58 protein-coding genes and 1 pseudogene (1 of these 59 cut by a window edge) are annotated in these 52,872 nt (G+C 71.3%); 10 read left to right on the forward strand and 49 right to left on the reverse strand.

The window, feature by feature from the left end:
- From ACZ63J_RS12875 to ACZ63J_RS12890, 4 genes are all read right to left on the reverse strand, one after another.
- Positions 1 to 913, reverse strand: the 5' portion of a protein-coding gene (locus ACZ63J_RS12875; RefSeq protein WP_465403491.1) for a DUF7405 family protein. The gene continues 662 nt to the left of window position 1, outside the view; only the first 913 of its 1,575 coding nucleotides appear in the window; it begins with the start codon at positions 911 to 913; its stop codon lies beyond the left edge, outside the window.
- A gap of 134 nt (positions 914 to 1,047) precedes the next feature.
- Positions 1,048 to 2,124, reverse strand: coding sequence for an L-cysteine desulfhydrase Cds1 (cds1, locus tag ACZ63J_RS12880; RefSeq protein WP_465336068.1), 1,077 nt, complete (start codon positions 2,122 to 2,124; stop codon positions 1,048 to 1,050).
- On the reverse strand, positions 2,121 to 2,396 hold the full coding sequence (locus ACZ63J_RS12885; protein WP_465308415.1) for a DUF4229 domain-containing protein: 276 nt from the start codon (positions 2,394 to 2,396) through the stop codon (positions 2,121 to 2,123). The genes cds1 and ACZ63J_RS12885 overlap by 4 nt, the downstream gene beginning before the upstream one ends.
- An 11-nt stretch (positions 2,397 to 2,407) precedes the next feature.
- Positions 2,408 to 2,881 carry an Lrp/AsnC family transcriptional regulator gene (locus tag ACZ63J_RS12890; RefSeq protein WP_465403489.1) on the reverse strand — a complete coding sequence of 158 codons (474 nt, stop codon included), beginning with the start codon at positions 2,879 to 2,881 and terminating at the stop codon, positions 2,408 to 2,410.
- Positions 2,882 to 3,162: 281 nt separating this feature from the next.
- Between ACZ63J_RS12890 and ACZ63J_RS12895 the strand changes: the two genes are divergently transcribed.
- Both ACZ63J_RS12895 and ACZ63J_RS12900 read left to right on the forward strand, forming a co-directional pair.
- Positions 3,163 to 3,375, forward strand: a complete 213-nt coding sequence (locus ACZ63J_RS12895; protein WP_072474890.1) for a BldC family transcriptional regulator — start codon at positions 3,163 to 3,165, stop codon at positions 3,373 to 3,375.
- A 146-nt stretch (positions 3,376 to 3,521) separates the two neighbouring features.
- Positions 3,522 to 3,707, forward strand: a complete 186-nt coding sequence (locus ACZ63J_RS12900; protein WP_465308411.1) for a hypothetical protein — start codon at positions 3,522 to 3,524, stop codon at positions 3,705 to 3,707.
- Between the two features lie 202 nt (positions 3,708 to 3,909).
- Here the strand turns inward: ACZ63J_RS12900 and ACZ63J_RS12905 are convergent, their stop codons facing one another.
- The 8 genes from ACZ63J_RS12905 to hemL form a co-directional block, all read right to left on the reverse strand.
- Entirely contained in the window at positions 3,910 to 5,220 is a 1,311-nt protein-coding gene (locus tag ACZ63J_RS12905) for a MinD/ParA family ATP-binding protein (protein WP_465403487.1), read from the reverse strand.
- Between the two features lie 76 nt (positions 5,221 to 5,296).
- Entirely contained in the window at positions 5,297 to 6,265 is a 969-nt protein-coding gene (ccsB, locus tag ACZ63J_RS12910; RefSeq protein WP_465403485.1) for a c-type cytochrome biogenesis protein CcsB, read from the reverse strand.
- Positions 6,266 to 6,268: 3 nt separating this feature from the next.
- On the reverse strand, positions 6,269 to 7,864 hold the full coding sequence (gene resB, locus ACZ63J_RS12915) for a cytochrome c biogenesis protein ResB (RefSeq protein ID WP_465403483.1): 1,596 nt from the start codon (positions 7,862 to 7,864) through the stop codon (positions 6,269 to 6,271).
- Positions 7,861 to 8,634, reverse strand: coding sequence for a cytochrome c biogenesis CcdA family protein (locus ACZ63J_RS12920; RefSeq protein WP_465336073.1), 774 nt, complete (start codon positions 8,632 to 8,634; stop codon positions 7,861 to 7,863). The genes resB and ACZ63J_RS12920 overlap by 4 nt, the downstream gene beginning before the upstream one ends.
- A 122-nt stretch (positions 8,635 to 8,756) precedes the next feature.
- Complete coding sequence (locus ACZ63J_RS12925; RefSeq protein WP_465403481.1) at positions 8,757 to 9,161, reverse strand: hypothetical protein; 405 nt, start codon at positions 9,159 to 9,161, stop codon at positions 8,757 to 8,759.
- A 57-nt stretch (positions 9,162 to 9,218) separates the two neighbouring features.
- Positions 9,219 to 9,782 carry a TlpA family protein disulfide reductase gene (locus ACZ63J_RS12930; protein WP_465403479.1) on the reverse strand — a complete coding sequence of 188 codons (564 nt, stop codon included), beginning with the start codon at positions 9,780 to 9,782 and terminating at the stop codon, positions 9,219 to 9,221.
- On the reverse strand, positions 9,779 to 10,405 hold the full coding sequence (locus tag ACZ63J_RS12935; protein ID WP_465308397.1) for a histidine phosphatase family protein: 627 nt from the start codon (positions 10,403 to 10,405) through the stop codon (positions 9,779 to 9,781). Before ACZ63J_RS12935 ends, ACZ63J_RS12930 begins: the two co-directional genes overlap by 4 nt.
- On the reverse strand, positions 10,402 to 11,703 hold the full coding sequence (gene hemL, locus ACZ63J_RS12940) for a glutamate-1-semialdehyde 2,1-aminomutase (RefSeq protein WP_465403477.1): 1,302 nt from the start codon (positions 11,701 to 11,703) through the stop codon (positions 10,402 to 10,404). The genes ACZ63J_RS12935 and hemL overlap by 4 nt, the downstream gene beginning before the upstream one ends.
- Before the next feature lie 62 nt (positions 11,704 to 11,765).
- On the opposite strand from hemL, the gene ACZ63J_RS12945 reads away from it, so the two are divergent.
- The gene (locus tag ACZ63J_RS12945; RefSeq protein WP_465403475.1) at positions 11,766 to 12,242 is read left to right on the forward strand and encodes a TspO/MBR family protein; all 477 of its coding nucleotides are present in this window, start codon (positions 11,766 to 11,768) and stop codon (positions 12,240 to 12,242) included.
- A gap of 80 nt (positions 12,243 to 12,322) precedes the next feature.
- On the opposite strand, the gene ACZ63J_RS12950 is transcribed toward ACZ63J_RS12945, so the two are convergent.
- The gene (locus tag ACZ63J_RS12950; protein WP_465403473.1) at positions 12,323 to 12,520 is read right to left on the reverse strand and encodes a hypothetical protein; all 198 of its coding nucleotides are present in this window, start codon (positions 12,518 to 12,520) and stop codon (positions 12,323 to 12,325) included.
- 43 nt (positions 12,521 to 12,563) lie between these two features.
- Between ACZ63J_RS12950 and ACZ63J_RS12955 the strand changes: the two genes are divergently transcribed.
- Positions 12,564 to 12,701, forward strand: a complete 138-nt coding sequence (locus ACZ63J_RS12955) for a hypothetical protein (RefSeq protein WP_465403471.1) — start codon at positions 12,564 to 12,566, stop codon at positions 12,699 to 12,701.
- Here ACZ63J_RS12955 and ACZ63J_RS12960 read toward each other — a convergent pair.
- From ACZ63J_RS12960 to ACZ63J_RS13035, 16 genes are all read right to left on the reverse strand, one after another.
- On the reverse strand, positions 12,698 to 13,222 hold the full coding sequence (locus tag ACZ63J_RS12960; protein ID WP_465336077.1) for a hypothetical protein: 525 nt from the start codon (positions 13,220 to 13,222) through the stop codon (positions 12,698 to 12,700). The two genes, ACZ63J_RS12955 and ACZ63J_RS12960, sit on opposite strands and share 4 nt — an antisense overlap.
- Positions 13,223 to 13,233: 11 nt before the next feature.
- Positions 13,234 to 14,439 (reverse strand): ABC transporter permease, encoded by a 1,206-nt coding sequence (locus ACZ63J_RS12965; RefSeq protein ID WP_465308389.1) that lies wholly within the window; start codon positions 14,437 to 14,439, stop codon positions 13,234 to 13,236.
- Complete coding sequence (locus ACZ63J_RS12970; RefSeq protein ID WP_465336078.1) at positions 14,436 to 15,140, reverse strand: ABC transporter ATP-binding protein; 705 nt, start codon at positions 15,138 to 15,140, stop codon at positions 14,436 to 14,438. The genes ACZ63J_RS12965 and ACZ63J_RS12970 overlap by 4 nt, the downstream gene beginning before the upstream one ends.
- Positions 15,137 to 16,435: an efflux RND transporter periplasmic adaptor subunit gene (locus ACZ63J_RS12975; RefSeq protein ID WP_465403469.1), complete on the reverse strand. Its 1,299-nt coding sequence runs from the start codon at positions 16,433 to 16,435 to the stop codon at positions 15,137 to 15,139. The genes ACZ63J_RS12970 and ACZ63J_RS12975 overlap by 4 nt, the downstream gene beginning before the upstream one ends.
- Positions 16,436 to 16,497: 62 nt before the next feature.
- Positions 16,498 to 16,824 (reverse strand): hypothetical protein, encoded by a 327-nt coding sequence (locus tag ACZ63J_RS12980; RefSeq protein WP_465403467.1) that lies wholly within the window; start codon positions 16,822 to 16,824, stop codon positions 16,498 to 16,500.
- Between the two features lie 13 nt (positions 16,825 to 16,837).
- On the reverse strand, positions 16,838 to 17,284 hold the full coding sequence (locus tag ACZ63J_RS12985) for a hypothetical protein (protein WP_465336080.1): 447 nt from the start codon (positions 17,282 to 17,284) through the stop codon (positions 16,838 to 16,840).
- Positions 17,281 to 17,823, reverse strand: a complete 543-nt coding sequence (locus ACZ63J_RS12990) for a hypothetical protein (RefSeq protein ID WP_465308379.1) — start codon at positions 17,821 to 17,823, stop codon at positions 17,281 to 17,283. The genes ACZ63J_RS12985 and ACZ63J_RS12990 overlap by 4 nt, the downstream gene beginning before the upstream one ends.
- 18 nt (positions 17,824 to 17,841) lie before the next feature.
- Positions 17,842 to 18,813, reverse strand: coding sequence for a porphobilinogen synthase (gene hemB, locus ACZ63J_RS12995; RefSeq protein WP_465336081.1), 972 nt, complete (start codon positions 18,811 to 18,813; stop codon positions 17,842 to 17,844).
- A gap of 92 nt (positions 18,814 to 18,905) precedes the next feature.
- Positions 18,906 to 19,289: an Imm1 family immunity protein gene (locus ACZ63J_RS13000; protein WP_465403465.1), complete on the reverse strand. Its 384-nt coding sequence runs from the start codon at positions 19,287 to 19,289 to the stop codon at positions 18,906 to 18,908.
- Positions 19,290 to 20,033: 744 nt separating this feature from the next.
- Positions 20,034 to 21,566, reverse strand: coding sequence for a bifunctional uroporphyrinogen-III C-methyltransferase/uroporphyrinogen-III synthase (locus ACZ63J_RS13005; protein ID WP_465308375.1), 1,533 nt, complete (start codon positions 21,564 to 21,566; stop codon positions 20,034 to 20,036).
- 88 nt (positions 21,567 to 21,654) lie between these two features.
- The gene (hemC, locus tag ACZ63J_RS13010; RefSeq protein WP_465336112.1) at positions 21,655 to 22,584 is read right to left on the reverse strand and encodes a hydroxymethylbilane synthase; all 930 of its coding nucleotides are present in this window, start codon (positions 22,582 to 22,584) and stop codon (positions 21,655 to 21,657) included.
- 20 nt (positions 22,585 to 22,604) lie between these two features.
- Entirely contained in the window at positions 22,605 to 23,912 is a 1,308-nt protein-coding gene (locus ACZ63J_RS13015; protein ID WP_465403463.1) for a glutamyl-tRNA reductase, read from the reverse strand.
- A complete protein-coding gene (locus ACZ63J_RS13020) occupies positions 23,909 to 24,823 on the reverse strand; it encodes a redox-sensing transcriptional repressor Rex (protein ID WP_465336083.1) in 915 nt (304 codons plus the stop codon). The genes ACZ63J_RS13015 and ACZ63J_RS13020 overlap by 4 nt, the downstream gene beginning before the upstream one ends.
- 240 nt (positions 24,824 to 25,063) lie before the next feature.
- Positions 25,064 to 26,626, reverse strand: coding sequence for a molybdopterin-dependent oxidoreductase (locus ACZ63J_RS13025; protein WP_465403461.1), 1,563 nt, complete (start codon positions 26,624 to 26,626; stop codon positions 25,064 to 25,066).
- A gap of 64 nt (positions 26,627 to 26,690) precedes the next feature.
- Complete coding sequence (locus ACZ63J_RS13030; protein WP_465308368.1) at positions 26,691 to 26,927, reverse strand: glutaredoxin family protein; 237 nt, start codon at positions 26,925 to 26,927, stop codon at positions 26,691 to 26,693.
- A gap of 10 nt (positions 26,928 to 26,937) precedes the next feature.
- On the reverse strand, positions 26,938 to 28,449 hold the full coding sequence (locus ACZ63J_RS13035; protein ID WP_465403459.1) for an AMP-binding protein: 1,512 nt from the start codon (positions 28,447 to 28,449) through the stop codon (positions 26,938 to 26,940).
- A 312-nt stretch (positions 28,450 to 28,761) separates the two neighbouring features.
- Here ACZ63J_RS13035 and ACZ63J_RS13040 point away from each other — a divergent pair, with 312 nt between their 5' ends.
- The 3 genes from ACZ63J_RS13040 to ACZ63J_RS13050 all read left to right on the forward strand — a co-directional run bounded on the left by ACZ63J_RS13040 (position 28,762) and on the right by ACZ63J_RS13050 (position 31,654).
- Positions 28,762 to 29,454 carry a sigma-70 family RNA polymerase sigma factor gene (locus ACZ63J_RS13040; RefSeq protein WP_465403457.1) on the forward strand — a complete coding sequence of 231 codons (693 nt, stop codon included), beginning with the start codon at positions 28,762 to 28,764 and terminating at the stop codon, positions 29,452 to 29,454.
- Between the two features lie 115 nt (positions 29,455 to 29,569).
- Positions 29,570 to 30,640 carry a DUF5667 domain-containing protein gene (locus ACZ63J_RS13045; RefSeq protein WP_465403456.1) on the forward strand — a complete coding sequence of 357 codons (1,071 nt, stop codon included), beginning with the start codon at positions 29,570 to 29,572 and terminating at the stop codon, positions 30,638 to 30,640.
- Positions 30,641 to 30,751: 111 nt separating this feature from the next.
- Positions 30,752 to 31,654, forward strand: coding sequence for an HAD family hydrolase (locus tag ACZ63J_RS13050; RefSeq protein ID WP_465403454.1), 903 nt, complete (start codon positions 30,752 to 30,754; stop codon positions 31,652 to 31,654).
- A gap of 418 nt (positions 31,655 to 32,072) precedes the next feature.
- On the opposite strand, the gene ACZ63J_RS13055 is transcribed toward ACZ63J_RS13050, so the two are convergent.
- From ACZ63J_RS13055 to ACZ63J_RS13075, 5 genes are all read right to left on the reverse strand, one after another.
- Positions 32,073 to 33,071: a lysophospholipid acyltransferase family protein gene (locus ACZ63J_RS13055; protein WP_465403451.1), complete on the reverse strand. Its 999-nt coding sequence runs from the start codon at positions 33,069 to 33,071 to the stop codon at positions 32,073 to 32,075.
- Positions 33,072 to 33,085: 14 nt separating this feature from the next.
- Positions 33,086 to 34,129, reverse strand: a complete 1,044-nt coding sequence (locus tag ACZ63J_RS13060) for an NAD-dependent epimerase/dehydratase family protein (protein WP_465403449.1) — start codon at positions 34,127 to 34,129, stop codon at positions 33,086 to 33,088.
- Positions 34,130 to 34,388: 259 nt separating this feature from the next.
- On the reverse strand, positions 34,389 to 34,490 hold the full coding sequence (locus ACZ63J_RS13065) for a 30S ribosomal protein bS22 (RefSeq protein WP_007030867.1): 102 nt from the start codon (positions 34,488 to 34,490) through the stop codon (positions 34,389 to 34,391).
- 166 nt (positions 34,491 to 34,656) lie between these two features.
- The gene (locus tag ACZ63J_RS13070) at positions 34,657 to 34,872 is read right to left on the reverse strand and encodes a helix-turn-helix domain-containing protein (RefSeq protein WP_013222402.1); all 216 of its coding nucleotides are present in this window, start codon (positions 34,870 to 34,872) and stop codon (positions 34,657 to 34,659) included.
- 182 nt (positions 34,873 to 35,054) lie between these two features.
- The gene (locus ACZ63J_RS13075; protein WP_465403447.1) at positions 35,055 to 35,615 is read right to left on the reverse strand and encodes a carboxymuconolactone decarboxylase family protein; all 561 of its coding nucleotides are present in this window, start codon (positions 35,613 to 35,615) and stop codon (positions 35,055 to 35,057) included.
- A 42-nt stretch (positions 35,616 to 35,657) separates the two neighbouring features.
- Here ACZ63J_RS13075 and ACZ63J_RS13080 point away from each other — a divergent pair, with 42 nt between their 5' ends.
- Positions 35,658 to 35,981, forward strand: coding sequence for a winged helix-turn-helix transcriptional regulator (locus ACZ63J_RS13080; protein WP_465341912.1), 324 nt, complete (start codon positions 35,658 to 35,660; stop codon positions 35,979 to 35,981).
- Here ACZ63J_RS13080 and proC read toward each other — a convergent pair.
- The 8 genes from proC to ACZ63J_RS13120 all read right to left on the reverse strand — a co-directional run bounded on the left by proC (position 35,978) and on the right by ACZ63J_RS13120 (position 44,769).
- Complete coding sequence (proC, locus tag ACZ63J_RS13085) at positions 35,978 to 36,787, reverse strand: pyrroline-5-carboxylate reductase (RefSeq protein ID WP_465403445.1); 810 nt, start codon at positions 36,785 to 36,787, stop codon at positions 35,978 to 35,980. The genes ACZ63J_RS13080 and proC overlap by 4 nt on opposite strands.
- A gap of 24 nt (positions 36,788 to 36,811) precedes the next feature.
- A complete protein-coding gene (locus tag ACZ63J_RS13090; RefSeq protein WP_465403690.1) occupies positions 36,812 to 37,630 on the reverse strand; it encodes a thioesterase family protein in 819 nt (272 codons plus the stop codon).
- A 143-nt stretch (positions 37,631 to 37,773) separates the two neighbouring features.
- Complete coding sequence (locus tag ACZ63J_RS13095; protein ID WP_465403443.1) at positions 37,774 to 38,586, reverse strand: sugar phosphate isomerase/epimerase family protein; 813 nt, start codon at positions 38,584 to 38,586, stop codon at positions 37,774 to 37,776.
- A 74-nt stretch (positions 38,587 to 38,660) separates the two neighbouring features.
- Positions 38,661 to 40,292, reverse strand: a complete 1,632-nt coding sequence (locus ACZ63J_RS13100; RefSeq protein WP_465403442.1) for a hypothetical protein — start codon at positions 40,290 to 40,292, stop codon at positions 38,661 to 38,663.
- A gap of 157 nt (positions 40,293 to 40,449) precedes the next feature.
- On the reverse strand, positions 40,450 to 41,433 hold the full coding sequence (locus ACZ63J_RS13105; RefSeq protein WP_465403441.1) for a Ppx/GppA phosphatase family protein: 984 nt from the start codon (positions 41,431 to 41,433) through the stop codon (positions 40,450 to 40,452).
- A 399-nt stretch (positions 41,434 to 41,832) separates the two neighbouring features.
- The gene (locus ACZ63J_RS13110) at positions 41,833 to 42,522 is read right to left on the reverse strand and encodes a response regulator transcription factor (RefSeq protein WP_125310281.1); all 690 of its coding nucleotides are present in this window, start codon (positions 42,520 to 42,522) and stop codon (positions 41,833 to 41,835) included.
- Positions 42,519 to 43,763, reverse strand: a complete 1,245-nt coding sequence (locus ACZ63J_RS13115; protein WP_465308340.1) for a sensor histidine kinase — start codon at positions 43,761 to 43,763, stop codon at positions 42,519 to 42,521. Before ACZ63J_RS13115 ends, ACZ63J_RS13110 begins: the two co-directional genes overlap by 4 nt.
- A gap of 145 nt (positions 43,764 to 43,908) precedes the next feature.
- Complete coding sequence (locus tag ACZ63J_RS13120) at positions 43,909 to 44,769, reverse strand: oxidoreductase (RefSeq protein WP_465403439.1); 861 nt, start codon at positions 44,767 to 44,769, stop codon at positions 43,909 to 43,911.
- A 66-nt stretch (positions 44,770 to 44,835) separates the two neighbouring features.
- Between ACZ63J_RS13120 and ACZ63J_RS13125 the strand changes: the two genes are divergently transcribed.
- On the forward strand, positions 44,836 to 45,474 hold the full coding sequence (locus tag ACZ63J_RS13125; protein ID WP_465403438.1) for a DNA-binding response regulator: 639 nt from the start codon (positions 44,836 to 44,838) through the stop codon (positions 45,472 to 45,474).
- Entirely contained in the window at positions 45,471 to 46,355 is an 885-nt protein-coding gene (locus tag ACZ63J_RS13130; protein WP_465403437.1) for a hypothetical protein, read from the forward strand. Before ACZ63J_RS13125 ends, ACZ63J_RS13130 begins: the two co-directional genes overlap by 4 nt.
- A 1-nt stretch (position 46,356) precedes the next feature.
- Here the strand turns inward: ACZ63J_RS13130 and ACZ63J_RS13135 are convergent, their stop codons facing one another.
- From ACZ63J_RS13135 to ACZ63J_RS13165, 7 genes and pseudogenes are all read right to left on the reverse strand, one after another.
- The gene (locus ACZ63J_RS13135) at positions 46,357 to 47,106 is read right to left on the reverse strand and encodes a phosphoglyceromutase (protein ID WP_465403436.1); all 750 of its coding nucleotides are present in this window, start codon (positions 47,104 to 47,106) and stop codon (positions 46,357 to 46,359) included.
- 446 nt (positions 47,107 to 47,552) lie between these two features.
- Entirely contained in the window at positions 47,553 to 48,440 is an 888-nt protein-coding gene (locus ACZ63J_RS13140; RefSeq protein WP_465403435.1) for a DUF4349 domain-containing protein, read from the reverse strand.
- A gap of 69 nt (positions 48,441 to 48,509) precedes the next feature.
- A complete protein-coding gene (locus ACZ63J_RS13145; RefSeq protein WP_465403433.1) occupies positions 48,510 to 49,022 on the reverse strand; it encodes a type III secretion system chaperone family protein in 513 nt (170 codons plus the stop codon).
- A complete protein-coding gene (gene mshA, locus ACZ63J_RS13150) occupies positions 49,019 to 50,323 on the reverse strand; it encodes a D-inositol-3-phosphate glycosyltransferase (protein ID WP_465403431.1) in 1,305 nt (434 codons plus the stop codon). The genes ACZ63J_RS13145 and mshA overlap by 4 nt, the downstream gene beginning before the upstream one ends.
- 22 nt (positions 50,324 to 50,345) lie before the next feature.
- Positions 50,346 to 51,161 carry an alpha/beta fold hydrolase gene (locus tag ACZ63J_RS13155; protein WP_465403430.1) on the reverse strand — a complete coding sequence of 272 codons (816 nt, stop codon included), beginning with the start codon at positions 51,159 to 51,161 and terminating at the stop codon, positions 50,346 to 50,348.
- A 2-nt stretch (positions 51,162 to 51,163) separates the two neighbouring features.
- The gene (locus ACZ63J_RS13160) at positions 51,164 to 52,342 is read right to left on the reverse strand and encodes a L,D-transpeptidase (RefSeq protein WP_465403428.1); all 1,179 of its coding nucleotides are present in this window, start codon (positions 52,340 to 52,342) and stop codon (positions 51,164 to 51,166) included.
- Between the two features lie 161 nt (positions 52,343 to 52,503).
- Positions 52,504 to 52,872 (reverse strand): annotated as a pseudogene (locus ACZ63J_RS13165) (UDP-N-acetylmuramate dehydrogenase); the annotation flags it as partial.

The following is a 52,872-nucleotide window of genomic DNA, read 5'->3' on the forward strand; positions in this document are numbered from 1 at the left end:
CGCCCGCCGGCGCGCTCGCGTCCACCTGCTGGTCGGCGAACCCCATCCACATCGGGGAGAACGGGTTGACGAAGGAGGCGAACGGGAGCCGGTTGGCGTCGGCGAGGTAGCGCGGCAGGCCCATCTGCACGAACATCGCGCGGGACGAGGTGATCGTCATGCCCGCGTCGAACCGCGGCGACGCGATCGGGCGGCCGACGAGCCGGCCGCTGCCGCCGAGCCACGCCACGACGTCGGCCACGTAGCTCCAGTCGTCGCCGCGGATGGTGAAGAGGACGTCGTTGTTCTCCAGCACCAGTGGCACGGTGAACTCGGGCCGCCGCAGCTCGAGGGCGTGCCCGCCGGGCGCGATGTCCGTGGGGCCCGCGACGGCGCGCTTGAGCACGGGCTGGTTGCCCGCGAGCGTGCGCGGCATGTTCGCGTTCACGAGTGTGGCAGGGAACCGCGCGAAGTAGGTGTCGCTGTAGGCGACGTGCGTGAAGATGCCGCCGGGTGCGTACGGGTAGTTGCCTTCGATGGTGCGCAACGCGGACTCCATCCGGCCCGCGTCCGCTTTGGACGGTGCGCGGCTCAGCCGCGCGGTGACGAACGTGGTGTGGATCGGCGGCATGCCGACCGGGACGCCGTCCATCGTCTGGGCGGGCGGCATGTACGGGCCGAGGTCGAACTGGACGTCGGGGAAGGCGACGTCGTCGGCCGCCCAGGCCATCCGCACCGGCACGCGGGCGAAACCGGAGACCAGGTCGAGCGTGCCGAGCGCGGCCATCGCCCCGGCGACGACGCCGGTGCGGCGCAGGGCGGTCCGGCGGTCGACCGGGCGGGACCGGATCGGGACGATGCTGACCCCCGCGTCACCACCGGAGCGGTGCGCGATCGGGCACTTCGACACAGGACGTTCCGGGACAGCGGACACGGCGGACCTCCGGGGTGAACGGCCGCCCCTCGTCGGCGCCCGGCCACCGTAGATCTTCGCGAGCGCCCGCCACCATGACGAGAAGAACCTAGGTATGCGAGGAAAACCCTAGGTACCCGTCCGTCCACAAGGGATCAGTCTTCGACGGCGAACTTGCCCGTCGTCAGGAACTCCTCGAACAACGCCGTGTGCGGCGCGAGGTCCAGACCTTGCTGCGCGACCCACTCGTCGTGGTAGTACGTGTGCGCGTACCGCTCGCCGCCGTCGCAGAGGAGCGTGACGACGCTGCCCGCCTGGCCGTCCTCGACCATCCGGGAGATGAGCCGGAACGCGCCGTAGAGGTTCGTGCCGGTCGAGCCGCCCGCCCAGTGGCCGGTGCGCTCCCGCAGCAGCCGGATCGCCGCCAGCGAGCCGGCGTCGGGGATCCGGAACATCTCGTCGATGACGCCGGGGACGAACGACGGCTCGCAGCGCGGGCGGCCGATGCCCTCGATACGGGAGGGCATGCCGGTGGCGTAGTCGAGCGCGCCGGTTTCCCAGGCGCCGTAGAACGACGAGTTCTCCGGGTCGACGACGCAGACCTTCGTCGTGTGCCGCTTGTAGCGGACGTACCGGCCGAAGGTCGCGCTCGTGCCGCCCGTGCCCGCGCCGACGACGATCCAGCTCGGCACCGGGTGACGCTCGGAGCGCATCTGCGCGAACACCGACTCGGCGATGTTGTTGTTGCCCCGCCAGTCCGTCGCGCGCTCGGCGTAGGTGAACTGGTCGAGGTAGTGCCCGCCGCTCTCGGCCGCGAGCCGCTCGGCCTCCGGGTACATCGCGGGGGCTTCGTCGACGTAGTGGCACTCGCCGCCGTAGAACTCGATGAGGGCGATCTTCTCCCTCGACGTCCGGCGCGGCACGACGGTGATGAAGCGCAGCCCGAGCATCCGCGCGAAGTAGGCCTCGGACACCGCGGTGGACCCGCTGGAGGCCTCGACGAGCACGGTGTCCGGCCCGATCTGGCCGTTGACCAGCCCGTACAGGAACAGCGACCGGGCCAGCCGGTGCTTCAGCGAGCCGGTCGGGTGGACGGACTCGTCCTTGAGGTAGAGGTCGATGCCCCACTCCGGGGGCAGCGGGAAGACGTGCAGGTGCGTGTCGGCGCTGCGGTTGGCGTCGGCCTCGATGATCCGGACGGCCTCGCGCACCCAGCTGCGGCTGTGCGTCATTCCGGCTGGCCCGGGGTGTCACCGCGGAGCTCGGCACGCAGCTGCGCGCGGGCCCGGGCGCGCTTCTCGTTGCGCTTCGCCAGGCCGGCCGTGACGCGGGCGTTGAGCGGGCGGAACAGCAGCAGGCCCAGCGGCAGCCCGGCGACCAGCCCGATCAGGACGGCGACCAGCAGCGGCACGCCCACCAGGAACAGCGCCCACGCGATCACCCCGACCAGCGCGAACCGCGCCAGGAGGTACAGCGTCAGGTCACGGGGCAGGTTGGTCTCCACACTGACGCAGGTTACGCCCCGCCCGTCCGGTCCTTCTGCAGGCCCGCGTTGTTCGGACGGCCCTCGAACCGCGTCGAAAGCACCACGGTCGTGTTCGTCCGCCCGACGCCGGGGATGCGCCGGAGGCGGGAGAGGGTGCGCTCGAGCTCGTCGACGGTCGGCACGCGCACCTTGACGACGAACGCCTCGTCGCCGGCCACGGCGTAGCAGCTCTCGACCTCGTCGAGCTCGCCGAGCGCCGCGGCGACGTCGTCCTCGGTCGCGGTGTCGGTCGGATGGATGCCGACCAGGGCGGTGACCCCGAGGCCGACCGAGCTCGGGTCGACGACCGCGTGGTAGCCGGTGATCACGCCCGCGGCTTCCAGCTTGCCCACCCGTTCGTGTACCGACGACGCGGACAACCCGACCGCTCGGCCGAGGTCGGCGTAAGTGGCCCGTCCGTTGACGCGCAACGCTGCGATGATCTTCCGGTCCAACTGATCCACGGGGATCACTCTATGCGGTCGGACAATCCCCCATTGGCACCACGCCTCACGGCCGATGACCGGGCGGACCGCGTCCGGGCACGTCAAGTGACCCGGGAAATTAGTTGCACACCGTAAGCAAGCTGTCCGTTTTGACCTTTAAGGGCTCTTTACTCAGGGACAACCGTTCGAGTACCTGACGGGTGAAGTGCAACGATTGCCGTGTTGGCTACCCCGGCGGAACGGGCCAGAAGGGCCCGGACGCCTCCGGTATAGCAGTGAGGTCGTTAAGGAGGCGGAAAATGACCGCGACGATGGGCGGACGACTGCTCACCCCTGGCGAGGTGGCAGCGCTGTTCCGGGTGGACCCGAAGACCGTGACCCGGTGGGCGACCGCGGGCCGGATCGGCTCGATCCGGACCCCGGGCGGACACCGGCGGTTCCGGGAGTCCGAGGTGAACGAGCTCCTCGCCGAGCTGACCACCGACGCCAGCGAACCGGCGCGCAAGGCCTGAACCAACCGGACGCCAGGGCCGTGTCGGGAACGGGGAACCACCCCGTCCCCGCGCGGCCCTTCGTGTGTGGTCACCCGGCTTGAGGCCCACCACACGGCCGAAGAGGTTAACCTCGGGGGACTGGCAGCCATACGGAAGGATCCGGCATGCTCGCTCTGCTCGCGGCGGTCGGCGCGCTGGTCGTCGCCCTGCTCCTGTGGCGGTCGTTCGCCGGTCAGCGGATCGGGGTGCCCTCGACTCCTCGCCGGGCCCCGATCGCCCCGGACGACGACCCCGACTTCCTGCGCCAGCTGGCCGAACAGCAGCGCAAACGCCGGGACGAAGACGGCTAGCCCGTCACCTCCGCTTTACCCGAGACCCGCACGCCCGGCGTGACTCCGGGCGGAACCCGCGTGATCAAAGCCGGAACCCGCGTGATCAGAGCCGTGACTCGCGTGATCAGGCCCGTAACTCGCGAGTTACGGCTCCAATCACGTCAGTTACGGCTTCCATCACGCGAGTTACGGGTCCGGTCACGTGAGATCCGGGGTGCGGTCAGCGGTAGCCCTGGGAAAGCGGGGTGGCGAAGCCGTCGGCGACCGTCGCCGCCAGGTCCAGCAGGGCCAGGCGGGTGTCGCCCGACAGGCGGTCCAGCTCGATCTCCGCGCCTTCCTCCAGGTGCGGGTCGAACGGCACCTTGCACACCGCCCGGACCTTCGCGCCGAAGTGCGCCGAGAGCTTGTCGAGGTCGACCGAACCACCCTTGGGACGGACCGAGTTGATCACGGCCACCGAGCGTTTCACCAGCTCGCCGTAACCGTGGGCCTCGAGCCAGTCCAGCGTCGCCGAGGCGCTGCGGGCGCCGTCGACCGAGCCGGACGAGACCACCACCAGCGCGTCCGCGACGTCCAGGACGCCCTTCATCGCCGAGTGCATCAGGCCGGTGCCGCAGTCGGTGAGCACGATGTTGTAGAAGTGCTCCAGCAGGTTGACCGTGCGGCGGTAGTCGTCCTCGGAGAAGGCCTCGGACACGGCCGGGTCCTGCTCGCTGGCGAGGATCTCGAGCCGGCTGGCGCCCTGGGACGTGTACGACCGGACGTCGCTGTAGCGCGTGATGCGGGCCGCGTCGCGCAGCAGGTGGCGGACCGTCGCCGTGGTCTCCAGCGGGAGCTTCTGCGACAGCGTGCCGCGGTCCGGGTTGGCGTCCACCGCCACCACGCGGTCGCCGCGCAGCGAGGCGAACGTCGCCCCCAGCGTCGTGGTCACCGTGGTCTTGCCGACGCCGCCCTTCAGCGACAGCATCGCGATCTTGTAGCACCCGCGCAGCGGCTGGTTGACGCGCGCGATCAGGTCGCGGCGCTGGGTGTCGGCCGGGCTCTCCCCCGGGTTGATCAGCTTGCCGGACCCGACGTAGACGGCCTTGCGCCAGCCGGACTGCGGCGGCCGCTTCACCTGCTTGACCAGGTGCGCGGTCGACAGGTCGTGGCCGTGGCCACCCGGCTGCTGCGGCGGCGCCGCGTGCCGGCCGCCCTGGGGCTGTGGCAGCCCGGACGGCTGCTGCTGCGGGTACTGGGCCTGTGCCTGGGGGTACTGCTGCTGCGGCTGCAGCGGCGGGAGGTTCTGGTCGTAGCCGTACTGGGGCACCTGGTGCGGCCCCGAGACGGCCGGGTTGGGCACCTGGTGCGGCCCGGACACCGCCGGGTTCGCCGGCGGCGCGACGGCCTGCGTCGGCTGCACGTCGAACGCCCCCGAGGTCTCCGGGTGCGGGTGCGAGTCCGTCCGGTCGTCGGCGAACAGGCTCGCCTCAGGCTGCTGTTCGGCCTGTTCGGGGTGGCCAGGAGCCGATTCTTCGCTGGGTCCGGTCACCGGTGTAAACCTCCGCGCACTCCGCCGACATCGCTCTCCCCTGAAGACGACGGTAGTCGGCGTACCCGCGGGTTGCTCAGCCCACCCCGGCGTAGGAGTGCAAGCCCGCGGTGACGAGGTTCACGAAGAACAGGTTGAAGATGATCGCGGCGAACCCGACGATGTTGATCGCCGCCGCCCGGGCGCCCCGCCAGCCCGCCGTCGCGCGGGAGTGCAGGTAGGCCGCGTAGACCACCCAGGCGATGAACGCGACGGTCTCCTTGGGGTCCCAGCCCCAGAACCGGCCCCAGGCCGACTCGGCCCAGACCGCGCCGCAGAGCACGCCGAAGGTGAACACCGGGAAGGCGAAGATCGTCGTCCGGTAGGCGATCCGGTCGAGGACGTCGGCCGCGGGCAGCTTCGACGCGAACCGGGCGAACTTCGTCTCGTCCTTCTCGTGGGCCGCGCGGAACAGGTAGAGCACGCTCGCGACCCCCGGCACCAGGAAGACGCCGGAGCCGATGATGGCCGCCGAGACGTGGATGACCAGCCAGTACGACTGCAGCGCGGGCTGCACCGGCGCGGCGATCGTGTACAGCAGGGTGCCGTTGATGAACATCAGGATCACGACGGGCAGCAGCAGGAAGCCGGTGAGGTGCCGGACCGGGAACTTCCACATCACGAGGATCCAGGTGACCACCGTGATGAAGGTGACCGCCATGCCGTACTCGTACATGTTGCCCCACGGCGCGCGGTGCACGGCGAGCCCGCGCAGCACGATCGCCGACAGCTGCAGCAGCGCGCCGAGCACGAGCAGCGCCGCGCCCATCCGGCCGATCCGCTCGGGCCGGCCGACCTCGCGCTGCGCGGCCTGGACCTCCTCGATCGGCGGCCCGCCGGCACCGACGAGCTCCCGCGCGCGCAGCTTGGCGCGTTCGGTGGCGAGCCGGCCCTTGGCGCCGAAGCCCTGCTCGATCAGCGTCATCATCAGCGCGACGACGTAGATCGCCGCGGCGGTGGTGTAGAGCCAGTCGCTGTACTGCGACAGGGTCTCGTTGATCGGCATGCCTCAGCCCTTCTGACCACTGATCAGGCGTTCGCTGATCCGGTGGAACTCTTCGCCGTACCCGGCCTGGTCGGTGCGGGCCAGCCCGGCGACCTCGATCACCGTACTCGGCTCGCTGTCGGTCCCCGGCTTCACCCGCACCCACAGCCGACGCCGCTTGACCAGCAAGGACGCGCCGAGACCGAGGAACATCGCGATGGCGAAACCGAGCACGAAACCCTGCGTCGGGTCGTGGGAGACCTGCAGCGAGACCCAGTGCCCGACGCCGTCGAAGCGGACCTTCGTGCCGTCGTCGAGCTTGATCTCCTGGCCGACCTTGAGATTCTCGCGGGCGATCTTCTTCAGCCGCCCGTCGTCGATCAGCGTCTGGTCGACCTCGAAGACGGACTGGCCGCGCCCGGCGTCCAGGCCGAGGTCGCCGCGCAGGATGTCGACGGCGACCGCGGGGTCCTTCAGCTCCGGCGCCGACGACGTCAGGACGTTGCCGTGCAGGAACGACGTCGGCGCGAAGAGGCCGGTGATGGCCAGCTGGCGCGTCCGGCGCTGCACCTCGTCGGTGACGCCGGGCTGGTCGAACTTCGTCGCGCCCTCGGCGAGCATCGTGGTCGGGTCGACGGTGCGCCACTGCGTGTTCTGCGTGCGCTGGGTGCCGTCCGGGAAGGTCACCGTGAACTTCGGCGAGTACCCCTGGCCGAGCAGGTAGACGCGGTCGCCGGCGGTGCGCAGCGGCGAGTTGACCTCGAGGCCGTACGGGCGCCAGGTGTTCGTGTCGAGGTCGCCGCCGGACTGGTACTCGATGTTCGAGTGGTAGTACTCCGGCTCGCCGGCGTCGGTGTAGCGCGCGGTGAAGTCGTTGATCTTCACGCAGAACGGGTCGAGGTCGGTGCCGTCGACGCGCAGGCCCGCGTTGAAGGAGTCGTAGTTGTAGATGCCGGAGTTGCAGAAGGTGCTGCCGTCGGCCTGGACGATGACCTGGCCCTCGTAGCCGAACATCTTGCCCAGCGCGAAGAACACGATCAGGCCCAGCATGCTGAAGTGGAAGATCAGGTTGCCGGTCTCGCGCAGGAACCCGCGCTCGGCGGAGATCGTGCGGACGCCGTCGGCCTCTTCGCGCTCGACGCGCCGCCAGCCGGACAGCTGCTTGTGGACGGCGGCGACCTCGGCGGAGACGTCGGCCTTGCCGCGGCCGAGCCGGTAGTGCGGCATCCGCGCCAGGTTGCGCGGGGTCAGCACCGGCTTGGCGCGCATCGCCTTGACGTACTCGAAGCTGCGCGGGGTGAGGCAGCCGACCAGCGAGATCATCAGCAGCAGGTAGATGGCCGAGAACCAGATGCTGGAGTAGACGTCGTAGAACTCGAGCTTGTCGAGCAGGGTGCCCCACCAGCCGTGGGCGCCGATGTACTCGTCGACCTTGGGGGCGTTGAGCTTCCGCTGCGGCAGGAGCGCGCCGGGCAGGGCGGCCAGCGCGAGCAGGAACAGCAGGACGAGCGCGGTGCGCATCGACGTCAGGCCGCGCCAGGTGTTGCGGATGAACGCGAAGGTGCGCTTGGCGGGCGTCGGGCCCTTCGGCGCTGTCGGCGGGGCCTCGGTGGTGGTCACAGCGGCAGCTCCAGAGTGCCCGTGAGCTCGTTGCGGAGGAAGCCCATCAGATCTCCCCAGACGCCGGTGACCAGCAGGATCCCGACGACCATCAGCAGCGCGCCACCGAAGATCTGCACCTGGCGGCCGTGCCGGCGCACCCAGTCGGTGGCCCGGACGGCCCAGCGGGCGCCGAGCGCGATGAGCAGGAACGGCACCCCGAGGCCGAGGCAGTAGACGGCGATCAGCAGGTAGCCGCGGGCCGCGGCGCCACCGGTCGCGCTGGCCAGCGACATGACGGCCGACAGCGTCGGGCCGATGCAGGGGGTCCAGCCGAGGCCGAAGACGGCGCCGAGCAGCGGGGCGCCCCAGACGCCGCCGCCAGGGACGCGGTGCGAACGGAACTCGCGTTGCATGCCCGGGATCCAGCCGAGGAACACCAGCGCCATCGCGATGGTGAGGACGCCGCCGAGGCGTTGCAGCAGGTCCTGGTTGAGGACGAGCGTGTCGGCCAGCCAGACCAGGGTGCCCAGGGTGGCGACGAACACGACGGTGAACCCGAGCACGAACAGCAGCGCGGCGCCGAGAACGGACCACCGGCCCTTCTTGCGCTCTTCGTCGGCGCTGACCGCGGGGGCGTCCGCGCCGACGAGCGCGGCGAGGTACGCGAGGTACCCCGGCACGAGCGGCACCACGCACGGCGAGGCGAAGGAGATGGTTCCGGCCAGCAGCGCGACGCCCGCGGCGAGCAGCAGCGGTCCGGAGATCGCCAGCTCGGTAACGGAGTTCACCCCGTTGAGGGTAGGCAGTGAGGTCCCGGTGAGAACTCCGGGGCCGGTTCACAGGACCTCGGTCACAGCAGATCAGGACCTTCGTCCCGCCCGTCCGGACCGGACGAGCGGGACGACCGGGGTCAGAGGGGGAAACCCCCGCCTTCCGCGAACTTGACGCTCACGTTGGGGCCGTAGTTGTTGTACTCCCCCGTGTTGAGCTCGGACTGGCCGTTGCTGGTGACGGTCTCGTAGTTGGTGTACGGGTAGCAGCAGCTGCCGATGAACAGCTGGTCGCCGCCCCGCGCGCCGGACAGGTTGCCGTGCACCAGGCCGTTGCCGGTGTTCTGCCACAGCCGGAGCGTGCGGCCCCCTTCGCTCCGCTGCTTGAGCAGCGTGAACCCCTGGACGGTGACCGGCGCGGACGCCGTCGTGGCCTCGGCCGCGGCCGGCAGCACCACGGTCGTGGTCGCGGCGACGGCGATCAGCGCGGCGGCCGCGAACTTCTTCAGCATGGACTTCTCCCCATTGGTCGTGCGAACGATCATGGGGAACCTAGCCGAACAACCGCGCAAGCCGGTTAAAACCCGGCAAAAGCCCCTCGATCAGGCTTCCTGCTCCAGGCGCCGGGCCACCGGCAGCAGGTCCTGGGCCAGCACCTGCCGCAGGAAGACCGCCGCCACGCGGTGCTGTTTGTCCAGCACGATCGTCGACGGGATGATGTTGCGCGGGTAGCCGCTCAGCTTGAGCAGCACCCGGCCGTCCGGGTCGTAGATCGACGGGTACGTCAGCTTCCGATCGCGGACGAAGTCCTGGGCCACCTCGCGCGCCGGGTCGCGGACGTCGATGCCGACCACCTGGACACCCTGCTTGACCAGGCTCTCCATCTCCGGCACCTCGGTGCGGCACGGCCCGCACCACTGGCCCCAGAGGTTGAGCACGAGCACCTTGCCCGGGTAGTCGGCCAGCGAGAGCTGCTTGCCCTCGTTCATCAGGTCGTCGCCGGAGAGCACCGGCGCGGTCTGGCGCCGGTCGACGTCGTAGGTGATGTCGACCTGGCCGCCCGGGGAGACGAAGCTGAAGCTGCTCCCCTGCACCACCGCGTCCTTGCCGGCGCTGCACCCGGCCACCAGGCCCAGCACGGCCAGCGAGACGAGCAGGCGCTTCATGCCCCGGTCACCTTCGGGTCGGTCGTGCCCGCCGGCTCGCTGTAGACGATCTCGCGCAGCTCGTCGCCGTCGAAGACCAGCGACGTCAGCGACGCCAGTGAGCACTGGCGGCGACGCGGGTCGTGCCACAGCTTCTTGCCCTCGAGGAACCGCCGCAGCGTCCAGATCGGCAGCTGGTGCGACACGCACAGCGCTTCGTGCCCCGACGCCGCTTCGCGCGCCCGGTGGACCGCGCCGAGCATCCGGTGCGCGATCTCCAGGTACGGCTCGCCCCACGACGGCTTGAACGGGTTCACCAGCTTCGGCCAGTGGCGAGGCTCCCGCAGCGCGCCGTCGCCGACCGCGACGTGCAGGCCCTCGAACTGGTTGCCGGCCTCGATCAGGTCCGGGTCGGTCGTGATGTCCAGCCGGTGCGCGGCCGCGATCGGCGCCGCCGTCTCCTGCGCGCGCTGCAGCGGCGACGCGACGACGTGCACCAGGTCGTGGCCCGCGACGGCCTCGGCGACCGTGAGGGCCTGACGCTGGCCGCGCTCGGAGAGCCGGTAGCCCGGCAGGCGGCCGTAGAGGATCTTCTCGGGGTTGTGGACTTCGCCGTGACGCAGCATGTGGACGACGGTGGTCACTTGACCGCCTCCGCCGCCGCGCGCGCCGCCGCGGGCAGAGCCGCTTCGATCACTTCGAACGCTTCGTCGTCCATCGCCGCGTTGACGAACCAGGCCTCGTACGCGCTCGGGGGCGCATACACGCCTCCGTCGAGCAGCGCGTGGAAGAACGGCGGGAAGCGCCACGTCTCGGACGCCTGCGCGCCGGCGTAGTCACGTACCTCGTTCTCGCCGAAGAACACGCTCACCAAGTTGCCCGCGTACTGCACGTTGTGCGCGACGCCGGCTTCGGTCAGCGCGATGTGGAAGAGGTTGCCGAGCCGCTTCGCGTTGGCGTCGAGCGCCGCGTACACGGCGTGGTCGGCCGCGCGCAGCGTCGCGAGACCCGCGGCGACCGCGACGGGGTTCCCGGACAGCGTCCCGGCCTGGTAGACCGGCCCGCCCGGGGCGAGCTTGGCCATCACGTCGGCGCGGCCGCCGAAGGCCGCCGCCGGCAGCCCGCCGGACATCACCTTGCCGAACGTGTAGAGGTCGCCGGCCACCCCTTCGAGGCCGAACCAGCCCGCGCTCGAGACGCGGAACCCGGTCATCACCTCGTCCATGACCAGCAGCGCGCCGTGCTCGTGGGCGAGGTCACGCAGGCCCTCGTTGAAGCCGGGCGCCGGGGCGACCGCGCCCATGTTCCCGGCCGCGGCCTCGGTGATCACCGCGGCGATCTCGCCCGGGTTGTCCACAAAGGACTTCCGGACGGCGTCGAGGTCGTTGTAGGGCAGCACGATCGTGTCCGCGGCCTGGGCGCCGGTGACACCCGGCGACGTCGGCAGCCCGAGCGTCGCGACGCCGGAGCCGGCCTGGGCGAGCAGCGCGTCGACGTGACCGTGGTAACACCCGGCGAACTTCACGATCTTCGCCCGGCCGGTGAACCCGCGGGCCAGCCGGATCGCGCTCATCGTGGCCTCGGTGCCCGAGTTGACCAGCCGCACCTGCTCGACCGGCTCGACCCGCCCGATGATCTCCTCGGCCAGCTCCACCTCGCCGATCGTCGGGGTGCCGAACGACAGCCCGGACGTCGCCGCCGCGCGCGCCGCCTCGACGACGTGCGGGTGCGCGTGGCCCAGGATCATCGGCCCCCAGGACGAGACCAGGTCGACGTAGCGGTTCCCGTCGGCGTCCCACAGGTGCGGGCCCTCGCCGCGGACCATGAACCGCGGGGTGCCGCCGACCGAGTTGAACGCCCGGACCGGCGAGTTCACCCCGCCCGGGACGGCCGCCTTCGCGCGTTCGAACCATGCCTTGGACTGCTCGGTTCCAGTGCTCACGAGGTCCAGTCTCGCAAACCCGCCTAGGATGGCCGGACGCCGCCCGGGGAGGGGAACAGCCGGTGACCGAACGTGTGTCCCAGCGCAACCCGTGGCTCGTGCTGGCCGGCTTCGTCGGCGTGGTCGCCGTGGTGGCCGTGGTCGGCGCGCTGGCCGCGACCTCGGCGAAGGACGTCTACGCGCGCCTCGAGCTGCCGCCGTGGGCGCCGCCCGCGTCGCTGTTCGGTCCGGTGTGGACGGTGCTGTACCTGATGATCGCGCTGGCCGGCTGGCTGTACTGGCGCACGGACGGCGAGACGCAGGGGTTCGCCGTGTACGGCACCGGCCTGCTGTTCAACCTCCTGTGGACGCCGCTGTTCTTCGAAGGCGGCGCCGCGCGGCTGGCCCTGGTGGACATCGTCCTGCTGGACGTCGTCGTGGTCGTCACGATCGTCCTGTTCGCCCGCCGGGCGAAGCTCGCCGCCGCGCTGCTCGTGCCCTACCTCGCCTGGATCCTCTACGCGACGGCGCTCAACGCGGCGATCGTGGCACTCGGTTAGGACGGTGCCGATGCCGAAGCCGCGTCCGGGCTGCCTGGTCGTCGCGGGGCTGCTGACCGTCGCCGTGGTCGTGCTGCTCGTCAACGGGCTCGGCGGCGCCCTTCGCCGGCCGGGGCCCGCACGCGACCGTGCTCGTCGACGTCACGCCGGGCACCGGTCAGCAGGCGGACCGGACCACCGATCTGCCCGCGGCGTGGCAGCCGGCCGAGAACGGCGACGGCCGCCGGGGCACCCAGCTCGTGGTGCCAGTACCGGCAGGAGCTCGCGAGCCCGGCCACCCACCAGGTCTGCAGCTACGTCGGTGTCGGGGGCACCTTCGGCGTGCCGATCGTCGAGGCGCGCTACACCTACCTCGTCTTCACCGACGGCACCTCGGCCCACGTCAGCGCCATCCCGCAGAGCCCGTTCCCGACCGGCGTCGCCGACCATGTCCGGGCGCTCGTCGAAGGCGCCCGTTAGCGCGCGGCCTGCTGGGTGATGGCCTGCGCGGCCACCGTGCCGTCGTCACCCGCCTGGCCCTGGACGACCACCGTCGACCCCGGCTTGAGATCGGCCAGCTTGCCCGCCTGGGTCACGCCGACCGTCGTGGAGTCCGATGTGGACACCTTGACGTCGGTGCCCTGCGCGGTCTTCACGTACACCGTGGTCCCGTCGACGCGGTCGACCGTGCCGGTGGTGCCGCGGCCGCCCGCCCCGCGGAACCCGCCGCCCTGCTGGCCGGTGCCGCCGGTCTGGCCGGTGCCGCCCTGAGCACCACCGGTGGGGCGAGTCGGCGTGGCGGAAGACGACGAGCCGAAGGCCGCGTGCGTCCAGGCGCCGCCGCCGAACGCGATCGCGAGCACGACGAGCCCGGCCAGCACGAGCGTGGTGCGGGAAAACGGCTTCGCGGCCCGGCGCATCTCGGCGTTGAGGTCACCGTCGACCGCCGGGCGGGCGACGATGTCCTCCGCGGTCGGCGGGTTCGTGGTGGACGAAGACATGCGAAAGCTCCTTATTCGTGACGCAGGGCGTCGATGGGCCGCAGCTTGGCGGCCCGGTTCGCCGGGAAGCTGCCGAAGAACAGCCCGATCAGGGCGGAGACCGCGAAGGCGAGCAGGATCGACGAGGGCACCACGACCGGCTGGATCCCGGAAATGGTGAACCGGCTGCCGACCAGCCCGATCGCGACGCCGAGCAGCCCGCCGAACAGGCTGAGCATGGTCGCTTCGGCGAGGAACTGGCCGAGGATGGCCGCGCGCGGGGCGCCGATGGCCTTGCGGATGCCGATTTCGCGGATCCGCTCGGTCACCGTGACGAGCATGATGTTCGTGACGCCGATCCCGCCGACCAGCAGTGAGATCGCCGCGACCGCCGCCAGCAGCACCGTGAACGTCTCGGTCGCCGACGTCCGGGTCGCCAGCAGCTGCTCGGAGTTCTGGATCTGGTAGTCGGCGGTGCCGCCGAGCCGGATGCCGTGGCGCGCGTTGAGGATCGCGGTGATCTCGGACTGGGCCAGCGAGACGGAGTCCGCGCTCGTGGCCTGCACGGCGATCTGGCTGAGGCTGCCGTACCCGGCCAGGGAGTTCTGCACGGCCGAGATCGGCGCGATCGCGACGTCGTCGGCGTTCTGCAGCCCGGTGCTGCCCTTGGCCTGCAGCACCCCGACCACGGTGAACTGGATGCTGTTGAGCAGCACGTTCTTGCCGACCGCGCCGGTGGTGCTCCCGAAGATCGACTCCGCGGTCGTCGGGCCGAGGACGACGACCTTCCGCGCGGCCGTCACGTCTTCGCTGCTGAACAGCTGGCCCTGCGCAAGCTCGCGGTTGGTGGTCGTGAAGTACGCCGGCTCGGTGCCCGCGACCGTCGAGATGTCGTACGACGTCTGCCCGTAGGTCGCGGTCGCCGTCGTGTTCACCACCGGTGAGGCGGCTTTGACGTCGGGCGCGCCGACCGGGTCGACCAGCGCGTGCGCGTCCTGCACGGTCAGCGGCCGCGCCGACGCGCCCTGCCCGCCGCCGCGCGCCGGGGAGACGTTGACGACGTTGGTGCCGAGGCCCTGGATGCTGGCCGCGATGGCCGCCGACGCGCCGTTGCCGACCGCGACGAGCAGGATCACCGCCGCGACGCCGATGGTGATGCCGAGCGTGGTGAGCGACGAGCGCAGCTTGTTCGCGGTGAGCCCGCGCACGGCGAAGCGCAGGACTTCGAAGAAGTTCACGAGACCGCTCCGACCGCGCGCGTCACTTCGTCCGACACGATCAGGCCGTCGTCGACCCGGACCACGCGGTGCGCGTGCGCGGCGACTTCGTCCTCGTGGGTGATGACGACGATGGTGCGGCCGAGCCGGTTGAGCCGGTCGAAGACCCCGAGGACGTCTTCGGTGCTGCGGCGGTCGAGGTTGCCGGTCGGCTCGTCGGCGAGCAGCATCGCCGGGCCGGTGACCAGCGCCCGCGCCACCGCGACGCGCTGGATCTGGCCGCCGGACAGCTCGCTGGGCAGGTGCTTGGCCCGGTCGGACAGCCCGACCATCTCGAGCGCGGCGAGCGCGCGGCGCCGCCGTTCCGCCCGCCGGAGTCCACTGTAGACGAGGGGAAGCTCCACATTGGACAGCGCCGAGGTGCGCGGCACGAGGTTGAAAGACTGGAAGATGAACCCGATCTTCCGGTTGCGCAGCAGGGCCAGCTGCCGTTCGTTGAGCTTGCCGACCCCGAAGCCGTCCAAGAGGTACTGGCCGGACGTCGGGACGTCGAGGCAGCCCAGCATGTTCAGCAGCGTCGACTTGCCCGAGCCGGACGCGCCCATGATCGCGACGTACTCGCCGGGCCAGACCGTGAGGTCGACCCCGCGCAGCGCGTGCACCGCCGTCTCGCCGGCGCCGTAGGTCTTGCGCAGCTCGGAAACCGCGATGACCGGGTTCATCCGCGGCCGCCGAACCCGCCGCCGGCGCCCGTGCCGGTGCCGCGCTGGCCGCCGCCGGGGAACCCGCCGGTCCCGCCACCGGGGAACCCGCCGGTGCCGCCGGTCCCGGTGCCGGTCCGGCCGGTGCCCGTGCCGCCGGTCGCGGCCGTCGCGGTCAGCACGACGTTCTCGCCCTCGGTGAGCCCGGAGGTGATCTGGACCGTCGACTCGCCGCGGATGCCGATCTGCACCTGTCGCGTGACGTTCTGGCCGTTCTCCTGCACGGTGACGATGTTGGTGTTGCCGGCGGTGGTCACGGCCGCGGCCGGCACGCTCAGCGCGTTCTCGGCCGACGCGACGGTGATCACGACGCTCGCGGACTGGCCGGGCCGCAGCCCGTCCGGCGGGTCGGTCAGCGCCAGCTGCGCGCCGTAGGACACCACGCTGCCGCTGGTCGTCGGGGTCAGGTTGATGCTCGAGACGGTCGCCTGGACCGGCTTGTCCGGCAGCGCGTTGAGCGTCACCGTGGCCTTCTGGCCCGTCTTGACCTTGCTGACGTCGATCTCGGCGACCGAGGTGTCCACGACCAGGCCGGTCATGTTCGTGATGGTGATGAACCCGCTGCTGCTGGTGCTCGACGACGAAGCGGCGCTGGAGTTCGAGGAGCCCTGCCCGCTGCCCTGGCCGCTCCCGCTCGACGACGTCGAAGACTGAGAGCTGCTCGACGAGCCGCTGGAGGACTGCTGCCCCACCGTGCCGTTGACCGCGGTGACCGTGCCGGCGCCGGGGGCGTAGAGCGTGGTGTTGTCCAGTGCTTCCTGCGCGGTCTGGACGTCCAGCTGCGCCTGGTCCAGCTTCGCCTGCGCCGAGGTGACGCTGTTCGCCGCGGTCTGCGCGCTGTTCTGGCTGTTCTGCCCGGTCGCCGGGGTGTCTTCGGCGTCCTCGGCGCTGTTGAGGCTGTCCTGCGCGACGGCGAGGTTCGCCTTCGCGACCTGAAGCTGCTTCGCCGCCTGTGTGCTGTCGACCGTCGCGAGCTTCTGCCCGGCGCTGACGACGTCACCGACCTTCACGGCGATCGAGGTGACCTTGCCGGCCGTCGCGAAGTTCGCCGCGCCGGTGTAGCTGCTGGCGAGGGTCCCGGCGGCGGAGATGGTCTCCGTGACCGTCGCGCGCCGCACCGGGGTGCTGCGCGTCTGGGCCTGCGCCGTGCTCGGTTCGGGGCTGAACGCCTGGTATATCCCGAATCCCGCTCCGGCCAGCAGCACGACCAGAGCACCGTTGATCACCCATGCCTTCGAGGCACGCACGCGCGTCATGCGGCAACTCTGGGACCGCCGCTTAGTGATTGGCTGTTCGTTCCCTGTGCGGAGGCTGTGTATCAGGGGTGTCGCGTACGGACCGCGAGCAGCACCTGACGCACCGCGTCGACCAGCAGGATCGCGGCCAGGGTGCCGAGCCCGACGGCCGCGGCGAGCAGCCCGCCGAAGTACCGGTGCGACTCGAGCACCGCGCCGTCGTCGGTACGGGTGACGACGGTGGCGACGCCGCTGTGCCAGCACGCGTAGGCGGCCCAGCCGGCCAGCACGGCCAGCACGACCTCCACGACGGCGACCAGCGTCCGCCACGGCTTGTGCAGCCGCGCGCGGGGGCCGGGTTCTTCCGGCGGCCAGAGCTCGGCGCCGGTGGGCTGCGGAAGGTCGATCACAGCGGGGATTTTCTCATGCTTCGCGCGGCGTCGCCCGGACGAGCCGGTCAAGCGCGTCCTGGAGGGCCTCGACGTCCTTCGCCCACGCCAGCACGACCGTGCCGTCGGTGAGCTTGACCGGCAGCGAGTCGTACTTGCGCGGCACCGCCCAGCCCCCGCCGAGCACCCGCGCGCCGACCGGCGCCCCGACGTCGGTGACCTCGGCGAGCTGCTCGGCCGGCACCTTCTCGCGGCCCTGCCGCAGCTGCCGCGTGGTGACCTCCAGCGACAGGAACCGGCGCCGCGCGTACACCCACGGCACGGTGATGGCGCACAGCCCGGCGGCGACCAGCACCCAGCCCACGACGTGCACGGGCCCGCCGGTGGCGAGCTCGGCCAGTGCGCCGACGAGGGCGAACACCGGGCCCCAGACGATCGCGGCCCAGCTCACGCCGGATTCGGCGTAGAGCCGGTCGCTCACGGCTTCTTGCCGGCCTTCGGGAAGTAGGGGGCCACCGACGGCAGGTACATCAGGATCAGCGCGATCACGAACAGCAGGGTGGCCATGACCGACGGCAGGTTGCTGAAGAGGGCGAACTGGAACAGCACGCAGGCGACCCCGAGCCAGGTGAGCACGGTGCGGGCCGAGCGGGTGCCTTCACGGGCCTTGTAGGCGAAGAGCCCGACCAGCAGGGCGAACACGACCGCCCCGACGAAGAGCAGCCAGACGAAGGTGTTCGTGCCGCTCGCCACCGAGTTCGGGTCGATCTGCCGCCCGGCCTCGCGGTTCTGCTTGATCAGCTCGTCGATCAGCTGCTGCTTGAGGGCCAGCGTGAGCACCTGCCCGCCGATCAGCACCACCCCGCCGAGCAGCCAGATCCAGAACGACGCCTGCACGGGCCCGGGCGGCCGGACCGCCGGCGCGGCCTGACCGGGCATCAGCGGGTCCGGCGAAAGGCCCCGCTTGCGCCGTTCGTCGTCGGTGAGACCGTTGAGGTCTTCGGTGTTCTTGTCCGCCACGCGGGTGAATATAGCCGGTCAGTCGAGCCAGGCGGCGGCTTCGGCGGCCCAGTAGGTGAGGATCATGTCGGCGCCCGCCCGGCGGATCGACGTCAGGACCTCGAGGACCGTGCGCTCGCGCTCCAGCCAGCCGTTCGCCGCGGCGGCCTCGACCATCGCGTACTCGCCGGAGATGTTGTACGCGGCCACCGGCACCGGGGAGATCTCCGCGGCCGCCTTCACGACGTCCAAATAGGACAGCGCGGGCTTGACCATGATCATGTCCGCGCCCTCGGCGAGGTCGAGCTCGATCTCGCGCAGCGCCTCGCGGGCGTTGCCCGGGTCCTGCTGGTAGGTCTTGCGGTCACCCTTGAGCTGCGAGTCGACGGCCTCGCGGAAGGGGCCGTAGAACGCGCTGGCGTACTTCGCGGCGTACGCGAGGACGGCCTTGTCGCTGTGCCCGACCTCGTCGAGCGCCCGCCGGATGACGCCGATCTGGCCGTCCATCATCCCGGACGGCCCGAGCACGTGCGCCCCGGCTTCGGCCTGCGCGACGGCCATCTCGGCGTAGATCCGCAGGGTGGCGTCGTTGTCCACGGCGCCGTCGGCGTCCAGGACACCGCAGTGGCCGTGGTCGGTGAACTCGTCGAGGCAGGTGTCGGCCATCAGCACGGTGGCGTCGCCGAGCTCGTGCCGCAGGTCGCGCAGGGCGACGTTGAGGATCCCGTTCTCGTCGACGGCCCCGGAGCCCTCGGCGTCCCGGTGCTCGGGAACGCCGAAGAGCATGAGCCCACCGACCCCGGCGTTGACCGCGTCGACGGCGGCTTTCCGCAGCGTGTCGCGGGTGTGCTGCACGACGCCCGGCATGCTCGAGATCGCCTTGGGCGTGTCGAGCCCCTCGGCGACGAACATGGGGAGGATCAGCTGGCGCGGCCGCAGCGTCGTCTCACCCACCAGCCGGCGCATGGCAGGGGTGGTGCGGAGCCTGCGGGGACGATGCTCGGGGAACACCCCTCCAAGTTACTCCGGTTGTGATCGCGGGAGTTCCGCAAGGGGTGCTCAGCGGCCCTTTCCGCACGATGGGCGGCAAGACTGCTCGCGGTTCAGGGTAGATCTGCTGGGTCGCGCCAGCGCACAGTCCGCGGCGCTTGCGAACTGTCGGCGAGAAACTCCTGCAGCGCCGTCCGGAACTGGTCGAGCGGGATACCACTGCCTGGCGGAAAGCCGACTTCCGACTCGACCGCAGGCGTGCCGGGGTCGCCGACGCTGTAACCGAACTCATCGTTACCCGCGTAGAGCAGATAGCCCGACGCACCTTGCACGTGCGCATCGAGCGCGGAGCCGTCTTCGGCCTCCAGCGTCGCGGTATCTGTGTCCGACTCGCTCAGCAGGTCGACCAGGCGATCCACGTCCTCGGCAGTTTCCAGGACGAAGGCCTCGCCGCCTTCCCGGTGCCGGCGAATCGGCACCGAACCGGTGATGGTCACTCGAGCTCCTCTCCCACGTACTCCCGGATGGTCCCGTCCGGCTGCACGACCCGCAAGACGGCCCCGGGCGGCAACAATGCCGGCAGGAACTTGTCGCAGGTGATCCGGCGCTGCGAGTCGAACGGCGACTTTCACCTCGACATGCGTGGCCGGCCTGGCCACCGGTCCCGGCAGATGTCGCCCGATGAATCGCCTTGCGGCGACGAAATGATCATCTCCCGGGCCGCTGGTCATCCGGACGGTCCAACCGTCAGAGCGCACCCATTCGCCCCTGGCGGGCACCACCCCGTCGTCGCGGCGGCCGACCCGCCGACGCGCTTCCCGCACTCGCTCGGCGAACGAGCGGGACGGACCGCCGACTGCAGAAGAGGCCGGCTGAGGCGCTGCCGGCCCCAGCGTATCGAGGTACGCCTGAATCGATCGCCTGCTCTCGGCGACGCACTCGCTGACTGAACTCAACGATGCCAAAGCCGGCGTCAGGAGATCGACCGCGAGTCGCAGATCAGGGTCGGCTGAGCCGCTTGCAACCTCCTCGAGGAGAGCACGAGCGTCGTCGGCGTCCTGACTCGCTTGTTCGAGAACGCTGAACGGAAGCGACCCGAGAACCGCACGCAGCCGACGCGCGACGGCACCCACGGAAGCCCCTTGATCGACCACCGCCTCAGTGGATCACGCAATTCGACCTCCCGAAAGCCGTGAAGGCCGCCTGGGGAATCCCCAGACGGCCTTCACGAACGACGAACCTCAGGACCGACGGGCCCGCTTGGCCTTCCGCGGCGGCGGCAGCGCACCTTCCGCACGAAGCCGCGCGGCGTGCTCCGCCAGCGCGTCCACCAGGTGCGGAACATCCGCCTTCTCCGGCTGGACGTCGACCCGCAACCCGAACTCCACCGCGGTCTCGGCGGTCTTCGGGCCGATGCACGCGACCAGCGTGCGGGTGTGCGGCTTGCCGGCGATGCCGACCAGGTTCCGCACGGTCGAGGACGAGGTGAAGCAGACCGCGTCGAACCCGCCGGTCTTGATCATCTCGCGGGTCTCGGCGGGCGGCGGCGCGGCGCGCACCGTGCGGTACGCCGTCACGTCGTCGATCTCCCAGCCGCGCTCGCGCAGGCCGGCCGACAGCGTCTCGGTGGCGATGTCCGCCCGGGGCAGCAGGACGCGGTCGACCGGGTCGAGCACGTCGTCGTACGGCGGGAACTCGGCCAGCAGGCCTTCCGACGACTGCTCACCCGTGGGGACCAGCTCCGGGATGATGCCGAACGAGCGCACCTTCTCGGCGGTCGCGGCGCCGACGCAGGCGATCTTCACGCCGGAGAACGCACGAGCGTCGAGCCCGAACTCCTCGAACTTCTCCCACACCGCGCGCACCGCGTTGGTGGAGGTGAAGACGATCCACTGGTAGCGGCCGTCGACCAGGCCCTTGACCGAACGCTCCATCTGCGCCGGGCTGCGGGGCGGCTCGACCGAAATCGTGGGCACCTCGTGCGACGTCGCGCCGTGGCCGCGCAGGCGCTCGGCCATCTCGCCGGCCTGCTCCTTGGTGCGCGGCACCAGGACCTTCCAGCCGTACAGCGCGCGGGACTCCCACCACGACAGCTTCGAGCGCTGCCCGGCGGCCTGGCCGATCGTGACGATCAGCGGCCCGACGAGCTCACCCGCGTCGTTGGCGACCTTCTCGAGCGTGGTGTCGAGGGTGCGCTGGGTGTTGATGGTGCCGTTCGCGGTGACCGCGACCGGGGTCGACGCCGGGACGCCGTTGCCGGTCAGCGCCGACGCCGCTTCGGCCAGGTGGGCCGACGTCGCGTGCAGCACCAGCGGGCCCGGGGACGCCGCCAGCGCCGCCCAGTCGACGTCGCCGCGGACGTCGACCTCGACGTGCGTGCCGCCGAGCGCGACACCCGCGTACGCCGGGACGGCCGCGCCCGGGGAAACGCCCGGGATGACGTCGAACACGGCGCTCGTGCGCGCGACCGCCTGGACCTCGGCCACCACGGCCGGGGTGGTCAGCGGGTCGCCCGCGACCAGCCGCAGCACCAGCCGGCCGGCCTTGGCCTCGGCCGTGAGGTCCTTGGCGACCTCGGTGGCCTCGCCGACGGCGGGCCGGACCTCGGCGCCCTCGGCCGCCATGGCCAGCACGGCCTGCGGCACGTCGGGGTCGGTCACCACGACCTCGGCCTTGGCGAGCAGTTCCTGGGCACGGACCGTGAGCAGGCCGGCGTCGCCGGGCCCGGAGCCCACGAACGCTACGCGCCCGGTGGTCTTTCGCGCGGGGGTCATCTGTGCGTTTCTCCTCTTGCGGCGGCCGTGCGGGATGGCACGGACGCAGGTCTCCTACGTCTTGCGGAAAAGCGCTTCGCGAAAAGCGCTACTCGGCGGTGCCGGAGAGGGCTCCGGCACCGAGGTCCAGCAGCTCGGCGGCCAGGTCCTTGCCCAGCTGGGCGGCCTGGTGCTTGTCAGCCAGCGCGATGGCCCGGACCATGTCCACCGCGCCGTCCTCGCCGTCGGCCGCGGCGGTGCCGCGCAGCGAGATCCGTTCCACGACCTTGCCCTCGGCGTCGAGATCTTCGACGATCTCGGCGAGCGCGCCCACCGGCGCGCTGCACCCCGCCTCGAGCGCGGCCAGCAGGGCCCGCTCGGCCGTCACCGCGGCCCGCGTGCCCTCGTCGTCCAACGTGGACGCGAGCAGGTGCTCGAGGTCCACGTCGGCGGCCCGGCACTCCACCGCCAGCGCGCCCTGTGCGGGCGCGGGCAGCATCTGGATCGGGTCGAGGGTCTCGGTGATCACCTCGGCCAGTCCGACCCTGGCCAGTCCGGCACGCGCGAGCACCACGGCATCCAGCTCGCCGTCGGTCACCTTGCGCATGCGGGTGTCGATATTGCCGCGAATCGGCACGATTTCCAAACCGAGACCCAGCGCGCGCAGCTGCGCGGTGCGCCGCGGCGAGCCCGTGCCCACCGTCGCGCCCGGCGGCAGCTCCCCCAAGGTCAGCCCGTCACGCGCGATCAGCGCGTCCCGCGGGTCCTCGCGCGGCGGCACGGCGGCCAGCGAAATGCCCGGCTCGGGCGCCGTCGGCAGGTCCTTGTACGAGTGGACGATGACGTCGACCTCGTTGCGCAGCAACGCTTCCCGCAGCGCCGACGTGAAGACGCCGACCCCGATCGTGGGAATCGGCGCGGAGGACTTGTCGCCGGGGGTGGTCACGGTGACGATCTCGACCTCGGCGCCGGTGGCGCGCAGGGCGTCGGCGACGGTCCCGGTCTGGGCGAGCGCGAGCTTCGAGCCGCGGGTGCCCATGCGAATGACTCTGGTCACTGCTACTTCTTCTCTGGTGGGGGCTTCGGGCTCGCCACCGCGGCGGGCGCCTGCGGGTCGAGGCAGAACAGTTCGCGCAACGCGTTCGCGTAGTCGGTTTCGGCCGTCTCGGCGGCCAGCTGCTTCACCCGCACGGTGGGCGCGTGCAGCAGCTTGTCGACCACCCGGCGGACCGTGCGGCCGACCTCTTCCCGGACGCCCGGTTCGAGGTCGGGCAGCCGGTGGTCCAGGCGCAGCAGCTCGGCGTCGACGACCTCGGCCGCACGCCGCCGCAGCGCCGTCACGGTCGGGGTGACCTCGGCGCTGCGCTGCCCGGCGAGGTAGTCGCGCACCTCGTCGAGCACGATCCCGGTCGCCTTGGCCGTCTGGCGCTCGGTGGTCGGGGTGCCGGCCTCGCGCATCCGGCGCTGGATGGTGGCCAGGTCGACGACCCGGACGCCGGCCAGCTCGCCGACCTCGGGGTCGACGTCGCGGGGCAGGCCGAGGTCGCACACGACGAGCGGACGGCCGCCGCGGGGAAGCACCTGCCCGGGACCGAAGACGGCGTCCTGCGCGCCGGTGCAGCAGATCACGATGTCGGCCTCGCGGACCGCGTCCGCGACCTGGGACAGCGGGATCGCGCGGGTGGGCACGCCGTGTTCGGTGCTGTTCGCGGCCAGGCGGCGCGCGCGGGCGTCGGTGCGGTTGGCGACGGTGATCTCGCCGATCCCGGCCTTGCGCAGCTGCGACGCGCTCAAGGCGCCCATCGAACCGGCGCCGACGATGACGGCGTGCTTGCCGGTGACGTCCCCGGCCGCGGCGAGCGCCTCGGAGACGACCGACGCGCCCAGCTGGTCGAGCCCGGTTTCGCTGTGGACGCGCTTGCCGACGCGCAGCGTGGTCTGGATCAGCTCGTGCAGCGTGCGGCCGACGGTGCCGACCTCGCGCGCGGTGGCGTAGGCGGAGCGGACCTGCCCGAGGATCTGCGTCTCGCCGACGACCATGGAGTCCAGGCCGGAGGTGACGGAGAACAGGTGCTCGACGGCCGCGCCGGCGTAGTGCACGTACAGGCTGTCGTAGAGCTCGGCGGGTTCCATCCCGGCCTGGCGGGAAAGCACTTCGGAGACGTCGTTGAGACCGCCGTGGAAGGTCTCGACGACCGCGTACACCTCGATGCGGTTGCACGTCGAGACGAGCATGACCTCACTGACGTGCTCGGCCTGCTGCAGCTCGTGCAGCACCTTGGCCACCTCGGGCGCCGGTACCGCGACGCGCTCCAGCGTGCTCAGCTCCGCACTCCGATGCGAGAGACCGACCGCCAAGACGCTCATGAGCGCACCACCATTTCCCGTCCGCCGTCCGGACCCGACCCGTTCCGCCCGCCTTTGCCATTGTCGGACGGCAGGCCCGCGCCGGGTAATCCGGAAGTGCCCTGGTTCCCAGCGGCATCATCCGCCCTGCGGGCCACGTGAAATGACAGTATCTGCAGCTCGACGGCCAAATCCACTTTGCGGACCTCGATGTGAGCAGGAACCTGCAACACGACCGGGGCGAAGTTGAGGATGCACTGGACACCGCCCGCGACCAGGCGGTCACACACCGACTGCGCCGCGGTGGGCGGGGTGGCGATCACGCCGATCGAGATGCCGCGCTCGGCGCAGACCCGCGGGATGTCGTCCATGTGCGACACCGGCAAGCCGCCGACCGGCACGCCGATCAGGTCCGCGTCCAGGTCGAACAGGGCTTCCACCGGGAAGCCGCGCCCCGGGAAGCCGCCGTAGTTGGCCAGCGCGTGACCGAGGTTTCCGATCCCGACCACGGCCACCTTGTGCTGCCGGGTGAGGCCGAGGATGCGCTCGATCTGGCTGACCAGGACGCTGACTTCGTAGCCGACGCCGCGGGTGCCGTAGGAGCCGAGGTACGAGAGGTCTTTGCGCAATTTCGCGGAATTGACGCCCGCGGCCTGCGACAGCTCTTCGCTCGAAACGGTCGTCGCGCCCTGTTCCGACATTCCGGACAGCACCCGGAGGTAGACGGCGAGGCGCGCGACGGCGGCTTCGGGGATCTGCTTCGCCCGGACGGCCTCGGGGGCATCCCCGTTGCGGCCGTTCCCGTCGGCGGGTACGGCGGGCATCTCGGCCGTCGGCGCGTTGTCGGCGTCGGGCGTGTCCGGCCGGCGTGACCGCCGCGATGGCCGGCCCGGGGAGTCCGCCGCGTCGCGCCTCCCCCGCTGTGTCACCACGCCGTCGTCTCCTGCCCGCTGTGCACCCGGCGGCCATCGCCACGGCCGTGCCGAACTGTGTCTTGACCCAGGGCGCGGAGTCCGGTTCGATGCCGGACCGCCCGAGGGGCGATGGTCCTACGGTAGACCACTTGTGAACGCGCGCACAAAGTCACTGGTCGGAGGCGGTTCCCGGCGACCGGGACGGCCCGCCGATCATGACACGGCGTCAGAATCCTTGTCCGCCAGGCACTTCCGGCGTCAGTGCGCGTCGAGGGAGACGGAGTGCCAGCCGGTGGCGCCGTCGGGCACCGGGTCGGCGCGGTTCTCCGTCTGGGTGTAGCCGTCCTGGTCGGTGGCCCGGACGTACGCCTGGTGCGTGCCCGCGGGCACGTCGAGCTCGATCCACCACAGGCGCCAGGTGTCCTTGCTGACCTCGGCCGAAAGGGTGGCTTCGCGCCAGGCGCCCTGGTCGAGCCGGACCTCGACCTTCGCGATGCCGGTGTGCTGCGCCCACGCCGTGCCGGCCAGCCGGACCTTGCCCGCGGTGACGTTCGCGAAGCCGGCCGGGGTGTCGATCCGGGACTCGGTCTTGATCGGCGCCTGCTCGGCCCAGCCGCGGTTGAGCCAGTACGACTGCCGTGCGTCCCACTTGGTGAATTCGAGGTCCTTGACCCACTTCGTCGCGGACACGTAGCCGTACAGGCCGGGGATGACGATCCGCGCCGGGAAGCCGTGCTCGACCGGCAGCGGCTCGCCGTTCATCCCGATCGCGAGCATCGCGCCGCGCGCCGGGTCGAGCGCGACGTTCGCCGGGGTGCCGCACGTCCAGCCGTCGACGCTCGTCGCGTACATCTGCTCGGCGCCGGCCTGCACGCCGGCTTCGTCGAGCAGGTCGACGAGGTCGACGCCGAGGAACGCCGCGTTCGAGATCAGCGGCCCGCCGACCTCGTTGGACACGCAGGTCAGCGTCACCCGGCGCTCGACCAGCGGGCGGTTGCGGATGTCGGCGTAGGAGAACGTCACCTCCTTGTCGACCATCCCGTGGATCTTGAGGTTCCAGTCCTCGGTCCGGATCTGCGGCACGACCAGGGCGGTGTCGATGCGGTAGAAGTCCGCGTTGGGCGTGATGAACGGCGGTGAGCCGAGCTTCACGAAGTCGGCGTCGGCGGGCAGCGGCGGCGCGGTGCGCGCGGGCACGAGCGGCCCGACGGCGGCCCGCGAGTCCTCGGCGTTCGAGCTGGTCCCGGCGACCTCGCCGACCACCGCCGCGAGCCCCGAACCCGCCGCGACGCCGACGCCGGCCCGCAGGAACTTCCGGCGGTCGAAGCCGCGGTAGCGGATGACGTCGGGCGGCAGGGCGAGCCGGTGCAGCATCGTGAACACGACCAGCCCGGCGACCAGCGCGGCGACCGGCGCCAGCAGGGAGACCTGCCCGAGGTCGGTGCGCACGAACACGGCGGCGACCCCGGCGGCGCCGAGCAGGAAGACGAGCACCTGGCCCGCGCGCGGCGTCTTGCGCGAGAGCTGGCCGGCCAGCACTGCGAGCAGGACCAGCACCACGCCGAGCCCGACCTTGAGGATCGGCTTGTCCCAGGTGCCCAGCGTCCGCTCGGCCCACTTCACGATCGCGGTCGGGCTGTGGTCGATGACGTAGTTCGCCACCGCGATGAACGGCGAAGCCGTGTACCCGACGAAGCCCGCGACGAAGTGCCCGACACCGAGTGCGGCAGCGAGCGCGAGAAGCCCGATCAGGGTCGAAACGGGCAGCGAGAGCCGCCGCGGCGCCTCGGCCGGGGCGGGGGCGTCCTGGACAGTGCTCACGCCTCCATCTTCGGCGCGGTAGGCCGTTCGGGTGGCCCGGCACTGCTTACGGACGTGTTACGGCTCAGGCGAGCGCCTTCCGCAGCCGGTCCTCTTCGACGCGCCAGTAGCCGTGCTCGGCGCCGTCGACCAGGATCACCGGCACGCGGTCGCCGTACTCCGCGCGCCACTCCGGGTCCGTGTCGACGTCCTCGGCCGTCCACGCGACACCCAGCTCACCGCAGATGCGCTCGACGTCCGCCTCCGCCACCTCGCAGAGGTGGCAGCCCGCCCGGCCCATCACCGTCACTACCTGTGCCATGACGTCCTTACTACCGCAGCCGCACGCGGCGCAGCTTGCCGGTGGCCGAGTGCGGCAGCGACTCGGCGAACTCGACCGCGTGCGGCACCTTGTACCCGGCCAGGTGGGCCGCGCACTGGTCGACGACCTGCTGCTCCGACAGCGACGCCCCGGCGACCGGCACCACGAACGCCTTCACGGCCTCGCCGCTGCGCTCGTCGACGACCCCGACCACCGCGGCCTCGGCCACCTCGGGCAGCTGCGCGATGACCGACTCGACCTCGTTCGGGAAGACGTTGAAGCCGTTGACGATGATCAGGTCGTTGGCCCGGTCGACCAGGTGCAGGTCGCCGTCGACGTCGAGGTAGCCGACGTCGCCGGTGCGGAACCAGCCTTCGTCGTCGGGCCCGTGGCCGCCGTCGGGCCAGTAGCCGGAGAAGAGGTTCGCGCCGCGGATCGAGACCAGCCCGGTCTCGCCTTCGGCCTCGAAGACGTCGTCGACGTCATCCGGGTCGAGCGGCACGGCCTGATCGGTGCCGTCGCTGTCGACCAGCCGCAGCTCGATGCCCGGCAGCGGGCGACCGACCGAACCCGGCTTCGGGTAGCCGGTGACCAGCGTCGACGTCACGACCGGCGCGCACTCGGTGAGGCCGTAGCCCTCGTAGACGTCGAGGCCGGTGGCCTCGCGGAGCGCGCCGAGCACCTTCGGGTGCAGCGGCGCGGCGCCCGACGTCATCCGCCGGACGGTGGCCAGCCCGCGGCCGAGCTCCTCGGCGCCGAGCGCGGCGAACTCGCCGTACATCGTCGGGACGCCGGTGATCGTGGTGACGCCGTGCTCGGCGCAGTCGGCCAGCGTGCGCTGCGCCTCGAAGCGCTCCGAGAGGATCGCGGTCGCGCCGACGGAGACGGCCTGCAGCAGGCCCGGCCCGAGGCCGTAGACGTGGAAGAGCGGGATGGTGACCAGCACGCGGTCGTCGTGGGTCAGGACGCCTTCGACGTGGCTGAGCTGCTCGAGGTTCGCCAGCAGCGCCCGGTGCGAGAGCATCACGCCGCGCGGCGGCCCGGTGGTGCCCGAGGTGTACGACACGACGGCGATGTCTTCGCCCGCCCGGCCGGCATCGACGGGTTCGACTGGTCCATCCGGGTCAGCTTCGGGAGTGAGACCGATCACTCCGGCCGGCAGCGCCGTATCCGTGTCGCGATGAACGACAACCTTGGCGCCGCTGTGCTCGAGCAGCCTGTCGAGCTCGGGCCCCGGCGCCTGCGGCGACAGCGGCACGACGACCGCCCCGGCGCGCAGCGCGCCGAAGAACGCGACCACGAAGTCGACCGACGTCGGCAGCCGCAGCGCGACCCGGTCGCCAGGTGTGACACCTGCACCCACAAGTGTCTTGGCCTGGGCTTCCACGACCACCGCGAGCTCACGGTAGGTCAGCTTCCGGCCGTCTCCGGTCTCGTGCACGGCCGGGTGGTCCGGCCAGGTCGCCGCGGCCCGCGTGAGCAACCCGCCGACCCCCGACTGCGTCTCCTCTGGGGCACTCACCCGCGGTCCACCTCTCGTCGCCCGGCCAAACCGTTGCAAGTCTGTCATTCGGAGCGACGTCATGGGCGCAGGCCGCGAGTGTCCCCTCTTCGCAACCCCGGAGCCACTACCTACTTCGCGGTAACTACACGTATGCTGCACTGCGTCGCGGGGTGGTGTTGATCACCACCGCGACCGGAGAGAGGGAGTCGCCGTGACGAACTTGCCTGCCCACGAGGCCGTGGGGCATGCGAGCCGGCAGGCCCCTGCTCGCCCGGGTTCCGGGGGTACCGTGACCCACCGGGTCCGAGCCGCCGCCGGAGGTGCCCGCCGATGACCGTGCCGACCGCCGTGGGCCGCGGGCCCGTCTTCATGTTCGCCGAGCGCGTCTTCGGGCGGTCGTCGACCGTGCCGCTGAGCAGGCAGGCGTCCGACGACGAGCGCGCCGAAGCGGCGAAGGCCGAGGCCTGGGACCTGGTCCGCGCCGCGCAGGACGGCGATTCGTCCGCTTTCGGCAGGCTCTACGACCGCTACGTCGACGTCGTCTACCGCTACGTGCTCTTCCGGCTGGGCGACCGCGACCTCGCCGAGGACGTCACGAGCGAGACGTTCCTGCGCGCGCTGCGCCGGATCACGTCGGTGAGCTACCAGGGACGTGACGTCGGCGCCTGGTTCGTCACCATCGCCCGCAACCTCGTGCTCGACCACGTGAAGTCGAGCCGGTTCCGCCTCGAAGTCGTCACCGACGAGGTGACCGAACCCGGTTCGGCGCCGTTTTCGGTCGGCGCGACCGCGCAGGCGGGCCCCGAGCAGGAGGCCATCAGCCGCGCGACCCGCACCGAGCTGCTGCGCTGCGTCGCGGAACTGGGCGATGACCAGCGGGAATGCATCATCCTGCGGTTCCTGCAAGGACTGTCCGTGGCCGAGACGGCCCAGATCATGAACCGCAACGAGGGCGCGATCAAGGCGTTGCAGCACCGCGCGGTACGCCGTCTGGCACAACTTCTGCCCACCGGATTGCGCTGAACCCCGCAACTTTTCGAGCTCTTGACCGAATCCGGTAACCCTGACGGCTTCTGGATCGTTACTCCTCGCAGACCGGTGTCAGGACCGGCCACGGGCCCGAGATGGAGCTGGCGCAGTGAGGTTTGCGCGTGAGCGAGCCGAGATCGACCGGTTCGCGCGTGCTTTGGAGCCGTCCCCGGTACGCCGGGACGGCGAGTTCGCCGACGAACTGGCGCTCGTCGGCGCGCTGCGCGAGCTCGGTGCGGCCGGGGCCCCGGACCTGGAGACCCGGCAGCGGATCCGCGCGGAGATCGCGGGCCGCCTGGAGACGGCGGCGGCCACCCCGCGTCGGAGGTGGCGGCCGCGGACCGCCGACCTGGTGGCCGCCGCGCTCTTCCTCTTCCTGGTGCTGTCCGGGCTGACGCTCGTGCTCTCGCGCAACGCGCTGCCCGGCTCCCCGCTCTACGACGTCAAGCGCGCCGGGGAGTCGACGACGCTGGGCCTGACCTTCGGCGACCAGGCCAAGGCCAAGAAGCACCTCGAGTTCGCCACCAACCGGATCACCGAGCTGTCGCAGCTGGCGACCGAAGGCGCGAGCGAGGCCGACTACCGGACCGCGTACGACGACTTCGCCGCCGACCTGCGCGCCGGCGTCGCCCAGACGGCCGCCGTCGCGACCAGCGACGGAAGTGCGCAGGAGCTCGCCGACGTCCGGCTGTGGGCCCGGAACCAGGCGGCGCGGCTGGCCGCGGCACAGCCGGCGCTCCCGGCGGACGCGGCGACGGTGTTCGGCGACGTCCGCACCCTGCTCGGCAAGGTCCAGGAGCGCACGAGCGGGCTGGCCGCGCGGATGAGCTGCTACCAGATCACCACCGGCTCGTCGGACGACCTGGGCCTGCTGCCGGCGACCGGCGAGTGCACGCAGCGGCCGGCGCCGTCGTCCGGCGGGGAGCCGTCCTCGGCGCCGACGTCCCCTTCGGCGGCCGAGAGCACGCAGCCGACGCCGACCGGCACCGAGCTGCCGCCGTCCGGCACCACGGCGACCCCGGGCGCACCGCAGCCGACCGGCGGGGTCACCCCGCCGCCGGTGTACGGCGAGGTTCCGACGACCACCCCGCGGCCGCCGGTGACGTCGACCTCGAAGCCGCCGCCCCTGGTTTCCATCCCGCCGCTCATCCCGGGTCTGCCGCCGATCGTGATCGGCTGAGGTCCGGGCCACACCTGCGACGGCGCGGTGGGCGGCTCGCTACGCTGTGCGAAGGACCCGGACGTTCGCAGGGACGTCGCCAGGACGTGGGCAGACGTGGAGGCGGTGTGCGTGTCAGCTTGGCGTGGCAGGGATAAGAGTCAGGAGCTCGAACGGCTCGCCACGCTCGCGGGCGAGGCGTCGGCCGAGGCCGCCCACGCCCGCGTGGTCTCCGAAGCCGCCGAGCCGCCCGTCCCGCCCGCACCGCCGGACCTCACCGCGGCGGCGTTCTTCGACGTCGACAACACGATGATGATGGGCGCGTCGATCTTCTACTTCGCCCGCGGCCTGGCGGCGCGCAAGTTCTTCACGTCGTCCGACCTGGCCGGGTTCGTCTGGGGCCAGATCAAGTTCCGCCTGGGCGGGCGCGAGAACAAGGAAGACATCAAGACCCACCGCGAGCGCGCACTGTCCTTTGTGGCCGGCCGCACGGTGGCCGAGCTGACGTCGATCAGCGAAGAGATCTACGACGAGCTGATGGCCGACAAGATCTGGTCCGGCACCCGGGCCCTGGCCCAGATGCACCTCGACGCGGGCCAGCGGGTCTGGCTGGTGACGGCAACCCCGATCGAGCTGGCGGCGATCATCTCCCGCCGTCTCGGCCTGACGGGGGCATTGGGCACGGTGGCCGAGACCCGCGACGGCGTGTACACGGGCCGCCTGGTGGGCGACCTCCTGCACGGCCGGGCGAAGGCCCACGCAGTGCGCGCGCTGGCGTCCCGGGAGGGGTTGAACCTCAAGCGCTGCACGGCGTATTCGGACTCGGCGAACGACATCCCGATGCTGTCGGCGGTGGGGACGGCGGTGGCCGTGAACCCGGACGGTGGGCTGCGGGATGTGGCCCGGGCGCGGGGTTGGGAAATCCGCGACTTCCGGACTGGTCGTAAGGCGGCGAAGATCGGGGTGCCTTCGGTGCTCGGCGCCGGGGCGCTGGCCGGTGCCGTGGCGGCAGGAATGGCTTACCGCCGCCGCTGACCCAGACACCCCCGTGTCGTCCACCCAGGTACGCGTGTCGTCCGCCCAAGTACGCGAGTCGTCCACCCAGGCACGCGTGTCGTCCCTTGAATCACGCGTGTTGACCCTCAAATCACGCGAGTCGACCTTTCAATCACGCGAGTCGCCCACCCAGGTAGACGTGTCGTCCGCCCAAGTACGCGAGTCGTCCGCTCAGGTACGCGTGTCGTCCCCTGAATCACGCGAGTCGGCCCGCCAATCACACGTGCCGACCCTTGAATCACGCATCTCGGCTGCCGCAAGCCGACTCCGGCCCGCGCGGTCGTGTACTCCGCCGGACGACACGCGTACCCAGACGGACGACTCGCGTGCCTGAACGGACGACACGCGTGATCAGGAAGTCGACACGCGTGATCAGAACGACGACACAGCCACAGCCTCAGCCGCGGAACACGGACTTCCGCTGCGAAAGCCGCTGGTAAAGCGTCTGCTGGATCGACTCCCGAACCTGGTCGGTCAGCTGGAACACCAGCATCGGGTCGTCGACGGCGTCCGGGCCGTAGGAGTCCGTTGCGATCGGCTCGCCGAACTCGATGCTCCACTTCGTCGGGAGCGGGATCGCGCCCAGGGCGCCAAACAGCGGGAAGAACGGCGTCACCGGGAAGTACGGGAGGCCCAGCATGCGCGCCAGCAGCTTGATGTCGCCGAGCTTCGGGTAGATCTCCTCGGCGCCGATGACCGACACCGGGATGATCGGCACGCCGGCGCGCAGCGCGGCCGACACGAACCCGCCGCGGCCGAAGCGCTGCAGCTTGTAGCGGGACGAAAACGGCTTTCCGACGCCCTTGAAGCCCTCCGGCCACACGCCGACCAGCTCGCCCTGGTTCAGCAGGCGCTCCGCGTCCGCGTTGCAGGCCAGCGTCTGGCCGGACTTGCGGGCGAACGAGCCCACCAGCGGCACCTGGAACACCAGGTCGGCGCCGAGACCGCGCAGGTGGCGGCCGCCCGTTTCGTCGTGGACCGCCACCGCCGTCATCAGCGAGTCCAGCGGCAACGTGCCCGAGTGGTTGGACACCAGCAGCGCGCCGCCCTCGAGCGGGAGGTTCTCGACGCCGTGGGTGTCGACGCGGAACCACTTCTTGTACAGCGCGCGCAGCGGCGGCAGGAAGACGGCGTCGGTCAGCTCGGCGTCGAAGCCGAACTCGTCGACGGTGTAGTCGCCGGTCAGCCGGTCGCGGAGGAAGCCGAGCGCCGAGCGCGCGGCGTCCGAAAGCGGCTCGGGGGCCGGCTGGTCCGCGCGCGGGAACGCGACGACCGGAGCGTCACCGCTCTGGTCGCGCGGGTCGGCCTCCGGCTTTTCCCGGCCCGGCCCGTGCAGGGGGATGACCTGCGCCTCGGCACCGCCCACCGTCTCAGCCTCGCTTTCGAATCCGTCCAAGTCGTGCGGTCTGCTCACCGGCTCTGCCCCGTCGCCGCGGCGACGAGCACCTTCCCGGCCAGGCCCGCCAGCTTGCCGCCGTCGAGCACCGGCCGGAGCCCGCGTCCGACGACGTAGTCGTCGAACGCCTCACGCGTGGTCCACCGCGGGGTGTACCCGAACTCCTGCTTCAGCTTGGTGATGTCGACGACCCGGCCGAAGTTCAGCAGCCGGACCTGGTCGGCGGAAAAGTCGACGACGCGCGCGCCGCGCAGGACCTTGCCGACCGACGGCACCACCGTCCGCGGCATCGGCAGCTCGACCCGGCCGGCTCGCCGGATCGCCTGCGAAAGAGTGAGTACCCCTTCCGAGCCGACGTTAAAGACGCCGGGCTTGTCGGCCAGGGTCGCGCGCTCCAGGACGGCCAGCGCGTCGGACGAGTGCAGCAGCTGGATCCGGGCGTCGTAACCGAAAACGGTCGGCACGACCGGCAGTGCGAAATAGCGCGAAAGCACGGTGTCGGTCGACGGCCCGATGATGTTGGCGAAGCGGAACAACGTCGTGGTGATGTCGGGACGGCGCCGCATCAGGCCGCGCACGTACCCCTCCATCTCGACGGCGTCCTTCGCGTATCCGCTGGTCGACGTCGGGATGAGCTCGGAGTCCTCGGTGAACACCGCCTGCGAGCGGGCGCCGGCGCCGTAGACGGCCGCCGTCGACTTGACCACCAGCTTGCGGACCAGCGGCGAGCGCTGGCAGGCGGCGAGCAGCCGCATGGTGCCGATGACGTTGACTTCCTTGATCGCCGTGCGGCGGCCCGGCCCGGCCGGGTGCGCGGTGCAGGACGCGTGCACCACCGTGTCCACTTCGGCGGTGCTGATCACCTTGGCGATCAAGGGGTTCCGGATGTCCGCGCGGACGAACTCCGCGTGGCCCATGCGCTGCAGGACCGTCTTGTCCGGGGGGACCGTGTCGACACCGATGACCCGTTCGAAGTCGGGGTTGTTGCCCAGCCGGGCGAGCAGTTTCCCGCCCAGTTCGCCGGCGACCCCGGTCACGAGCACGATGTTCGACGGCATACGACTCCCTGCGGCGTAGGGCGTGTGGGGGGTGGACGATCACCCGAAGTGCGCGAACCTGCACTCACTGGAAGCATCGCGCGGACGCCCTTAGGATGTTACCGCTCATCAGTGGTAGCTCCCGGTTGTCTTACGTGCTATTAACCGCTATTCGCCGGAAAGCGACGAAGACAACACTCGAACGGGGGGACGGGTCCACCACATGGACGTGGCCCGTCCAGAGACTGGACGGGCCACGGTCACGCTCGGGCAAGCAGGCTTACTTGCCGGCCTTACGACGCTGCACTCGCGTGCGGCGCAGCAGCTTGCGGTGCTTCTTCTTCGACATGCGCTTGCGGCGCTTCTTGATCACAGAGCCCATGGGCGCTCCTTAGGTCGTCGTCGGTAACGCTGCCCGGCGCAGCGTCCAACGGGTGGAGCGCACAGGCACGAGCGGTCTTCCAGGTTACCCGTGACCCTTCGCGGGCCGGTCGGCGGGCACGTTGTAGCGCTGCGCGCCGCTGGCCACGGCGTGCCCGGCGACCGGATCAGCCCACGTCGTAGTAGGCGCCCTGGAGGTACTCGTGCACTGCTTTCTCCGGCACCCGGAAGGACTTCCCGACCCTTACGGCGGGCAGCTCACCCGAGTGCACGAGACGGTAGACGGTCATCTTGGAGACCCGCATCAGCGTGGCCACCTCGGCGACCGTCAGGAACTGGACCTGCCCGACTGCCGGCAGATCCTCCTTCTTGTTCGGCGACATGTTTACCGCGTCCTTCGACACGTGTCGCGCCACGAGGCTTCCCCACCTGTGGTATCGACACGCACGTGCTCTATCGAGAGTAGCGGGACTGGTGGGACTAATGCGACGCCTGTCACCGAGATGGGCTCCTACCAGCGCTAACGCACGGGCACCCGCTCGTGCAAGACCGCAGGAATCGCCCATTACGGCGAAACCGGGCGCTCGGTCCCCGGTTCGGGCGGCAGCCGCAGGGCGCGGACGGTGAACGAGATGGCGTGGTACCAGCCGCAGACGAGCAGCAGGTCGAGCGCGCCGTCCTCGCCGACGACGTCGACCAGGGCGGTCCACGCCCCGTCGGAGAGGTCCGACGTCGTGTGCAGCTCGTCGACGGCCGCGAGCACCGCGCGGTCGCCGGCGTCCCAGCAGCCGTCGGCCGGACCGCCGTCCGCGAGCGAGCGCAGCTGGGCGTCGTCGAAGCCCGCCTTCGCGGCGAAGGTCGCGACGTGCACGCCCCACTCGTAGTCGGCGCCGCACCGGGCGGTCGTGCGGGTGATGACCAGCTCACGCTGCCGGACGCTCAGCGCCGAGCGCCGCGAGAAGTAGTACTGCCCCCAGTTCGCGATGGCGTCGACGAGGTCGGGGCGCCGCGCCCACACGCGGAACAGCTGCAGGGGCGGGCCGAGCTGCTCGATCGCGGCCGCCGCGGCGGCGTCGTACGGCGGCTCGAGGGGCGCGATCCGAGGCTGCTTCGATTTCAGAGGCATGACCGGCACGCTAGCATGGGGCGCTTCGGAAAGGAAAGCACTTTGACGACTCCCCTGCCCGGCCGCCCGGTCCGCGGTTCGGCCACCGGCCGCCCGGTGATGGCGCTGCTCGACCTGCTCGGCCGGCGCTGGGCGCTGCGGATCCTCTGGGAGCTGCGCGACGACGCGAACCCGACGTTCCGCGAGCTCCAGCAACGCTGCGACGGCGTCTCGTCGAGCGTGCTGGCGACCCGGCTGCGCGAGCTCGGCGAAGCGGACCTGGTCGGCCACGCCGAGGGTTACACGCTCACCGACCAGGGCAAATCGCTGTTCGAGGCGCTGGTGCGGCTCGACACGTGGGCGAACGACTGGCGGCCGAGGGCCTAGTCCTCGTGGGCCTTGCCCAGCTCCACGGACCGGTCCTTCGCCGCCTCGATCGCCGCGAGCAGCGCCGCGCGGACGCCGTGCTTTTCCAGCTCGCGGATAGCGTTGATGGTCGTCCCGGCCGGGGACGTCACGGCCTCGCGCAGCAGCACCGGGTGCTCCTCCGACTCGGCGAGCATCTTCGCCGCGCCGACGGCCGACTGGATGATCAGCTGACCGGCCAGCGCCCGCGGCAGGCCGAGCAGGATGCCGGCGTCGATCATGGCCTCGACCAGGAAGAAGAAGTAGGCGGGCCCGGAGCCCGACAGCGCCGTGACGGCGTCCTGCTGGGCCTCGGGCACCTCGACGACCTGGCCGACGTGCGAAAGCAGCTCACGCACGACCGCGAGGTGCTCGGCGGTGGCGTGCCGCCCGGCCGACATGGCGCTCATGGCCTCGCCGACCAGCATCGGCGTGTTCGGCATGACCCGCACCACGGGAACGCCCTCGGCCAGCCGCCGCTCGTACAGCGAGGTCGGCAGGCCGGCACACAGCGACACGACCAGCGACGACGGACCGAGGAAGGGCGCGAGCTCGGCGAGCACGGGGTCGATGTCCTGCGGCTTCACGGCCACGACGAGGACATCGGCCCGCTTGGCGGCTTCCTCGACCTCGACGCCGCGGATGCCGTAGCGCTCGGTCAGCTCCTGGACGCGCGCGGGGTAGCGCTCGGTGAAGAGGAGGCCGTCCGGCTCGTGGCCGCCGTGCAGCAGCCCCGAGAGCAACGCCTCGCCGATCTTCCCCGCACCCAGCACCGCGATGACCGTCATGGCGTAAAGCGTGCCAAACGCCGCTCAGCCGCCCGGGGCCGGGGCGAGACCCAGCTGCCGCGCCTGACACACCAGCCGCCCCTGGGAGTCGACCACCGTGGCGTCCGAGTCGAACCACGACTCGTGGACTGACCTCGACTCCACCACCACCCGCAGCCAGCCCGGGGCCGGGCGGGTGCGCAGCAGCGCCGTCAGCTGGACCGTCGGGGCCCAGCCGATGCGGCCCAGGTTCATCACCACCGGTGGGTTGACGTCCGAGGCCAAGAGCGTGAAGTACGGGTCGACCAGGCTGTGGCGCGGCCGGACCCACAGCCGCATCCGGGGTGGCTCGCCCGTGCGCCCGGCCAGGTAACCCGCGGTCGCCGGGTCGAGGCGGACCTCGCAGCCCTTGGCCAGGTTGAACGGCCCCTCCGGGCTCTCGGGCATCGTCAGCGCGCCCGGCGGCGGCTCGGCGGGCATCGACGGCACGTCCGTCCACTCCGGGCGCCGCATCGGCAGCCGGCCGGTCGTCACGCGCGCCTCGACGCAGCTGCGGCCGCGCTGCTCCAGGCGGACCTCGACGACCGTCGCCCGGCGCCCCACCTTGCGGACGTCCGTGCGCAGCAGCACCGGGCCGAGCGCCGGCGCGTGCAGGAACTCCGCGCTGACGACGAGCGGCTCGGCGTGCGGCTCCCCGCGTTCGTGGAGCGCGGCGATCGCCGCCTTGGCCAGCAGGGCCAGGAGGAAGCCCCCGTGCGGGTGCGAGCCGATGGCCCATTCCGCACGCAGCACCGCGGTGAAGGTGCCGTCCCCCAGCGACCGCGCCGCACTCGCCGTGTCGAAGGACGCGGCGGTGCCGTCCATTCCGCTCACGAACGCGCCGTGCCGGTGCGGGAATCCGGGAAGGTGACGAGCAACGCGCGCGACGGTTTCACAGTCGGAACTTTACGTGTTCGACCGGCGGAAATGCACTCGGGAGTAGTGGTGTCCTGTCGGAACGTGCTCAGTTATAACCCGAGGTGGAATCGCGCGAACAGCAATGCCTCCGCCAGATCACGCACGCGCTCGGCCGCGGTGACGGCGTGCCGCGTGTTGACCTCGAGCACGATCTGCCCGGCAAAACCGCTGCTGACCAGCTTTTCCAGGAGCGCCGCACAGGGCTGCCCACCCCGTCCGGGCACCAGGTGTTCGTCCTTCGGGACGCCGGTGCCGTCCGCCAGATGGAGGTGTGTGAGGCCTTCCCCCATCCGCTCGGCGAGCGCCAGCGCGTCCATCCGGGCTGCCGCTGTGTGGGACAGGTCGAGCGTGTAGTGCCGGAAACCGACGTCCGTCGGATCGATCGACGGCCGGAACGCCGACACGCGCGAATTCTTCGAACCGCCGGGCGGGCGGACCTTGAACATGTTCTCGACGGCGATTTCGATCCCGCTCGACTCCTCCAGCTCGTCGACGAGATCACCGAATGCGTCACCGTAGCGGCGCTGCCAGCGGAATGGCGGGTGCACGACAACCGTGCGCGCCCCGAGCTCAACAGCGGCGTCGACCGACATCCGCAACCGAATCACCGGATCGGGTGACCAGATCCGCTGGGTGATCAGCAGTGACGGCGAGTGGATCGACAGCACGGGCATCCCGGTGCGGCGCGACCAGCGGCGCAAGGCTGCGACGTCCTGGCTGACGGCGTCGGCCCAGACCATCACCTCGACCCCGTCGTAGCCCAGCTCGGCGGCCAGCTCGAACGCCGACCCGGCCTTGAGGGGCCACACGGACGCCGTGCTGAGGCCGACCGGCACCGGCTTCTCGTCTGTCACGCGCGCCATCCTGCCTCGTCACGCAGGGTGGGAAGCAGGGGCGTGCCTCGAAGGGGACGCGCATCACCGCGTCCCCTTCGAGGTCAGCGTCCGACGAGCAGCAGCGCAGCGGGCGAGACCGTCACCACCAGGCCGACCAGCACGGCCAGCACCGTGGTCTGCAGGTCTTCGGCGCGGCGGATCTTCCGCACGATCCAGACCAGCGCGACGACCACGAGCAGCGCCGCGACGAGGGCGGCCGCCGGGATGTTCACCCACAGCCAGTTGAAGCCGAGCCAGACGGCGGCGCCGCCGACCACGCCCAGCGCCAGCTGGCCGGCCAGCGCCAGCCACGCCTTGCCGGGCGAAGCCGCGGGCTCCGGCTCCGCGACCGGGCCGGGCGCGTCGTCGTACTCGTCGTCTTCGTAGCCTTCGCCCTGCTCGTAGCCGTAGTCGTCCTGCTCGAAGTCCGGGCCGTCCGCCGGGTACCCGTCGGCGAACTCGCGCTCGTACGGCTCGAGGTCGTCCGGGATCGGCGCCCGCGAGGCACGCTCACCGGGCGCGAACGGCATCGGCGGCGGGTACGTGCCGGTCGGCGGGCCCGCGTCGTAGGCGGCCTGGTAGCCGCTGCTTTCCGGCGCGAAACCGTCGGGCTCGAAGTCGTCCTCGGGGTAACCGTCGTCCGGAGCATCGGTCGGCACCACCGGCATGACGCCGATCTCGGTGTCCTCCATCTGCTCCTTCTGGCGGCGCTTGCGCCAGTTCGCCAGGCCCGCGGGCGACGACGGCGGCTCGTCCGGCTTCTTGCCCTTCGGCCCCTTGGGCGGGACGGGCGGCGCCGGCTCGTCGTCGGGGACCGCCGAGAACTGCTCGGTGTAGGCCTCCTGCTGCGGCTGCGGGCGGCGCGCCGGGCCCCGGCGCGGGCGGCCGGGCGCGGCAGGCGGCGTCGAGAACGTGCCGCTGGCCATCGGGGGCGGCGGCCCGTCGACGTCGGCGTCCGGGGTGCCGTTGAGGCCGTCGAGCCGGGCCGACAGCGGGCCGGACTGCGGCGGCGGCGTCGGCAGCTGCTGGGACGGCTGCGGCGGCGGGGTCGGCAGCTGCTGCGACGGCTGCGGCGGGCCCGGGCGCCGGCGGACCGGCGGGACGGCCCCGCGGGTCTCCTCGGCCGCGGGCGGCGGCGGGGTCGGCAGCTGCTGGGACGCCTGCGGCGGAGGCGGCGGCTGACGCCGGGGCGCGCGCGGCGGCGCCGGCGGCGGCTCCGGCGGGCTCGCGAACTGCCCGGACTCCTGCGGCGGCCGCGCGAACTGGCCCGACTGCTGCGGCGGGCGCGCGTACTGACCGGACTCGGCGCCACCGGGGGCGGGCCGGGCCGGCGGCGGGGGCGGCGGGACCGGCCGCGGCAGCGGCTGCGAGTCCTGCGGGACCGCGCGGGGCGCGGGCGGCGGCGCGGCCGGTGGCTCGGCGCGACGCCGTCCGGACGGCCGCGCGGGCGGCGCCGCCGGGGGCGGGCCTTCGCCGGCCACGCGGTCGATGATCGCCTGCGGGCCGGTGTCGCTCACGCCGGGCCGCCGGTGCGAGCCGGTCGCGCCGGGCGGGGCTTCGGGGGTGCCGGGTTCGTCGTCGTCCTCGGCCGCGCGCCGGCGGCGACGGCGTCCGCCGTCGACCTGGGCGCCGTGCTGGGCGAGCAGCTCAGCCACGGTCTTCTGCGGCTGGTCGCCTCCGGTCTGGTCCGTCATACCTGGTAATCCCCTGCGCGCTCCGGGTCTTCGGCACTTCGCGAACGGGTTCCCGACGGCACGCCGGCGGCGCAGCGCGCGCTGTGCGTTGTCCTCTGCATGTCCGTCACCCCTTCACCGTGCCCGTCTTCCTCGTACGAAGTCCAGCCGACTGCTTTCACCGGTCCTCCTGTGCGCCGAAGCGCGCCACGAGGGCGGCTCCAGTCTCATCCGCGCCGTTGGAATGGTCCAGCCGCCGCAGGATGACACCTTCTCGCAGAGCCCACGGGCAGATCTCGAGTTCGGGCAATCCGAGCGCCCGCATCGTGGCCTGCGCGACGAGCGCACCCGCCACCAGCTGGTGCGATCGGCTCGAACTGACCCCCTCGAGCTGGGCCAGATCGGCCGAGGGCATCCGCGAGATGAAGGCCAGGAGCTGCCGCAATGCGGTATCCGTGAGCGTACGTCGCACGCGCGGACCCGCCGCCGAGGGGGCGGCGCCGGTCAGCCGCGCGAGCGACCGAAACGTCTTCGACGTCGCGACGACCCGATCGGGTTCACCCCATTTGGTGACCTTCCGCGCAAGCTCGGTGAGCTGGTCGTCGAGCCACGCCGAGGTGGCGACGAGCTCCGAGCGCGTCGGCGGATCGTGCTTGAAGCGGGTGCGCGTGGTCCGGCCGGCGCCCAGCGCGAGCGATTCGGCCAGCACGGGCTCCTCGTCACGGCCCATGGCGATCTCCAGCGAGCCCCCGCCGATGTCGAGCACGAGCAGCTTCCCGGCCGACCACCCGTACCACCGCCGCACGGCGAGGAAGGTGAGCCGCGCCTCGTCGATCCCGGAGAGAACCTGCAGCTCAACGCCGGTTTCCTCGGCCACGCGGGCCAGCACCTTGGCGGAGTTCTTCGCTTCGCGGACGGCGGAGGTGGCGAAGGCCATCAGCTCTTCACAGCCGAGCCGGGCAGCGGCTTCCTTGGCGGATTCGACGGCGGTTACGAGCTCGTCGGCCCCGGCGCGGCTGAGGTCCCCGGTCCGGGTGATCCGCTCGGCCAGCCGCAGCACGGACTTTTCGGAATGCATCGGCGTCGGGTGGGCGCCCCGGTGGGCGTCGACCACGAGCAGGTGGACGGTGTTGGAACCGACGTCGAGTACCCCTAGGCGCACGGGGGTCCAGGGTACCGGCCCCAGCCCCAGGTCTCGAACTTGTAACCGAAAACACTCGGTACAACCCCACCCCGGCGCGCCTCCCACGCAAGAAAACCGCCCAAAAAGGACCCCAAGAGCAAGGGACCCAGACAAAGGAGCGGCTGGTCATCCCGTCGCCTGAGGCCGAAAAAATCACTTTGAGCCGGGCCCGCAACCCCAAGCGCAAAGAGGGCAAAGAGCCCAAGCTTGCGGGCCCGGCTCAAAGTGATAGGCCTCAATCAGGCGACGGGATGACCAACCGCGCCCACAACACAAAGGCGAGACAAAGGAACAAACCCAGGGGTCATCCCAGAGCCTGCCCGTCCGGCGAGGACAGTCCCTGGAAGGCGGCAGCCCACAAACGCGACGCCCTAGGGCCTACGTCTCGAACTTGTACCCCAACCCCCGCACAGTCACGAGATGCCGAGGAGACCCAGGATCCGGCTCGATCTTCGACCGCAACCGCTTCACATGGACATCCAAAGTCTTGGTATCCCCAACGTAGTCCGCGCCCCAAACCCGGTCGATCAGCTGCCCCCGAGTCAGCACCCGCCCCACATTCCGAAGCAGATACTCCAGCAGATCGAACTCCTTCAACGGCAGCGAAACCTCAGCCCCATCCACCGTCACAACATGCCGCTCGACATCCATCCGAACCGGCCCGGCGGACAGCACAAGCGGAGCCAGCTCCCCCTCAGCCCCCGGCTCACCACCCCGCCGCAGCACAGCCCGAACCCGCGCGATCAACTCCCGAGCCGAGTACGGCTTGGTGACATAATCATCCGCACCGAGCTCCAGCCCGACGACCTTGTCGATCTCGCTGTCCCGCGCGGTCACCATGATCACCGGCACGGCGGAGCGCTGACGCAGCTGCTTGCAGACGTCGGTGCCGCTCATCCCCGGCAGCATCAGGTCGAGCAGCACGATGTCGGCGCCGTTGCGGTCGAACTCTTCGAGCGCGGCCTGGCCGGTGCCGGCGACGGCCGCGGTGAACCCTTCCTTGCGCAGCAGGAAGGCGAGGGGGTCGGCGAACGACTCCTCGTCCTCGACGATGAGAACCCTGGTCACAGGTTTCCTCCATGATCTGGGCTGTCCTGCCCGGTAACCACGAGCCTCGGGGTGCGCTCGGGGGTCTTCTCCTGCCGTGGTGCCGGCGAGGTCTGCTTGCCGGGCTTGGCCGGCTCGGGGGCCGGCTCCGGCCGGACGTGCGCGGGGATGCGGAGGGTGAACGTCGAGCCCGTGCCGGGCCGGCTCCACAACCCGACCGAGCCGCCGTGGTTGGCCGCGACGTGCTTGACGATCGCCAGGCCGAGCCCGGTGCCGCCGGTGGCGCGCGAGCGGGCCTTGTCGGCGCGGTAGAAGCGCTCGAAGACCCGGGTCTGCTCGTCCTCGGGGATGCCGATGCCGCGGTCGGTGACGGCGATCTCGACCATGCCGTCGGCGAGGCGCCTGCTGATCGACACCGGGCTGCCCGCCGAGGAGTACGCGACGGCGTTCTCCAGCAGGTTCGACAGCGCGGTGACCAGCAGCGTCCGGTCGCCCTCGATGAGCAGGCCGCTGGGGGTGTCGGTGGTGATCCGGATGTCGGCCGACTCGGCCGACAGCGTCGTCCGGCCGAGCGACTCGCGGACGACCGCGTCGACCTCGACGACGTTGAGGTCCGGCAGCCGTTCGGCGCCCTGCAGCCGCGACAGCGCGATCAGCTCGGTGACGAGCTGGCCGAGCCGGGTGGACTCCCGGAGGATCTTGCCGCCGAAGCGACGGACCTCCTCGACGTCCTCGGCGGCGTCGAGAACGGCCTCGGTGAGCAGCGCGATCGCGCCCACCGGCGTCTTGAGCTCGTGGCTGACGTTCGCGACGAAGTCGCGGCGCACGGCTTCGAGCCGGATGGCCTCGGAGTGGTCGACGGCCTCGACGACGGTGAAGCCGTCCCCGAGCGGCCGGACCTGGCCGAGCACCGCTTCCGGCTGGCGGCCGCGCGCTTCGAGCGGCGACAGGTCGATCTCCATCGGCTCGTCGGTCTCGACGACCTGCTCGGCGGCCTTGCGGGCCCGCGGGTCGGCCTGGTTGACCTTCACCAGGCCCAGCTCGTAGGCGCGCGGGTTGTGCAGCACCATGTCGCCGAACTTGTTGAGCACGACAACGCCGTTGTTGGACGACCGGATCAGCCGTTCGAGGAGCTCCGCGACGGTCGGCCCCGGCGGCCGGGCCTCTTCGCGCCGGGTTCGTGCCCGCGCGAGGAGGAAACCGACCACCGCACCGGCCACCAGGGCTCCGATGGCCAGTGCGAGTGAAACAGGCGTGGTCACAGCCCGATCGTAAGCTGTGATGTGGTCCTTCGGCCTAGCGTTGTCCGCCTTGTCGTGAGCACCGCGACATCTGGGGAGGACATGTTCGCCGGTGCTTCAACCGGCGTTCACCCGATCGATTCCCCGGCGAGACATTCCGGGTGAATCACCCGAGGGTTTTCAAATCGTCTTCCGTGAGCTCCAGCGCGGCCGCCGCGACGTTCTGTTCCAGGTGCGCGACGTCGCCCGTGCCGGGAATGGCGAGCACGTGCGGGCCCTGGTGCAGCGTCCAGGCGAGCCGCACCTGCGCCGGGGTGACGTCGTGGCGGCGCGCGACTTCCGCGACCCGCGCGTCCTCCCCGGTCCCGCTCGCGACGGCGAAGAACGGCACGAACGCGATCCCCCGTTCGGCGCACATCCGGACGATTTCGTCGTCTTCGCGCCGCGCGGTGAGGCCGTACTGGTTCTGGACGCAGACGACCGGCGCGATTTCCAGCGCCTCGGTCAGGTGCCCGGGAGCGACGTTGGAAATGCCCAGCTCGCGGATCAGCCCCTCCTCGCGCAGTTCGGCGAGTGCACCGAAACCGTCGGCGAGGGAGCCCTCGCCGCGGTCGAGGCCTTCGCCGATCCGGTAGTTCGCGATGTCGAGGTGGTCCAGACCCAGTTCGCGGAGGTTCTCCTCGACCTGGGCCCGCAGCTGCTCGGGCCGGGCGGTGTAGAACGCGCCGGTGAAGTCGCGGCCCGGGCCGACCTTGGTGGTGATCGTCAGGTCGTCGTACGGCGACAGCGCGCTGTTGATCAGCTCGTTCGCCGACCGCGGACCGGCGAAGTAGAACACCGCGGTGTCGATGTGGTTGACGCCGAGCTCGACGGCGCGGCGGAGGACCGCGATGGACGTCTCGCGGTCGCGGACGCCACCGTCCGAAGTGGACATCAGGCGCATCGCGCCGAAACCGAGCCGGTTGACTTCGAAGGAGCCGAGCTTCCAGGTGCCCGCCGCGGCGGCGGGAAGGGTGTTCGTGGTCATGGCTCCAGCTTTCCGGCGCGGACTCGCGACCACCCGTTTTGGCAATTTGCTGCCACACTGGAATGCGTGGAGAGAGTCAGTGACGTCGTCGTGGTGCGCGGCGAGGCCGAGCTGTTCGAGCGCACCAAGCACCTGTTCGCGACCGCGACGGAGGTCTCGTGCGCGGCCCGCGACCTGCACACGTGGTCGGTGGCGCACCCGACGATGCCGGAGCGGGAGCAGGCGGTGCGCACCACGTCGGTGCGCAAGATGTACCTGCCCGGCGTCCTGTTCGACCCGGCGCTGGCCGAGCACCTGCGGTTCATGGCCTCGCACGGCGCGCGCATCCGGATCACCGAGCGCGAGGTCAACGAGACGATCCTGCTCGACCGCCGGATCGCGATCGTCGCGGGCGACAACGTCGGCGGCGTGCGCAGCTACACCGTCGTCAGCAGCCCGGAGCTGGTCCAGGGCATCCAGTCGCTGTTCGAGGCGGCCTGGGCCGGCGCCACGGACCTCGCGTCCTACCAGGCGCGGTTCACCGAGCTGGGCGCGCGGGAGATCCTCGAGCAGCTGGCCTCCGGCTGCAAGGACGAGACGGCGGCCCGCGTCCTCGGGGTCGGCCTGCGGACCTACCGGCGGCGGGTGGCGGAGCTGATGGAGCTCCTCGGCGCGTCTTCGCGGTTCCAGGCCGGGGCCCGGGCCCGCGACGCCGGGCTGCTGTGAAGCGGTTGCTCCTGGCGCTCGTCCTGACGACGTCGGCGTGCTCGTCGGCGATCCCGGGCACGGCCGTCCCGATCCCGGGCGCGGGAAACCTCGCGCTGGTCGACGCCTCGGGCACGGGCGCGGCCCTCGACGCGGTGAAGACGGCGGTGGAGGCGGTGTTCAGCTACGACTCCGCGAACCCGGCGGGCTTCGACCAGGCCGTCGCGGCGAACGTCACCGGCGCGGCGAAGGACCAGCTCACGACGTTGTTCGACGCGGTGCGGAAGAGCCCGCAGCCGGTCCTCCTGGTCACGAGGGTGCGGGATGCGGCCGCGGTGGAGTTCTCCGGCGACCGGATCCGCGAACTGGCCGTACTCCGGCAGGACAGCGGTGCCACGCAGGGCCTGGCCACGGTCGCGGTCACCGCGAGCCGGCAAGGCGGGCGCTGGCGGCTCTCCGACATCGCGGTGAACCCCGCGCAGCCGCCGCCGGCGCCGCAGCCGGACGACGGCAGCCCCGGCGGGGTGCGCGACTCGGCGCTGGCCGGCGCCCGCGCGGTGGCGGGCGCGCTCTTCACGACCGACAGCGGCGATCCCGAGGGCAGCTACGCACGGGCCGAAGCCGTCCTCGCCGATCCGCTGCTGAGCGACTACCGCGCGAAGAAGGCGACGTACGTCGAGTCGATCCGCAAGGCGGGCACGAAGGTCGCGCTCGGCCCGAACCCGGTGGCCGGGGTCCTCGCGCTCACCGGCGGGCGGGCGGTCGTGCTGTTCTTCACGACGCTGCAGGTCACCGACGCAGGCGGGAAGGTGACCAGCCGCCCCTTCACGGCCGAACTCGACGTCGTCCGCGAAGGGGCGAGCTGGCAGGCGACCGGCGTGCGGCCGGTCGTCTCGCCCTAGCTCAGCGGCCCTGGTTCGCCACCGCGGCGGCGGCTTCCTTGGCGGCCTCGGGGTCGAGGTACTCCCCGCCCGGCTTCACCGGCTTCAGGTCGTCGGTGAGGTCGTAGCGCAGCGGGATGCCGGTCGGGATGTTGAGGCCGGCGATGTCGGCGTCGGAGATCCCGTCGAGGTGCTTCACCAGCGCGCGCAGCGAATTGCCGTGCGCGGCGACCAGGACGGTCTTGCCCGCGCGCAGGTCCGGCACGATCTCGGACTCCCAGTACGGCAGCAGCCGCTCGACGACATCCTTGAGGCACTCGGTCAGCGGCGCGCTGTCGCCGAGGTTCGCGTACCGGGCGTCGCCGGCCTGGCTCCACTCGTCCTTCGGGTCGATCGCCGGCGGCGGGGTGTCGTAGGAGCGGCGCCAGAGCATGAACTGCTCCTCGCCGAACTCGTCGAGAGTCTGCTTCTTGTTCTTGCCCTGCAGCGCGCCGTAGTGCCGCTCGTTGAGGCGCCAGTCGCGCTTGACCGGGATCCAGTGCCGGTCGGCGGCGTCCAGCGCGATGTTCGCGGTGGCGATCGCGCGCCGCAGCAGCGAGGTGTGCAGCACGTCGGGCAGCAGGCCGGCGTCGGCCAGCAGCCGGCCGCCCTGGCGGGCTTCGGCCTCGCCCTGCTCCGACAGCGGCACGTCCACCCAGCCGGTGAACAGGTTTTCCGCGTTCCACGTGCTCTGCCCGTGTCGCAGCAGCACCAAGGTCCCGAGTTCAGCCATGAGGCAAGCCTGCCAGAGCGGACCACCGCGCCGACCGGTGACTCCCCAGGGTCCGCGGTTTTCCCCAGTTGTCCTACCCAGAGTGTGTTACTTCGGAGTAACACCTCACTCTTCGACAAGTCCGAGTGCCAACAACGCGCAAATTCCGGGCAACGGACTGCACACCGTTATCGCTCAGCGGTAAATTCACTCGAACGGACTAGTGAGTAGTCTTGTGATTACAGGTCGAGATCTGACAGGTTGGCTTAGTCCCGAGCGGCCGGATTCCACGCACTCCCCGGCCGGTTTCGGGCTTTGACCGCGGCTCGTCTCCCCCCTGCCGAGCCGCGGCCCGCCCGGCCCCGTTGGCACCCCCCTCGTCACCGGGTCCTGATCGGCGGGAACTTCAGCGGGGCGGCTCGAGATCGCGACTCCCCCCTCCCTCGAGCCGTCCCGCCTGTTCTCCCTCACACCTCGGTCGACACCGGCACCGGCTCCGGACGCGCGGCCCGGTGGCGCTTGTGCAGCCACCAGCCACCCCAGGCCAGCGGCCCGACGAGCAGCAGGAACGGCGCGACCGCGCCCAGCACCGTCAGCAGGCCGCCGCCGAAGGTCAGGAACGCGTCCCACCCGCCGGACAGGCCGCCCAGGAACCCCGTGCTCTGCTCCTCGGCGGGCGGCGGCGGTGCGGCGACACTGCGGATGCTCATCGCCACCGTCGCCATCGCGACACTGCCCGCCAGCGAGTTCCGTTGCTGCTCCAGCGATTCGAGCGCCGACTCGCGGCTCGTCAGCTCGCTTTCGATCGACGTGATGTCCGACACGGACGACGCCTGGGACAGCAGCGCGCGGATGCGCTCCACCGACGCCCGCTGCGTGGTCAGCCGCGCGTCGACGTCGACGACCTGCTCGGTGACGTCCTGGGTGGCCAGCTCCCGCTTGACCATCGCGGAACCCAGGTGCGACAGCTGGTCGAGGACCCCGTCGAGCTTGTCCGAGGGCACCGCGAGCGAGAGGGTCGCCGAATCCTCGGCCGTGCTCTCCTGGCCGGTGTAGCCCCCGGCGCCCAGCGCGATCCCGCGGGCCTGCGCCACGACGTCGGTGACCTTGGTGGCGGTCAGGTCCAGCCGGGCACTGCGGGAAAGCTTGCGGTCGGTGGCCCCGGCCTGTGGCGGGGTCACCTTCGAACCCTGTTCGGTCTTGCCGGTGCCGCCGGTTCCCTGCTGCGGCGCGGCCGGGACGCGCGCCGTTCCGGCACTGTCCGCCGTGGACGCCGGGTTTTCCGCCGCCGAGCAGCCGGCCAGCGCGAACGCCACCGCCGTCACCGCCAGCGCCGTTCTCCATCGAGTCCGCATCCTGGTCTCCCTCCAGTTTCGACTGGCGGTGAGACGGATGTCCGGTTCAGCCCCGTTGCACGGGTCCGGTCACGACTCGGTCAAGCCCGGTTCGTGCGGCTTCTCCGGCGCCACGAGGTGCTTGAACGCCTGGAGGTTGGCCAGCGACTCGCCGCGGGAGACGCGCCAGTCCCACTCGCGCTTGATCGACGTCGCGAAGCCGATCTCGAGGAGCGTGTTGAAGTCGCCGTCGGCGGCCTCGAGGACCTGCCCGAGCACCTTGTCGAGCTCGTCGGCGCTCATCGTGTCCTTGCCGAACCGGCCGACCAGGTAGATGTCGCCGAGGTTGTCCACCGTGTAGTGCACGCCGTAGAGCTTCGCGTTGCGCTGCAACAGGAACCGGTAAACGTCCTCATGGGACTCGTCGGGACGGCGGCAGACGAAGGCTTCCACGGAGAACGCGTGGTCGCCGTCGACGAGCCACGCGTTCGTCTGGAGCTTCTTCGTGCCCGGGAGCGTCACGAAGTACTTGCCCGGCGCGCGTTTGTCGTACTTCAGCTCCGCGGAGTCCAAAGTAGACTGAATCAGCTCGTCCAGGCTCACACCGCCACCTCCGCGCGCCGTTCCAGCGCGTGCCGGAAGGCGCTGGTCGCCTGAGCATAGATGTCCAGCAGCGCGTCCGTGGTGCGACGCCAGGAGAACCGCCGCGCGTGCACGACGGCGTTGGCGCCGAGCTCGGCGCAGCGGTCCGGCCGCAGGGCGACGGCGGCGAGCGCGTCCGCCCACTCCTCGGCGCCGTGCCCCGGCACCAGCAGGCCGGAGACGCCGTGCGGCACCGCCACCGGCAGGCCGCCGACCTCGGCCGCGACGACCGGTGTCCCGCAGGCCTGCGCCTCCAGGGCGACCAGCCCGAACGACTCGTTGTAGCTGGGCACCGCGACGACGTCGGCGGCGCGGAAGACCCGGGCGAGCGCCTCGCCCGGCTGCGGTGGCAGGAACCGGACCTGCGCCTCGATGCCGAGGGACACGGCGAGCTCGCGCAGCGCCTGCGGCTGCTCCAGCCCGGTCCCGGACGGCCCGCCGACGACCAGCACGACCAGCTTCGAGGCGAGTTCGGGACGCCGTCGCAGCAACGCCTCGGCGGCGTAGAGCAGGACGTCCGGCGCCTTCAGCGGCTGGATCCGGCCGGCGAACGCGAGCACCACGGCGTCGTCGGGCAGGCCCAGCTCGGTGCGGGCGAGGTGCTTCGAGCCCGGCGTGAAGCGCTCGAGGTCGACCCCCGGCGGCACGGCGTGCACCGCGTGCGGCTCGGCGTCGTAGAGGTCGATGAGCTGGCGCGCCTCGACGGCGGTGTTGGCGACGAGCCGGTCGGCCTCGGCGACCACCTGCTCCTCGCCGATGACGCGGATGCGCGACTCGGGTTTGTCCCCCTCGGCGAGCGCGGAGTTCTTCACCTTCGCCAGGGTGTGCGCGGTGTGCACCAGTGGTACGGACCACCGGTCGCGGGCGAGCCAGCCGACCTGGCCCGACAGCCAGTAGTGGGAGTGGATGAGGTCGTAGTGCCCGGGCTCGTGGAAGGCCTCGGTCCGCAGCACGCCGGAGGTGAACGCGCACAGCTGGCCGGGCAGCTCGTCGCGGCTCAGCGGCTCGAACGGCCCCGCCTGCACGTGCCGGACGGTCACACCCGGCGCCAGCTCGGCGACCGGCGGCTGGTCGGACGACGTCGCGCGGGTGAACACCTCGACCTCGACCCCGCGGCGGGCCATCTCCGTCGCCGTCTGGCTCACGTAGACGTTCATGCCGCCGGCGTCGCCGGTCCCCGGCTGCTCGAGCGGCGAAGTGTGCACGGAGAGCACCGCGATCCTTCGCGGCGCAGCACGGAACCCCCGGATGGAGCTGGTCACCTGGTCACGTCTCCCGAATACGTCAGCATTCTTCGGCGAATTGCCGGAGCACCGCGTCGAACTCGTCCGCGGACTCGGCGAAGGGCGCATGGCCCCCCTCAGCAAACCAACGCCCGACGGCACCCGGAATCTTCCCGAGTGCGTGTTCGGCCGCCGAAGGATCGATGACGCGGTCCGCCGAACCGTGCACGACCAGGGCCGGCTTGTCGATCGCGGCCAGGACCTGGTCGCTGCCGACGTCGCGGCGGAACAGGGCCGCCCGGACCGCCGGCGGCACGCTCAAACTGGCCCCGAGCAGGGCCTGGACCTGCGCGCCGGGCACCGGCCGCGCGGCCATCTCGCGGCAGAACGCCGTGAGCGCCGGGACCGCGATGTCCGGATCGTCCGAAAGCATGTCGCGCATGTGCTCGCGCATCAGCGGACCGACGCGGCCACCCGGCCGCTCGCGGCCGATCTCGGTGATCGCGCCGACGAGCACGATGCCGCGCAGCCGTGCGGTGCCGTGCACCCGGATGTGGTCGGCGAGCACCAGGCCGCCGTAGGACCAGGCGACGACGATCGCGTCCGGCCCGGCGAAGTCGAGCACGGCGGCGAGGTCGTCGGCCCAGACGACCGGGTCGTCGTACCCGGTGGCCGGGACGTCGGAGGCGCCGTGGCCGCGCAGGTCCATCGCGACGAGCCGGAACCGCTCGGTCAGCGCGGGGTCGGCGAGCTGCGCCGCCCAGCACCCGGACGACTGCGCCCAGCCGTGCACAAAAACGATCGGCCTGCTGTTCTCCGCGCCCTCGACCCGCAGGCCGAGCCGCGCCCCGCCGTGTCCGACGACCTCGGTCCGCACGGTTACTTCGCGCCCAGCGCCTGCCAGGCCGACCAGGAGAAGTTCCAGTCCTTGACGTCGGAGTTCATCGGCGCGCCCAGCTTGGACCCGGTGATCTCGACCGGGTCGCCGACCAGCGCGGAGTCGAAGTAGTCCTTGGCGTCGGCTTCCAGCAGGTTGACGCAGCCGTGGGAGTTGTTGGCCTTCCCGATGTTGGCCGCGTTGTCCTGGTTCTCGTGGATGAACTCACCGTGGTTGGAGAACCGGCAGGCCCACTTCTTGTTGACGTTCGTGTAGCCGTAGCGGGCGTTGTCGAAGATCGCCGACGGCTCCTTGCTCATCACGATGTAGGTGCCGTTGGGGGTGTTGCGGTCGACCTCGGCGTCCAGCCCGTTCGCGCACGGGTAGCTCTTGACCTGCGAGCCGCCGCGGTAGACGTGCATCTGGTGTTCCGGGGTGCTGATCTTGACGACCTGGTTGCGGCCGATCTTGAACTTCGTGGTGACGTCGGCCTTGCCGTACGCGCCGCCGCCCAGCTCGACGCCGTAGAGCTTCGCCTCGACGCTCACGGTGATGTTCTGCGGCCAGTACTCCTTCGGCCGGTAGTCGACCTGCGAGTCGGACAGCCAGCCCCAGGCGCCTTCGACGTCCTTGTCCGTCTTCACCGACAGCGCCTTCTCGACGGCCTTGCGGTCCTTGACCGGCGACTGGAACTTGACGCTGATCGGCATGGCCACGCCGACCTGGGCGTTGTCGGCCGGGTTGAGCGTGGCGCGGACCTGCTTCGCCGGGCTGATGGTGGTGAACTTGCCCGTGAAGTCGGCCGGCTTGCCGTCGCTGCCGGTGGCCTTCGCCGTGTACGTGTAGGTCTTGCCGTAGCCGAGCGGCTCGGTGCTGGTCCAGCTGAGGCCGTCCGGCGCGGTCTCGCCCTTGACGTCCTTGCCGCCGTCGGCGGTCACCTTGCACTCGGTGAGCTTGCCGTCGGCGACCTTGAGGACGACCGGCTTGAGGACGGAGGCGTCCTTGGCGTCCACGGCGGGCTCGGCCGTGAACTTCGCCACGGGCTGGGCGTTGCCCTCGCCGTCGGCGCCCGCCGCTCCGGTGGGCAGCGCGGTGCCGTCGTTGGTGCTCGAACACGCCGCGGCCACCAGGGCGGCCCCGGCCGCGAGTGCGGCCTTGAAGACCATGCGCCGTTCGATCACCGAAACCTCCTGAGTATCCCCCGCCGACCAGCGGGCACACACGCCCTTAGCGCTGGTAACCCAGCTGACGTTACCCGCTGAAAGGTAAAGACCAACCGATCAGGTGGTGACGCCTTTGTCGACAAAGACGTCTCATACACGTCCAGGTTGCCCGGTTCGGCTCAAATGACGCAGTTGATCAGGAGCGGTTCGGGGTGCAGCCGGACGCCGAAGCGCTCGAAAACGCCGTCGCGCACCTCGCGGGCCAGGGCCAGCAGGTCTTCCGTTGTCGCTTCGCCGCGGTTGGTCAGCGCGAGGGTGTGCTTGGTCGACAGCGAGACGCGGTTCCCCGGCCCGGGGTACCCCTTGGCGAAGCCGGCGCGCTCGATCAACCACGCCGCCGACAGCTTGACGCCGCCGTCCGCCGGGTACTGCGGCGGGGGGGGGGGGGGGGGGGCGGCGGGGGGGGGGAGAAAAACTTCCCCCCCGGGCCAAAGGGACGCCGGGGTGGGGGATAAAGAACATACGCTCCCCGCGTCGCGGTGGGACGA

Source organism: Amycolatopsis sp. NPDC104863 (assembly GCF_055582965.1).

Bases quoted from the DNA above. Each gene is read 5' to 3' on its own strand.
- ACZ63J_RS13030 (WP_465308368.1), bottom strand. From the start codon at position 26,927: ATGGCACAGGTAGTGACGGTGATGGGCCGGGCGGGCTGCCACCTCTGC.
- ACZ63J_RS13100 (WP_465403442.1), bottom strand. From the start codon at position 40,292: ATGACGGACCAGACCGGAGGCGACCAGCCGCAGAAGACCGTGGCTGAG.
- ACZ63J_RS13140 (WP_465403435.1), bottom strand. From the start codon at position 48,440: ATGCGGACTCGATGGAGAACGGCGCTGGCGGTGACGGCGGTGGCGTTC.
- ACZ63J_RS13095 (WP_465403443.1), bottom strand. From the start codon at position 38,586: ATGGCGCGCGTGACAGACGAGAAGCCGGTGCCGGTCGGCCTCAGCACG.
- ACZ63J_RS12925 (WP_465403481.1), bottom strand. From the start codon at position 9,161: ATGATCGTTCGCACGACCAATGGGGAGAAGTCCATGCTGAAGAAGTTC.
- cds1 (WP_465336068.1), bottom strand. From the start codon at position 2,124: ATGACGCACAGCCGCAGCTGGGTGCGCGAGGCCGTCCGGATCATCGAG.
- ACZ63J_RS13070 (WP_013222402.1), bottom strand. From the start codon at position 34,872: ATGTCGCCGAACAAGAAGGAGGATCTGCCGGCAGTCGGGCAGGTCCAG.
- ACZ63J_RS13120 (WP_465403439.1), bottom strand. From the start codon at position 44,769: ATGACCACGAACACCCTTCCCGCCGCCGCGGCGGGCACCTGGAAGCTC.
- hemC (WP_465336112.1), bottom strand. From the start codon at position 22,584: ATGGGCACCCGCGGCTCGAAGCTCGCGCTCGCCCAGACCGGGACCGTC.
- ccsB (WP_465403485.1), bottom strand. From the start codon at position 6,265: ATGCCGATCAACGAGACCCTGTCGCAGTACAGCGACTGGCTCTACACC.
- ACZ63J_RS13005 (WP_465308375.1), bottom strand. From the start codon at position 21,566: ATGACCCCCGCGCGAAAGACCACCGGGCGCGTAGCGTTCGTGGGCTCC.
- ACZ63J_RS12960 (WP_465336077.1), bottom strand. From the start codon at position 13,222: ATGTCTTCGTCCACCACGAACCCGCCGACCGCGGAGGACATCGTCGCC.
- ACZ63J_RS13065 (WP_007030867.1), bottom strand. From the start codon at position 34,490: ATGGGCTCTGTGATCAAGAAGCGCCGCAAGCGCATGTCGAAGAAGAAG.
- ACZ63J_RS13040 (WP_465403457.1), top strand. From the start codon at position 28,762: ATGACCGTGCCGACCGCCGTGGGCCGCGGGCCCGTCTTCATGTTCGCC.
- ACZ63J_RS12900 (WP_465308411.1), top strand. From the start codon at position 3,522: ATGCTCGCTCTGCTCGCGGCGGTCGGCGCGCTGGTCGTCGCCCTGCTC.
- ACZ63J_RS12895 (WP_072474890.1), top strand. From the start codon at position 3,163: ATGACCGCGACGATGGGCGGACGACTGCTCACCCCTGGCGAGGTGGCA.
- ACZ63J_RS13090 (WP_465403690.1), bottom strand. From the start codon at position 37,630: ATGGACGGCACCGCCGCGTCCTTCGACACGGCGAGTGCGGCGCGGTCG.
- ACZ63J_RS12970 (WP_465336078.1), bottom strand. From the start codon at position 15,140: ATGAACCCGGTCATCGCGGTTTCCGAGCTGCGCAAGACCTACGGCGCC.
- ACZ63J_RS13060 (WP_465403449.1), bottom strand. From the start codon at position 34,129: ATGCCGTCGAACATCGTGCTCGTGACCGGGGTCGCCGGCGAACTGGGC.
- ACZ63J_RS13015 (WP_465403463.1), bottom strand. From the start codon at position 23,912: ATGAGCGTCTTGGCGGTCGGTCTCTCGCATCGGAGTGCGGAGCTGAGC.
- ACZ63J_RS13135 (WP_465403436.1), bottom strand. From the start codon at position 47,106: ATGGCTGAACTCGGGACCTTGGTGCTGCTGCGACACGGGCAGAGCACG.
- ACZ63J_RS13075 (WP_465403447.1), bottom strand. From the start codon at position 35,615: ATGCCTCTGAAATCGAAGCAGCCTCGGATCGCGCCCCTCGAGCCGCCG.
- ACZ63J_RS12975 (WP_465403469.1), bottom strand. From the start codon at position 16,435: ATGACGCGCGTGCGTGCCTCGAAGGCATGGGTGATCAACGGTGCTCTG.
- proC (WP_465403445.1), bottom strand. From the start codon at position 36,787: ATGACGGTCATCGCGGTGCTGGGTGCGGGGAAGATCGGCGAGGCGTTG.
- ACZ63J_RS12930 (WP_465403479.1), bottom strand. From the start codon at position 9,782: ATGAAGCGCCTGCTCGTCTCGCTGGCCGTGCTGGGCCTGGTGGCCGGG.